Here is a 43,889-nt window from a genome sequence, read left to right as displayed (position 1 = left end):
GCAACCGCTTGGGACTGCGGAATCACTCGCCTATGTGATGTATACCTCGGGATCCACTGGACGCCCTAAAGGGGTGAAGATCTCCCATCATTGTGTAACTAACCTAGTGATACAGGAAAAATTAGTCAACTGGAACAAGTGTGATGCGATTTTATCGCTGTCGACTTTTGCTTTTGATGCCAGTGTCTTTGATATATTTGCTTCATTAACACAAGGCAAAGCTTTACTGATTGTCTCTGATTTTGACAGATTAGATTTCAGCCAGTGGAATGTTACATGTCGCGACTTCCAATCTGTAATTTGCTTTGTCACAACAGCGTTGTTTAACCGAGTTTCGACGCTGGGACAAATATGGCCAGCCAATATTGTTCAGGTACTGTTTGGTGGAGAACAGGCAGATCTATACGCGATCAATCAATTTAAAAAGAGTAATCCGCAAAGCCGTTTAGTGCATGTTTATGGCCCTACGGAAACAACAGTTTTTGCTACATTTTGTGAGATAAAAGGCGATGTCTATGACGCGCCAATTGGTTTACCGTTGAGCAACGTGACAGGGAAAATTGTTGATAGTTTAAATGCACCATGTTGTCACGGAGCGATCGGTGAACTGCTGATTGGTGGTAAGCAGCTAGCAAAAGGCTATTTAAATCAGGCTCAGAATACGGCGGACAAATTTATTTTTGCAGAGTCTGATGGGCGTCGTTATTACCGCACAGGTGATTTAGTTAAACTCAACGCGCAAAACCTGATTGAATATGTTGGTCGAACCGACAGTCAAATTAAACTTCGTGGTTACAGAATTGAATTAGAAGAAGTTGAAGCGGCGATCAATAGCTTAGACTTTGTTAAAAGTACAGCGGTGGTTGTGAGCAAAAACGGTGGTGAAGCAAAACTGGAGGCGTATCTAGTTCTAAGTACAGCTGAGATAGAAGAAGACGTTGTTTTGCAATTAACTGATTCAATAAAGGAGCGCTTACCGGAATATATGCTCCCGGATTTGTTTTTTGTGGTGTCAGAGCTTCCGCTATCAGCCAATGGCAAAGTAGATAAAATAAGGCTTCGAACCTCACAAAAGCAGTTGTTAAAATCGGGCGTAGAGCACATTTTACCAAGCTCTAGAGCCCAACAGAAGCTTGCCTGTATTTGGGCTGAGATCCTTAAACTAGATGTTGCAAATATTGGTTTGAAGGATAGCTTTTTAAATTTGGGTGCTAACTCACTGCATTTTGTGACCTTGGCTGCGAAAATACGTGAACAGTTTGAGGTTGAAGTTGCAGTCAGCGACATTTTTTCAGCGCTGGAGTTAGAAAAGATGACAGGCTTGGCGTTGGGCAAAAAGAATACTGTACAACATGCACTGCCTCCTATTTTGTCGGGAGAAAGCGAACAAACTGCACCACTTTCATTCAGTCAGAAGCGGTTGTGGTTAGCTTCCCAGTTAAATGAATCCGCGACGCAATATAATATCGTAATGGCTCATAAGATCACAGGCACTTTTGATATTAACGCTGCGGAGCAGGCGTTTAATCAAATCATAGAGCGTCACCATGTATTGCGCTCCGTCTTGGTGCTCGAAAATGGTGAGCCCGTTCAGCGTGTAGTTAATGACTGGAAGTTTAATTTTGAACAAGTAGACTTGTCTGATGCGTATCTGTCAATGGGCGACGAAGCTATCAGCGCGTTTACTCAAGAGTTTGGCCATCGGGAATTTGTTTTCACCCGTGATCTAATGTTGAAAGCGGCCATCGCTAAACTAGGGCCAAGTGGTGACTTAGCATTAATTGTTAATGTTCACCACATTGCAACAGATGGTTGGTCAATGAACATTCTGATTGATGAGTTCAGTTCCTTTTATGAAGCAACAATCAACCAGAAAGCTGCTGATTTGGAACCACTTCCACTTCAGTACCACGACTATGCAAAGTGGCAACACTCAGAAGAGTTGATCGCTGTAATAAATGAACAAAAAGAATTCTGGTCCAGCAATCTAGAAGGGGCGCCCGAAATCCATCACTTGCCATTGGATTTTGAACGTCCATCCATGCCTGATTTTGAAGCTGGCCTACATACAAAATTGATTTCTGAGGAGCTGAGCCAAAAAGCGAATGAAATGATGGCGCAGTATGAAGTGACAGATTTTATGCTGTTTCACAGCGTCTTTACGTTGTTGCTGGCGAAGTTGAGTGATTGTGATGACATTATCATTGGTACTCCATTGGCAAACCGAGTGCAAAACGAGCTATCTGGATTAATAGGCTTTTTTGTTAACTCTTTACCACTAAGGGTAAAGGTTGAACAGCAACAAAGCTTTTTAACATTGCTCGACTCGGTGAAACAAACCAATGTTGCAGTGCAGTCGAACCAGTTACTTCCATTTGAGCAACTTGTTGAGTTGATAGCGCCCGAGCGCAATAGTGCATATTCACCAGTGTTTCAAATAGAAATGAATATGAATAATACTGAGTCGACTACAGAGTTCAATTTTGTGGAGCAAAATCTATCGCTATTAAGGTTGGAGAATACCAGTCGACAAAGCCACTTGGATTTAGTGCTATCGCTAGTGAAGCAGGGCCAACAATACGCGGTTAATTTCACATTCAGTAGTGCGCTTTTTAATCACAATACTATTGTCGACATGGCGGATTGTTTTGTCTATTTGCTCGAGCAGGTGATGTTACAACCTCAACAAACACTCGCGAAGGTGAGCTTATTGACTGAGCAGCAACAAGCCAGCTACTACGCAGAAAACCTGGCGCGCACTCTCGATATTGGTGAAATTAGAGGGGTAGAGCAGCTATTTGAACGTCAAGCTAAATCTCACTCAGAAAGAACAGCTATTACCATGCAATGCGATAAAATTAGCTACGGTGAGCTGAACACTAAATCTAACCAACTGGCTCACGGTTTGATAGATAAAGGTGTTAAGGCGGAAACCATAGTTGCAATATGCATGGAGCGTAGCATCAACTCAGCTGTTGCCATGCTAGGTGTACTCAAAGCTGGAGGTGCCTACGTTTATATTGAACCAAATACTCCGTCTGAGCGCATAGAGCAGATCCTTGAGCAGGCAGCTGCCACTATAGTATTGACTGAACAGGAGTTTATGTCTGTTCTTTCTTTTGACATGGAGCTCACCATGTTGCTGATGGACGACAATTGGTTTGAGGCTTTGTTTGGCTCTTTGCCATCGTTAACTCCGGACGTTGAAGTTTCGGCAAATAACCTAATGTATGTGGTGTTCACATCAGGCTCAACTGGCGAACCTAAAGGGGTAATGATTGAGCGAGGAAGCTATGTTGAGACGATAATGGAACACATTAATTTTCTAAAAATTAATCAATCTAGCAAAACCCTTCAATGCGCTTCCTTGTCATTTGATGCAGGACCATTCCACTTATTTTATGGTCTATGTGGTGGTGCAAATGTTCACATGGTGACAATTGATAGTCAATTTTCTAGTTACGTTGACGAACATCAATTGACTCATTTAGCGATGCCAGCTGCAGTATTTAACAGCATGGCAAAATCTCCATTAGAGAGTGTGAAGGTCATTACGTTTGGTGGTGAATCACCAACAAAAGAAGCGGTAGCTTATTGGAGTCAACATTGCAAACTTGTCAATTTATACGGGCCAAGCGAAGCATCTGTGATGGTTTCACGCAAGGTTCTAAGTGCTAATCAACCTATTACAATAGGTCGAGCAGTGTCTGGTGCTGCATTGTATGTGTTGGATCCATCCTTAAACCCAGTGCCGTCTGGAGTAAGGGGTGAGTTGTTTATTGCAGGCCGAGCTTTAGCTCGCGGTTATCTGAATAATGAGCCCCTGACTCAAGAAAAGTTCATAGACGTGACTTCCTTACCTATACCTGGGAACCGCTTATATCGCACCGGAGACAAAGCGTATGTCAATGCAGATAAGGACATAGTGTTTGTCGGCAGGGATGACAATCAGGTCAAAATCCGTGGTTATCGAATAGAGCTGAGTGAGATCACCAGTAAGTTGCTTGAGATTGATGAGGTCAAAGAAGCCATTACGTTGGTGGAAACAAGTGAATCGGGCGAGAAAAGAATCGTTGCCTATGTGTGCTGCGGTGCGGATGTCTTTGTTGAACCCACAGATGCGCAGGTCAATACGTTATTACGGAAGCAGTTAAAAGAAACGTTACCTGCGTACATGGTTCCGTCGGTAGTGAAGCGCTTGTCTGTTATGCCATTGAATAATTCAGGGAAAATCGACAAACAAGCTTTACCGGAAATTGATTTCAGTGACTTCAAGGTGAGTTATCAGGCAGCAGTAAGTGAGCAGGAACAGGTGTTAGTTGCAATCTGGGCGGAATTGTTGGAACAAAATAAAGATAGTATCAGCGTGTTAGCTAACTTTTTCGAAATTGGCGGACACTCGTTGTTAGCGATAAAAATGGTTTCACTAATAGCTGCACGGCTAAATGTAGAGCTGGATGTTGGTGAAGTATTACAGAGTAATGACCTTGCAATATTAGCGGAGCTAATTGCCAACAAACAACAAGAACAAAAATTAAAGGCCGCTCTACATCAAGAACAAAAAGGGAATGAATTCGAATATGAACTTTAATGAACTATTAGTTTTCTGCACCCAGCAGGGAATTAGCTTTAAGCTTATTGAAGATAAATTGAAGGTTTTTAGTGATACTAAAATTGAGCCTGAAGTTTTAGGAAATATAAAGGAATACAAAGAAAGCCTTATAAACTGGCTTAAGTCGGATGAAGAATTGAAGCTTGAGCCGATAAGCCGAGATCAAGAGTCTTATCCTCTTTCATTTGCCCAGCAGCGTTTGTGGTTCATTGACCGGCTGGAAGGACAAAGCCCCGAATACAACTTACCAATGGCGCTTAGTATCGAGGGACATTTTGATACACAGGCAGCAGAAAAAGCGTTGCAAAAGATTGTGCAACGTCATGAGATTCTGCGAACTACATACATGGATACGCCTGAAGGTAGTCGTCAGGTGATCAACCAAGGTACTGAGTTCAAACTAAACAATGTAAGTTTAGATACGTTTGGCTCTGAGTCTCAAGAAAAGCAACTTGAAGCCTTGGTTGTTGCAGAAAATACTAAACCATTTGATCTAACTAATGATCTCATGTTGCGTGCAACGTACGTCAATATTACGGAAAACAAAAGTGCCTTACTGTTAAATATGCACCACATAGCTGCTGACGGTGGGTGCTGGTCAATATTGGTGAGTGAATTCTCAGAGCTTTATCATCAATTAGCACAAGGCGTGGATGCGCAGTTACCAGAAAGTAACATTCAGTACCTGGACTATGCGCTATGGCAACGAAAAGAGTTAAGTGAAGATAAAATTAAAGGTATGAAAGCTTACTGGAGTGAAAAATTAGCTGACTTACCTTTAGTCCACCAATTACCGACTGACTTCGCCAGAAAATCTGTACGCAACGGAATTGGTGCAGAAGTGAGAGGAGCTATTAGCAAGCCCGTATCAAACAAGCTTAGAGACATTCAAAGAAATCACCGTGTTTCTGAGTTTATGCTCATGCATAGCTTATTTTCTCTGTTGCTAGGCCGTTATGCACAAACATCTGATGTAGTGATAGGGATGCCTGTAGCCAACAGAAACAATCCGTTGCTTGAGAACTGTGTCGGATTTTTTACTAACTCTTTGGTGTTAAGAACACAGCTAGAGCAAGAACATTCTTTTGTAGATTACTTAGAACAAGTAAAGCAAGTGAACGTGGAGGCACAACAACATCAAGCTATGCCATTTGAACTTGTTGTTGAAGCGCTTAACCCAAAACGAGATCCTGCCATTACACCATTATTTCAAGTCATGTTGTCAATGGATACAAATACGCGACAAGGCGATGATTTTGATGATTTAGCGATGCAGATGCTCACAAGTGAGGCGGCGTTTGCAAAATTTGATTTGACGCTGAGCGTTTCCAGTAGTGATGAAAGCTACGATTTAAGCTTCGAATATGATGCTGAGTTATTCAAACGCGAGACGGTTGAACGTTATCGTGATGCATTTATTATGCTGTGTGAGCAAGTGTGTGAAAACCCAGCAAGCACTGTAGGCAAGTTATTTTCCGAAAATGCTCAAGAAAGGAGTACCTGGCGACGGTTGTCAGATACCGTATGTAATGCGCCAGAAGTTATGTTACTTTCAGCGCTAGAGAACAACGCAAAATATGTAGCAGAAAAGCCAGCAGTTAGTGTAGCGGGCCAGAGCATTAGCTATGAAGAATTGGATAGAAAGTCAAACCAGATAGCAAATTACTTGATTAGCCAAGCTGGCTCAGAGTCACAAACTATCGGCTTATACATGGCTAGAACAGTGGATTTAGTTGTTGGGTTAGTCGGCATTCTTAAAGCTGGCCATTGCTTTTTACCCTTGGACCCAAGTTATCCTGAAAATCGCCTGAGCACCATGTTAGAACAAAGTCAGACCAAGTTTGCATTGTCTGACCAGAAGCCATTTACAAATGATGTCGAATTTTTAACGTATGCTGACGCAACCAAGATTGGTGATGATAAACGAGTAGACTTGATATTGGATAATACTCGTGCCGCTTATGTGATTTTTACGTCAGGTTCTACCGGATTGCCAAAAGGCGTTGAAGTCTCATATCAGGTCATCAATAACCATCTTCTTTCGGCCAACAGTCAGTTGGGGGTTAACGCACAAGACGTTGTGTTGCAAATGGCGTCAATTAGTTTCGATACCTTTGTAGAGCAAACGTTTAACGCTCTATATCAAGGGGCTACTCTTCACCTAAGTGAACAAGATATCTGGTCATTTGAAAGCTTTTTCAAGTATTTGAAGCATCAAGCCGTGACCATTTTAGACGTGTCCCCACAATATTTTTTACAGGCTTTATCTGAAGTGGATTGGCAAGGGCGTTGGGGGGAAACGAGCCTTCGAACTGTCATTGTCGGAGGTGAAGCTTTTCCAACTGAATTACTTGAGTTATGGCAGGAATCAGGGCTGACACAGCGAGCAAAATTGTTTAATGCCTATGGTCCTACTGAAGCTGTTGTAACAACGAGCCTGAGTTTGATTCAGCCTAGTGAAGATAAAAAGATTACCATAGGTAAGTGTTTGCCAGGAAGGTATCCTCGTGTTGTATCTGACAGGTTGGAGCTTGTCCCGTTCGGCTCTGTTGGTGAGCTGTGTATTGGCGGCTACTTGTCTAATGGTTATATCAATGACACTTTTTTAACTCAAGAAAGGTTTATCAGCGACCCTTTAGAAGGTTTTTCTGACAACACAATATATCGTACAGGAGACTTGGTTCGTTTAGCTGAAAACGGTGAGTTGACTTATGTTGGCCGTATTGATGAGCAGATTAAATTACGTGGCTTTCGGATAGAAATTGGTGAAATCGAGTCAGCCTTAGCAAGTGTCACAACTATTGCGGCAGCCATAGTTACATTAACTCGAAATGAAGCTGGTAAAATTTACATTCATGCTTATGTGCAGCCCAATGAAGATAATGCTCTTGATGACGTTTCTTATGTGCAAGACATCAAATCCCGTCTTAGTAAAACGTTGCCAGATTATATGTTACCAAACCAATACAGCTTGGTTCAGAGTTGGCCGCTTACACTTAACGGGAAAGTAGACAAGAAAAAGTTACAAGACATAGCTCCTGTTCAACTATTCAATGACAGTGTTGCGCGTTCCAGTGAAGAGCTATATTTGCAAGAAATATGGTCATCCTTATTGAAACTGGAAGTTTCTCAAGTTAGCACCAACGCAAACTTTTTTGAACTGGGTGGAGATTCCATTTTAGCGATTCAAGTAGTATCGAAGGCGGCTAAAGCCGGACTTTATTTTACGGTTAAAGATCTATTTGAGGCGCAAACCATCAGGGAGTTGACGCTGAAAGCTTCTTGTAACAACGCGAATCAGGTGCCGCAAGAAGCGGCGGCAGGTGATTGCCCAATGACTCCTATTCAGAGGGAGTTCTTTACCGATGAGAGTGAATTCAATCATTACAACCAGTCACTGTTGTTAACACCGCCAAACCAATTAAGCTTAGCGCAACTTAACGATATTTTGGTGCCTATTTTTACTCGCCACGACGGATTGAGGTTAGCGTTTAATAAATCAGGGAACGATTGGAAAGCATCATTCACACCATTAACCCAAGCTCTAATAAAAGCAAGTTGTGTTGAAATAAGTGTTGCAGGCTTTGCAAGTGAAGAATACATCTCGGCAGTTAACCAGTATCAACAAAGTTTAGATATTAACAGTGGCCATGTTTTTAAGGCTGTTTTGATTAATTGTTCGAAAACACAAACGCAAAGGTTATTACTTATTGCACATCACTTGGTTATTGATGGCGTTTCTTGGCGTGTGTTGGTAGATGATCTGGAGCAGGTATATAGCCAACTTTTAGACCAAGAGAAGTTACAACTCTCCGCCAAATCTTCTTCAATTCAGAAGTGGGGGGAGTACTTAGAAGCCTATAGCCAGAGTGATACCTTTTCACAAGAGCTTGAGTTTTGGCGACGTCAGGCTGAAGTTGATGTGCCAACCATAGCAAAAATAAAAGATAGCAGTGCAATACCGGGACGTTCTAAGGTGTCATTGTCTATGTCTAAAGCTGAGACAAGTGCTTTGTTGCAACAGAGCAACAACACCTACCGTACAAAAATTAACGAGCTACTCCTTTCGGGATTGCTGCTTGGTTTCAATCGCTTTGGTGGTCACCGCAGCATCAAAATAGACCTAGAAAGTCATGGCCGTAATGAAAACGCAGAGCAACTGGATTTAAGTCAAACCCTAGGCTGGTTCACCAGTATTTACCCACTTGTACTTGAATGTGAACAGCCTGAAGATCTATCGCAATTATTGCCAGCAGTGAAAGAACAATATCGACATATCCCTAACAATGGGCTAGGTTACGGTATAGCTAAATATATTGCGAAGGATAAGTTGGTAGCTGAGGGGGATAGTGCCTTATTAGCATTCAACTATTTGGGGCAGTTAGATCAAAGCTTTAGCCAAGACAGCAAGTTTAAGTTAGCTGAAGAGAGCATGGGCGATACAGTTAGTGCCAACCGCAAGATGGATCACACTTTATCGTTAGATGGGCTGGTATTAAATGGTAGTCTCAGCTTTTCACTAACATTTGACTGCAGCCTATATTGCAAAGAACAAATGAACGCTCTTCTAGAGCACTATATTCAGGCACTTAGTTCAATAGTTGAGCATTGTCGATCAATTAAGCATACTCGTTATACTCCATCAGACTTTCCTCTTGCGACATTGAGCCAGAGCCAGTTGGACAGCTGGGTGAAAGGTAAGAATGTAGAAGACATCTACCCCGCTACAGGTATGCAGCAAGGGTTGTTATTTCACTCGGCTCTGGAAAGTGGAGCATATGTCAATCAATCAGTTTTTGACTGCATAGAACTAGATGTTGATACTTTCAAACAAGCTTGGGAGCAAGTTCTAAAGCGACAAAGCATTTTCAGAACTTCGTTTGTTGGTATAGATGAAGGGAATGCTCATCAGCTCGTTAATTCAGATGCTAAAATGCCTTGGCATGAGGTTTCGCTGACACATATGGGTGAGTCAGAGCAGCTTAATGTTATCGAATCAATGCGTGTAGCAGATAAACAAACTGGCTTTGATATAGAGGTAGCGCCTTTAATGCGCATGCATTTAATTGATCTCGGTAATGGCCGCCACAGAGTTATCTGGTCTCATCATCATGCTTTGATAGATGGTTGGTCAACACCTGTTGTATTTAATGAAATCACCGAAGCTTATCGAGTGTTAAAGCAGGATGGAGTCTCTAAATTAGCTCCCGCGATAGAGTATCGTAGTTACATCGAGTGGTTATCTAAACAAGATCAAACAGAGGCAAAATCGTTCTGGCAAGCACAGTTGGCGAAGCAAGAAAGTCCGACAGAGTTTCCATTGGCTGATTGGTCAGATGCTGCAGATGAGGAGCTAATTCAGCGCGAGCTTATTTCATTTAGTGTAGCAGAAACAGCTAGTTTGGTGGAGCTTGCGAAATGTGCCCGAACAACAGTTAATGTCATTGTTCAAGCTGCTTGGGCACTACTTATATCTCGTTACACCAATAGAAGTGATGTCACAATTGGGGTAACAACGTCAGGAAGGCCACCTGAGCTAGCTGGGGTGGATGAAATTGTAGGTTTATTTATAAATACACTTCCTGCTTGTATCCATATTGATGCAACACTTTCTCTTGAACAATGGCTTCAATCATTGCAGCAATATCAAGTTGAGCGAGAGCAGTATAGTTATGTTCCGCTAAACGATATTAAACTATGGAGCGACCACTCGGATAACTTATTTGATACGTTATTAGTATTTGAAAATTTTCCTGTTGATGACTTTATTTCACAGAAGGTGGAGCAAGCTGGGCTAGATATCAGCCGTGTTGATGAGTTCGAAGAGACAAATTTTGCGGTTTGTTTGTTAGCCCATCTTACCGATGTTTTATCAATTAGAATGGAGTTTGACCCGTTAAAAATTTCGTCTAAATTCCGTCTCGCGATAACTCAACAGCTTAAGACAATTCTACTTAGTTTTGCAGAGGATGTACAAAGCCCGCTGAAACATGTTCGTATGATGTCACCAGAAGATACGTCGCTACTTGTATGTCAGCATGATACGGTTAAAAACAGTAACAACGAAGCAGTATTGATTCATGAGTTGTTTGAAAACCAAGCGCAAGAATCACCTGAAAAAGTGGCTTTGGAGTTTGCTGACTCAACCATGACGTACGGCGAGCTTAATACTAAAGCTAACCAGCTTGCCCACTACATACTCGCCTGTCAGAATGTGACACCTGATACGTTAATAGGTTTGTGTACAGAGCGGTCCATGGAGATGGTTGTTGGTATATTGGCCATCCTTAAAGCCGGTGCTGCATATGTACCAATTGACTCTAGCCTCCCTGAGGAACGTATTTCCTATATCTTGCAAGATACCGCACTAACTATGGTATTGACGCAATCATCGAGTCAAAAGTTTTTACCGAAATTTACAGGTAAGGCAGTGTTATTAGATGACTTGTTAACGTCAAAAGAGAACAAGTTGGTGGCGTACCCCACTACTAATCTTGTCGCCGAACGGGCGGCAAGTGAGATATCGAAGTTGGCGTACGTAATATACACATCAGGTTCAACTGGCAAGCCAAAAGGTGTATGTCAAACTCATCGTACAATCACCAACTTGTTACTGAATACGGTAGAGCTAAACTCTGGCAAAAAGACATTGCAGTTTACTCCATACACGTTTGATGTCTCAGTCCAGGAGATCTTTTCTGCGTTGAGCAGCGGCTCGACCCTAGCACTGATATCTCAAGCTGAAAAAGAGGACCTGTCTTTATTGGCATCTATGATTGTTGAAAAGGAAATTGAGCGATTGTTTGTGCCTCCTGTTGTACTGGATTATTTTGCGACAGAGTGGTTGGCAGAGGCGTCATTACCTAGGTGTTTGGAAGTGGTTTACTCTGCAGGAGAAAAGCTGGTTTTAACTCCAGGCATCAAGACACTATTGAATCAACTACCAATGTGCCAACTCGTCAATCATTATGGACCAACTGAGACGCATGTAGCGACTGAATTCATCATTGAAAGCTTAGAAAATGATGAGGTACCAATAGGACAGCCGATCGGCAATATGTTGGCTTTGGTTTTGGGTAAAAAGCAAGAGTTAGTGCCATTTGGTGGGGTCGGTGAGTTATACATCGGCGGTAAAGGCGTTGCTAAAGGTTACTTAAATGATGAGGAGCGAACTGGTCAACAGTTTATTGCTAACCCTTATTTTAACTGTTCGTCTGCGGCCGATTGCCGTTTATACAGAACGGGGGATTTAGTACGCTATTTGCAGGATGGAAATATCGAGTTTATCGGGCGTTCTGATGAGCAACTAAAAATCCGTGGATTTAGAATAGAGCCTGGAGAAATAGAATACCAATTAAACAAAATGGGTGAGGTCAACTCTTCACTTGTTATTGCTAAAGAGCTAGCGGGCAGTGCACAGCTAATTGCCTACGTTAAGCCTGAACAGTTCACTGCTATTGCGAGTGTGCAAGAATCATTTATCAATCAGCTTAGAGTTCAGATTAGGGCTGAACTACCTGAGTATATGGTTCCCAATACTTTCATTTTGCTTGAAGCTTGGCCTTTGACTGTTAACGGCAAAGTTGATAAACGGGTGCTTCCTCTGCCACAACTTAATTTAGGGCAAGACAGTTACATTCAGCCTAGCTCAGAAATTGAAGTCACGATTGCCAATGTTTGGGCTGAGTTACTCGATATGAACGCAGCAAAAATTAGTGCAGATGCCAACTTCTTTGAACTGGGAGGGCACTCTCTGTTGGTGATGAAGTTTATTGCCCAGATGAAAGAATTGGGATTAACTGTGACTGCTCGTCAGGTTATGGCCACTCCTCAACTTCACGCACTAGGTGAGCTTGTAAATGACGCAACGAATGAGCCATCACAGTCGTTCACTGCTGCGGCAAACTTGATCATGGAAGAAACATCGCTCATCACACCTGAGTTGTTGCCATTGTTATCTATGACGCAAGACGAGATTGATAATGTTGTTAACAAAGTTGAGGGTGGAACATCCAATATAGAAGATATCTATCCATTAGGTCCTTTACAGCAAGGTATGTTGTACCACCATTTATTGGATCAGGAGCAAGATCCTTACATATTGTCGTTGACTCTTAAGGTTGAAAGCCATGCAGCTTTGACGAAGTTCTTATCTGGACTGCAGTTTTTGATACAGAGGCATGACACATTACGAACTGTCTTCCATTGGGATAACTTGACTCAGCCAGTTCAAGTTGTTCAGCGACAATGTACACTTGAGCCGCGCTACATAGAGCTTCAATCCAATGAACAAGAAAATGCGGTAATAGAGCTTCAGCAACATAGAAGTCAGCGTATGGATTTGGCGGCTGCACCGTTAATGACTCTTATTGTTGGCCAAGGCAAAAAACTTTCTGGATATTACATACTGTTGGAGCATCACCACCTTGTAGTTGACCATGTTGGGTTAGAAATACTGCTTGAAGAAATGGTCGCATTTTTCAAATCCGAACAGGCATTGTTACCAGATGCAACGCCATATAGAAATGTTGTTGCATATGCCCAGCATCAAGCATCAAATAATGATGCAATAGAGTACTTTACTGAGCAGCTCAGCGATGTTGAAGAGGGGACTATTTTATATGATCTGAGTGACGTTAAACAAAGCGGCGTAAATGTTACTGAAAATAGCGAATTCCTGAATGAAGAGTTGTCACGTAACATTCGTGCTTTGGCTAAACTTAAAAAAATTAGTCCAGCAACCATCTTTCATACAGCTTGGGCACTTGTTGCAGGACAATGTTCAGGTAAAGACGATGTCGTATTTGGTACTGTTTTATCTGGCAGGCTACAAGATATTGAAGGGGCAGAGCGTAGCTTAGGGGTAACCATAAATACCTTACCTCTTCGCATATCATTAGGTCATTATTCGGCAGAAGCGTTAATCGAACAGGTGCATTCGAAGCTGCAAAGTTTACTGTTATTTGAGCAGGCATCCTTGACCGTTGCACAAGATTGCAGTGGGCTGCAACAAGGGGAGGTGTTATTTAACTCTTTGTTTAACTATAGACACTCAGCTCCAGTCGTATCTGACGCTTATGTGTTTGATGATTTTCTTCTATTTGATTCTGAAGATGGCACCAATTACCCGTTTTCGATTAGTGTAGACGACATGGGAGAGATCGGTGGCTTTAGATTAACCGCGCTTGTTTCATCTGCGCTCGATGCCAAAAAAATGTGGTCACATATTGATATTGCGTTAAGAGAACTATTACTTGCTGTCGATGAGCAAAGCGACAAGCAAGTCACTGAACTAAGCATTTTGCCAGGACACGAACAACTGAGTTTGTTGTCCAGTGCAAATAGCATGGAAGTGATTGTTCCTAAAGGAAAATGTATACACGAACTATTTGAAGTACAGGCCGCTAAAAACCCTGATTCAATAGCTGTTAGCTTCGCGGAACAGTCTATTACTTACGCTCAGCTAAATGCCAGAGCTAATCAACTTGCACATTATTTAATTGAGCAGCACAGGGTAGGAGCTGAAGTACTTGTCGGGGTGTGCATGTATCGTTCTATAGAGATGATTATCGGGCTGCTAGCAATTAACAAAGCTGGAGGTGCTTATGTGCCGATTGATCCACTGTATCCACAAGAGCGTTTGGCGTTCCTGTTAAAAGATGCATCACCAGCATTAGTTCTTACACATCAAAGCAGTCACAATTCACTAGAGTTTGACCATAAAGTACAAATTAAATTAGATGCTTCACTTAATATTTCTGTTGACGAAAATAATTTAGCGGTTTATTCGGAAGATGATCTAGAAAGTGATAACTCGGGGTTTAATGCTAAGAAATTGGCTTATGTTATTTATACCTCAGGTTCAACTGGCATGCCTAAAGGTGTTCTGATCGAACATGAAGGTCTGGTTAATACAATAGTGGATAATGCCGTCAGGTTTTCAGTATGCGCCAACAGCTGTTTTTATCAGGCGACTAGCTTTGGTTTTGATGCTGCGTCTTGGGTCATATGGATGAGTTTAACCAGTGGTGCCAAGATCAGGTTGTCTAGTACATTAGATATGCAATCAGAATTGGCTATATATCAGGATGTGACTCATCTGATGATGACTCCATCTATGTTGCAGTTAATCGTTCCAGCCTCAATAAGAGGCCTTCAAACAATTATTGTTGGTGGAGAGAAATGTGAATCTTCGCATATTGCAAGTTGGCTGGAAACTGGGGTGGAAGTATTCAATGCCTATGGACCGACTGAAGTTTCGATTTGTTGTTCGGTAGAGCAAGTTAAAAACACAGATGAAGTTGGTATAGGTGGTGGGATCTCGAATAGCCAGCTATTGGTGTTGGATCTACACCGTCGTCTTGTGCCAAATGGTGTTGTAGGCGAGCTATATGTCGGTGGCATGGGGTTGGCCAGAGGATACCTTAATCAGCCTGAGTTGACTGACGAACGTTTTATTGACAATCCATTTAAAGGTACAGCTGCAGCATGCAATGACAAAAAGCTCTATAAAACTGGAGATTTAGTCAAACGGTTGGCTAACGGAAGCTTAGTATTTATCGGGCGTGAGGATGAGCAGGTAAAAATTCGCGGTTTCCGTGTGGAACTGGGTGAAATCGAAAACTATCTGAATTTGCAAAATGAAGTGCACTCTTCAGTAGTCGTGACTCAACAAATGAATGGTACCAATAGAGTTATAGCATACATTAGACCTGAATCTACAGAGCTTGATGACACTGTGTATCAATCGCTTGTTCAGACACTGCAGGGCCGGCTGGAAAACTCATTGCCAGACTATATGATACCAGCGTGTTTCGTTAGAGTTGTGCAATGGCCACTTTCTCCTAATGGAAAGGTGGAGAAGCATGCTCTTCCAGAACCCGATGTATCACCTTACTTAGTATCAAAAACTAAGCCTGCTACAGATGTAGAGATAAAACTAAAGGAAATATGGGCGAATTTACTTGATGTAGAACCAGAACAAATTTACCGAGAGTCCAGCTTTTTCTCAGCTGGAGGAAACTCATTATTGGTCGTGCGACTAGCGACATTGGTGTCAGAGTGTTTTGATTTAACACAGGCTACGCTGAATATTAACGACATATTCCAGTTCCCGTTTTTAGCGGAAATGGCTGAACAAATTAACATGGCACAAGAAAGCGAAAAGAGACAAAAACTCATCGAAACTATGGCGCTAGATAAAGAAGTAGAAGAGGGAGAGTTTTAGTGATTGCGGAGTCAATACTCAAAGTTTCCAACGAGCAAGGTGTTTTGCTTTACGTCGAATCAGGGAAGTTAAAGTTTAAAGCTAAGGCTGGCGCTTTAACCACCGATTTAAAAGAAAGAATTAAAGAAAATAAAGATGCGATTATTGCGCATCTCGAGAAGAGGAGTGATCTCGATTCCGCTGGCAGCACCATGTCCAAAATCAAAAAAACGGGGATGAAACAAGGCGAGCTATCGTTTGCTCAAAAGCGTTTATGGTTTTTGGACAAGCTACAGGGGAGCTCACCTGAATACAATTTACCGATGGCGTTTAATGTTGTTGGACGGTTTAACTTAAGTAAAGCCGAACAAGTGTTAAATCAAATTATTGAACGTCACGAGATTTTACGCACAGTATATTTGGAGCATTCCGGCAAGTCGATTCAGGTAGTTAAAGATAATGCATCGTTTAAGATCACTTTACTGGACTCATCTCAGAAGGCCTTACAAGATCAAGAGGAGTTTGTTCGTCAACGACTCAAAGCAGACGCTGTTAAGCCTTTTGATTTAGCAAAGGACTTGATGTTAAGGGTGACCTATATCCAACAAAGCAAGGATTTAGGTGTTTTGCTATTTAATATGCATCACATCGCCTCTGATGGATGGTCGATGCAAAACCTAGCAAAGGAGTTTGTCACAGCATACTATAGTCGAAGTGATGTCGCGTCACTATTTCCTCCGTTAAAGGCTCAATATTTGGACTATGCGCAGTGGCAACAGGAATGGATTGAATCAGGCTTGGTTGATAAACAAATGGGTTATTGGCAAGCACAACTGAATGATACTCCCGTAGTACATAACCTTCCACTCAGCAAGCCAAGGTCTGGATCCTCTCAAAATATCGAAATTTGTATAGATAAGCAGTTACCAGCAGAAACGGCTAATAAGTTGCAACGTTACGCGATGAAGAAAGGACTTACACCGTTCATGCTACTCCATGCAGCATTTGCTTGGGTACTCTCGAGACATAGCGGTGTTAAAGACATTGTGATGGGAACGCCTGTAGCTAATCGGTTGAGTAGTGAACTGAATGAACTAATTGGCTTCTTTGTCAATACGTTGGTTTTGAGAGTTAATACTGACTTTGAATGCTTGGATGAATACCTGGAACATGTTCGACAAACCAATATTGATGCACAATCAAATCAACATGTGTCATTTGAGCAAATAGTTGAGAAGCTTAAAGTAGAACGCACACCATTACATGCCCCAGTATTTCAAATTATGGTAGCTATGACGACGGACTATGGTCAGGCAAACTATGATGTCGTCAGCGGCCATTCTGACAGTGTTGTATTTGAGCAAATTGAAGAAAGTGTATCATATGCAAAGTATGACCTTGATCTGGATTTTACCCTTGCAGATAAAGGCATAACTATTCGTTTGGCCTATGATAGCGGACTATTCGAGCACAGCTACATTGACAGACTTTGCTCACACTTGGCTAATACATTGACTCATATAGTGGAAGGTGAAGTCAATCAGTTGCAATCTATAAATATATTCTCAGAGCAAGAAATGGAACGGCTCCTTAGCGTAGGAGATATTAGGGAGAATAGAGAAAATAACTTATTGCTCCATGAGCTAATTGAAAAGGCGGCAAGACAATATCCAGAGCGGCTTGCGGTCGTATATGAAGATACGCATCTGAACTATCGAGAGCTGGATGTTCATGCAACTAAATTAGCATGTAGCCTACGCGATGCGGGTTTAAACAAGGGAGATTATGTTGCCACATATTTGACTAGAAGTCTTAATATGCCGGTTAGCTTTTTGGCAATATTAAAAGCGGGTGGTGTATACGTACCAATTAACCCTACGTTACCGGATGAGCGAATTACCTCCATATTGGATGAAGCCGATATTAACTTTGTCTTGGCACAGAGTAGCTTATCTAAAGCTTCATTTTTAAAAAGCAGAAGTGTGATTGAGCTAGAATCAGGTTCAATCATAAAGGCTCCTGAACCTAGCCAAATCTATACCCTAAATCGCACTGTTGAATCTTGTGATCTCGCCTATTGCATATTTACATCTGGCACTACAGGTAAACCCAAAGGCGTAATGATTGAGCACAACTCAATCGTCTCTCTTTATCAAGGCTGGCGTGAAGTTTTCGACTTGGAAGTCGGTGTTCGATCTCACATACAGTTGGCGGAAGTTGGTTTTGATGTGTCGATAGGTGACATGGTTAGATCGCTTTGCTCTGGCGGAAAGCTTGTTATTTGTCCCAAGGATATCCAGCTAGAAGCTCCCAAGTTATTCGAGCTTATGACTAGAGAGCAGGTCGATATTGGTGAGTTTGTTCCTGCGTCATTAAGGTTACTTTGCGATTATCTGGAACAAAATAAGCGACGGTTTCCAAATCTTAACTTTTTAATTGTTGGCTCGGATGCGTGGAATGTCCAGGATCATCAAAAAGTTCAGGCTGTCTTGCAAGAACGTACAACTTTAGTGAACTCTTATGGTTTAACTGAGTGTGCGGTCGACAGTACATATTATATCGATGAACCTAACCAGCTAGCTGATTACCAGCCTAATACCGCACTAATAGGCAAGCCGTATCCGAATGTTCAGCTCTACATTTTAGATGAACAAAAACGGCTTCAGCCAGAAGGCGTGGTCGGAGAATTATATGTCGGAGGCGATTCTGTCGCCCGTGGCTATTTTAATAATTCAAAATTAACTCACGAAAAGTTTGTTGAAAACCCTCATGTGGTAGGCGAGCGGCTATTCAAAACTGGCGACCTGGTTAGAATGAATGTTTGCGGTAATCTAGAATATTTAGGAAGAAATGACGACTGTTGCAAAATTAGAGGGTTCAGGGTTGAATTAGGTGAAATTCAGCAGAGAATAGAGACTCATGCAGTGGTAGACTCCTGCTTAGTTGTCGCTGAACAAAGCGAAAATAGAGGTCCTACGCTTTTCGCTTATATTGTATTAATCAAAGAGCACGCTACTGAACAAGTTTTATTGCACAAGGAAATTACTACAGACTTAAAATCAGTTTTGCCTTTGTACATGCTCCCTCAGGCGATAGTTACTGTTGATAAATGGCCACTGACACATAACGGCAAGATAGATAAAAAAGCCCTGCCAAAACCAGATTTCAATTTAATAGCCGAGTCCTATGTTGCACCAGAGACTGAGGTTGAACATACTTTGGTCGGAATTTGGTCAGAACTATTGAACATTGACGTGGATAAGGTCAGTACTACATCGAATTTCTTTGACTTAGGTGGACATTCATTACTAAGCATTCGCTTAGTCTCAAGCATTCGTAAATGCTTTGCAGTGGAATTGCCTATTCAGGCAGTATTTGATGCGACAACTTTAGCTGATTTATCATTAACTGTTACCCAGCATCAAGGGGGAATAGCGCTAGCGCCACTGGATATTATCCCAAGAGATAAAGAATGTTATGCGGTGTCTTTTTCCCAGCAGCGCTTATGGTTTATTGACCAATTGCAAGGTGGGACGCCAGAATACAATATGCCAATGGCCTTTGAAGTACAGGGGCAGTTAAACCTTTCATGGTTAACAGAGGTTTTCACTCACATCATCGCACGTCACGAAGTACTCAGAACGGTTTATGTAGAATCGCAAGGAGAGGCAACGCAGCATATTCGCCAAATGTCTGATATAGAGTTTGCTGTTAATGAGATTGAACTAGCCCATCTCACAGAGGAAGCACAATTAAGTGAAATCAAAACACATGTAGAGGCGGACATTGTTACCCCATTTGATTTAGCTTTTGACGTGATGGTGCGCGTGAGTTATTTACACACTGCGAAGGATGCGGGGGTGTTGATCTTTAACATGCATCACATCGCCTCAGACGGCTGGTCGATGGAGGTCCTTGCTAAAGAGTTCTTTACTTTGTATGAAGCATTTAGTCAAGATCAACCTAGTCCATTACCTGAGCTTGATATCCAATACGCGGATTACGCTCATTGGCAACGCACCCATTTAGAAGGACAGGTGTTAGATAAGCAGCTGGATTATTGGACTAAGCAGCTCGATGAGGTGTCGCCAGTCCACAGTTTACCATTGAGCCATACACGACCTGAGAGCAAATCGCATCTGGGTGCGGTTGTTAGGGGGAGCTTATCGGCTGATGTGAGTAAAAAGCTGCTGACTCTTGCAAAACATCACTATTTAACGCCCTTTATGTTATTGCATGGCGCGGTGTCTTTACTGTTATCGAGGCACAGTAATTCGAGTGACATAGTTATAGGCACACCGGTGGCGAATCGACTGCAAGCAGAGCTTGAGCCATTAATTGGCTTTTTTGTAAATACTCTTGTGCTGCGTGCAGACACTGAATATGAGAGTCTATCAGCGTATTTTGCCCATATTAGGGAAGTAAACTTAGGTGCGCAATCGAATCAAGATGTCCCATTTGAGCAATTGGTCGAGCGGTTAAATACCCCAAGAAGCGTTGCCCATACGCCTTTATTCCAAATCATGTTGACGACCAACACAGATTACGGGGTGAACTATGATAGTAACTTAGATACGATGACATTATCTGATGTCACGCTTTCTCCTTATCAGTCAGACACGATACAAGCGAAGTTTGATTTAGACATAGACATGAGTATCAGTGATGAGGGGGTAGGTGTTAATTGGACGTATGATGTCAGCGTGTTTGATGAAGCAAATATCCAGAGACTGAATGAGCATTTATGTCGCCTGCTAACGGAGCTCAGCGAAGTAACACAAGAGGATGTAAAGCTCCATAGCTTGGCGGTGTTATCAGCGCAAGAGGAACACCACCTAATTACAGAGTTAAATAACGCCAAGGTGGATTATCCAAAGGAAAAGTGTGTCCATGAGTTGTTTGAGCAACAAGCGCGGGAGAATCCGGATAATGTCGCGGTTGTGTTTGAAGATAGCCAACTAACCTACAAACAATTAAATGAGAAGGCCAACCAATTAGCTCATTACTTGGTAGAGCAACAAAATGTTATGCCTGAGACCTTAGTGGGGTTATGTGTTGAGCGCTCACTGGAGATGGTAATAGGTATATTGGGGATCCTCAAAGCGGGAGGTGCGTATTTGCCAATAGACCCGAATTACCCACAGGCGAGATTGGAGTATATGGTAGAAGATGCGCAGCTTGGAGTAATTGTCAGCCATGCACAGACGAGGGATACACTCAATAATTACACCGGCAAAATCATCGACCTAGATAACAAGGCGGTATACACAGATTGTGACATAAGCAACTTAGATAAGGCTGCATTAGGTCTGAGCTCCTCACACTTAGCGTATGTGATTTATACGTCAGGGTCGACGGGTAACCCGAAGGGGGTGATGGTCGAGCATACAAGTCTTTATGCATTGATGACTGAGATGAGTACATGGTTCAGTGATGCCCAATGCGTAGGTTGGTGTGCAAATTACGTATTTGATGCCTCACTGCAAGGTCTACTTTATTTATTTTTAGGTCGTAAGGTTGACTTGATACCAGATCAAATAAAAAAACAGCCGACTCAATTGCAGGCATATATTGAGTCACACCATATTGAATTACTTGATTGTACTCCAAGCTTACTTCAATTTTGGATAGATGGATGTGCAGACTTTACCCCGCCACATTTACTTATCGGAGGGGAGGCAATATCAAAAGAGCTGTGGCAAACCCTTTGTGAGTATGAAGATAAAGGTGTGCTAGCTAGAAATGTCTATGGCCCGACAGAGTGCACGGTGAATGCAACGTATGCTGATGTTGTTAAAGGGCCGGTAAGTATAGGCCAAACACTCCCTTATGCTGAAGCCCATATCTTAAACGCACAAAATAGTCAAATTTTAACGCCTAAGGGTTCTATTGGTGAGCTTTACATAGGTGGGGCTGGTCTGGCTCGAGGCTACTTAAATCGACCAGAGCTGACAGCGGAGCGCTTTATTGAGAATCCGTATTACGATAAAGAAGATCCGAACAGCTCCATGCGTTTGTATCGCACTGGAGATTTGGTGCGGTACTTACAGGATGGGAATTTAGAGTTCATCGGTCGTGCAGATAACCAAGTTAAAATTCGTGGTTTTCGCATTGAACTAGGAGAAGTTGAGTCGCAACTGTCAGGGCAGTCAAGTGTTGATTCCGCCTTGGTAATGACGAAGCAGGTGGCAGGAAGTGAGCAACTTGTTGGCTATATCAAGCCGAGTGTTGAGCTGGAACAAGACGCGTTTGGGGCGCTTATCTCAGAACTGAAGTCGAGCGTAACGAGCCACCTACCGGATTACATGATGCCTAGTATGCTGATGGTGGTGACAGAGTGGCCATTGTCGCCTAATGGCAAGGTTGACATAAAGGCTTTACCAGATCCAGATGTTAGCAGTCTGCAAGGTGAGTATGATGAGCCAGAGACGGAGACTGAGCATGTATTGGTGGCCATTTGGTCAGAGTTATTGAAGATTGAGGCGGATAAGATCAGTACGACAGCAAACTTCTTTGATTTAGGTGGTCATTCGTTAATGGCGGTGAAGTTAGTCAGTGAGATCCGAGATCAGTTAGGCGTAGAAATGTTAGTCAGGGCGATCTTCGAGCAGTCAACGATCAAGGAATTGGCACAGTCGGTCACAATGCAGCCTGAGCAGGCGAAGCGACCGAAGCTATGTGCGATTCCCAGAGATCAGGCTAGTTACCCATTATCGTATGCCCAGCAGCGCTTATGGGTGATAGACCGAATGCAAGGTGGAAGTAGCGCATACAATATGCCGATGGCATTGCGGATAGAAGGGCACTTTGATGAGGCCATTGCAGCGCAGGCGCTGGAGCATATTATTGCCCGTCATGAAGTGCTGCGCACGGTTTTTCAGGAGCATCAGGGAGAAGTCAGTCAGGTGATTCGTGCTGATGTTGAGTTTGTGCTGGCGAAGCAGGATGTCAGTGGATTAACAGACACTCAACAGGCGGCGGCCATTGAGCAATATGTGGCTGAAGAGAGCCGTCGGCCATTCGATTTAACCCAAGATGTCATGCTACGAGCCGGGTTCATCAGACAACATCAAAATGCAGGGGTGCTGTTTATTAACATGCATCATATAGCATCTGATGGCTGGTCCATGTCAGTGCTGACTCAAGAGTTTATGGCAGCATATGGCAGCTTGGCTCATGGAGACCGCGTAAGTTTAGCGCCATTGCTATTACAGTATGTGGATTACGCTGTTTGGCAACGTATGTGGCTAGAAGAAGGGGTGCTAGCGCAGCAATTGTCTTATTGGCAGACGCAACTGGCAGACGCGCCAGCTTTGCATGGCTTACCGTTAGATTATGAACGCCCAATGCGAAAACAACATCAAGGGGATGTGGTAAGTCATCAATTATCGAGTAATGTGGCAAAGCTACTGACCCAGTTTGCAAAGCAACACGGTATGACACCATTTATGTTGATGCATGGTGTATTAAGCCTGGTTTTGGCAAGACACAGTTGCAGTCATGACATCGTGGTTGGCACACCTGTAGCGAATCGCAGAGAATCCGCGCTATCGCCATTAATAGGTTTTTTTGTGAATACCCTGGTTCTGCGTACGCACACTTGCGCGGATACTGTATCGGAGTATTTTGCTCATGTTAAAGAAGTGAACTTAGCAGCACAGGATAATCAGGATGTCCCGTTTGAAACTGTAGTGGAGAAACTAAAAGTTGCGAGGGATGAAGCTGCGAATCCACTATTTCAAATTTTATTGTCGATGAATATCAATGAAAAATATGTCGCCGAACATCAAGGCTGGCGAATCTTTCCATTGGAAGAAAACAATAACGTTGCCAAATTTGATCTGGATATATCCGTTGAGTTAGGTGATCAAGGTATATCGATAGCATGGACATACGATACGGCGCTATTTAAGGCTGCAACTATAAGCCGATTAAGCCAGCATTTAGAAAACGCCTTATGCTCTTTGGTGCAAGAACAACCACATCTGTTAGCGGATATCAGAATGCTGTCAGCAGATGAGTTAACGTTTCTGACTGAGCAAGTTGCGGGAGATAGAAAAACAGAGAGTCACTACAGATTAGTGCATGAAGTGTTTGAAGCAGAGGTAGCGAAGGCAACTGAACAACCAGCGATTACCTGTGACGGACGAACCTTGACGTATGCAGAGCTGAATGCGTTGGCAAATCAAGTCGCCCACTTGTTGGAACAGCGTTTATCTGCATTCAGCAAGGTAGTGGGTATTTGTATGGAACGCAGTGTAGAGACAATAGCAGCGATGTTGGGAGTCATGAAGTCAGGGCGAGCGTACGTGCCAATCGATCCAACTACCCCAAGTGAGCGCGTCAAGTATGTGATGGAGGAGACAAAGGTAGATATCGTGTTGAGTCAACGTCACTTAGCGGCAAGGTTAGCAAACTTGGGAAATGTTCAGTTGTTGTGCCTAGATGAGCCGATGTTACTGGCTGGACAGGAGGCATCTAACCTAAGGCATGTGAAGGTCACGCCATCATCATTGGCTTATGTAATGTATACCTCAGGCTCAACCGGAAAGCCAAAAGGCGTGATGATACAACACGAGTCGATAGTGAATATGGCCACTCAGCCAGACTTTGTCGATTTTACGGCAACAGAAGCAGTATTATCCATGGCAACTCTTGTGTTTGACGGCAGTTTAATCGATTTGTATTACGCCTTATTTAACGGCAAGCACTTAGTGATGTTGACGGAAGCGGAACGGCTAAATGAGGGTAGTTGGTTAAAGTTAAGTGAGCAGCACAATACCTCATTCTCGTTTATCCCAACGGCACTATTCCACCAACTAGTCAGCCAAGGCTCTACAGTGTTTGAAAACTTAACGCAGGTAGCGATTGGTGGCGAAGAGGTTAAGCAAAATATATTAGATGTATATTTTGAAAGATACCCTGAGAATATTGTAATAAATGGTTATGGACCAACAGAAGTAACGGTGTTTGCAACGTTTGAGCAATTGACAAAGGACAATAGTCAGGCGTCATTAGGCAAACCAATAGTGAACAGTCAGTGTTATGTATTAGACCATGCATTGAATTTAGTGCCATTGAGTACTATTGGGGAAATGTGTATAGGAGGTGTTGGACTGGCCCGTGGATACTGGAATAGCGAGAGCTTGACAGCTCAGGCGTTTGTTGCGAATCCATATGGAGAAGGGTGCTTGTATCGAACAGGGGACTTGGTGCGATTTAATGCAGCTGGAAAACTGGAGTACAAGGGGCGTAAGGATGAACAAGTCAAGATACGGGGCCACCGAATAGAACTGAGCGAAATAGAATATCAGCTGACGCAAGTTGCTGAGGTAGAGCAAGCAACAGTAGTGGTAGTAAATGAAGTTGGGGCGGAGCCCTATTTGGTGGGGTATCTAACAGGCCTTGGAGACGGCCAAACGCTGTCAGGAGCGGCGAGTGAACATATAGCATCAGTGTTACCAGACTACATGTGTCCTTTGGGGTATATGGTCTTGGAACAACTACCGCTGACACATAATGGCAAGGTCGATAAAAAAGCCCTGCCAATGTATTCACTTTATTCTACAGATGTCAGTGAAATGAATGAACTTTGCTCGCCTCTTCAGAAAAGACTAGCAAGTATTTGGAGAGAAATTCTGACTGTGTCAGAAGATAGGATACATGCTAACTCTGATTTCTTTGCCTTGGGCGGTAATTCATTGTCCATATTAAAGCTAATTTATCAAATAGATAAGCATATTGGGGTTGAGCTAGATGTTGCCGATGTCATGCAGAACCGGACCATCAGTAAAATGGAGTTACATATCAAGAGTGGTTCAAACCAACCGTGGCAACCCCTCATAGAGATGCTAACCAAAAGCAAACGAGTTGAGAAGCTTGCGGTAATAATCCCTGGAGCAGGGATGACTCCAGCGGCTTATTCCGTTCTTGCTGAACAGTATTCATGGTGCGACATGGTGCTTGGAGTTCAACCCAGAGGGCTGAGGCAGGGCCAAACTCCATTTGACGATATCAACGAGTTACTTCGAGTGTTAGAAGTGACGCTTCAAACTTATTTAGTTTATGACTTACAAGAAGTTTTTGTTGTTGGCCACTCAATGGGTGGAGTAGTTGGATTTGAACTTGCATGTAGGTTGGAACAGTCCGGAATAAAGGTCAGTTTAGAGTTGTATGAAACCCTTTTGGATCCCACAGGCTCAATCGGAGTGAACTTTGATGAAATTCAGACTAAGCCAACAATCAGTAATGACATTTTTGACAGAGTAGAAAGCGTTTATAATGGACAGTTGAAAATGCTATCCCATTACAAGCCAAGTGGTTGCTTTGGTGGTTCATGCAGAATGTTTTATGGAAGCCATAGCGACATTTGGCAAAAGCACTTAATAGATATCAATAATACATGTCAGAAATATTTTAATAAAAAAATACAAATGCTTGAACTAATAGGAGATCACTATTCAATATTAGATGCTGTGATAGAGCCTGCTGCTTTGAGCGACACCAGTAGTGGTGTACGAAAATAAAATAAATAGGAAAAATTATGTTTAGCTTTGGTCGATTTGACAAGGTGGATCACCTTGCAATTGCAGTCTACGACTTGGATAAAGCCGTTGACTATTATACAGGGGTGCTGGGGTATTCTTTTAAAGAAAGAAGGCAAACAAACGGTGAATATAGTGGGATGAAGTCAGCGGTTCTAGAGGGACAAGATTTTTCGATTGTACTTTTAGCTTCCGACGGAAGAAACTCACAAATAACTAAATTTTTGTCCAACTTTGGGCCAGGAGTTCAGCATGTGGCGTTTTCAGTTGATGATATTGAGGTCGTTTATGATGAACTGTTAGATAAAGGTATTGAGTTTTCAACCCACATTATAAAAGGCCCGGGTTTAAGACAGGTTTTTACAAAGCGGGACGAAAATAGCGGCATGATGTACGAGTTTATTGAGCGATGTGGTAACAAGTACTTTGATGAAGACAATATTACTTCGCTTTTTAGCCAATTAGAACAAGCTGGCCAGTATTAGTAAAGGGGTATGACACAATGTACAAATGTAGTGAGGTTATGAACTTCTTAAATGAAATATCGTACCAATATCCAAGTGCTGACTCATTGGCGTCTGGTAGACCCAATGAAGACCATTTTGACAGCATAAACTTTAAACAATATGAGCAAGCTTTTATAAAATACTTTTCAGAAAAGAAAGGGATTCAATCTGAACGTGCTGAAAAGTTATTATACCAATACGGCCCTACAGCAGGTATTGCCAATGAGATATTCAAAACTTATCTAAGTAGTCAGTTTGAGATCAGTTGTGAGGCTGAGCATATTATCATCACCAATGGCTGCCAGGAAGCGCTAACTTTGCTGATAATAGAGTTTCTAAAAGCTGAGAGCGACTACATCTTGATTCCAGAGCCTAGTTACATCGGTATTTCCGGTATTGTGAAAGCGCTTGGAAAAAACATGAAGCCTGTTTCCATGCTGCGCTACGATCATAATGTTAATCAGTATGTAATCGACCTCAATACTTTGGAGTTGAACATTCTGTTGCTTCGAAATTCAAATAAGTGTCCAAAACTCATTTATCTAAACTTAGAGTTTAATAACCCCCTTGGTTTTAGTGTTTCCGAGCAAGATAAATTAGCTCTTTTAGCACTCTGTCAAAAGTATGATATTGCAATAATAGAGGATAATCCTTATGGGCTCTTCAACTTTGCAGAGCAGAGAGTGCCAACTCTCAAGTCTCTGGATAATGATAACCGTGTTTTTTATATTGATTCGTTTGCCAAAACCTTGTGTCCAGCCTTACGAGTAGGTTGCTTGGTATGCCCTGCAGGGAGGGAGAAACAAGTGAAGTCTCTGATTGAATTGAAGAGCTTCGTTTCTGTAAATACAAGCCAGTTATCACAAAGCATTATTATGGGCTTCCTTCTCAATAATAGTTTTAATTTTAAAGGCAAGCTTGAAACGGCTAATAAAGATTATTTTGATAGAAGAAACGCGATGTTATCCGCTTTAGAAAAGCACTTTGGTTTGTTAGAAAGTGTTAGTTGGAATATCCCTGGAGGTGGCTTTTTTCTGGTCATTAATACGCCATGGGAGTTTACCTTTAATGATGTTGAAGAGTGTGCGAGAGATTTTGGTGTCATATTCATGCCTGTCAGCTTTTTTGCAAATGAAGATATGCATTGGAGCAAAGTCATTAGGTTAGCTTATAGTAATCTGGATGTAGCACAGATTGAAGTTGCGGTTAGCAAGTTAGCGAAGTTTTTAGTACATAAGCAGCAAACGTCCCAGAGCACTAAGAGTGAGATAGAATATGTGTTATAATTTAGATAAAAATAATGTTAAAGAGGTTATGCTTGCACAGTTTTCGGCTTGTGGGGTGGATGCTGAGCAAGCCTATATTATTTCGGAACACCTTATTCAAGCCAGTCTTTGTGGCATAGATACTCATGGCATCTCGTTGTTTAAAACTTATCTTAAAGAGTTTCAACAGGGGCAAGCTAATATAAAGCCTGACTTGAAGTGGGAAAGGGAAATGCCAGTAAGTGCACTGTTGGACGCTGACGGTGCAAATGGTGTTTATGCTGCAGACTTAGCAATGAAAAAAGCGATAGAAAAAGCTCAGACAACAGGAGTAGGTATTGTTGTTGTTAAAAACTCTAATCATTTTGCTGCAGCTTCAAATTACACCAGATTAGCGTCTGATAAAAAACTCATTGGTATGTGTATGAGCAACAGTGATGCACTGGTTGCTTTAATTGGTGGTAAAGATCCTTTTTTAGGTACTAATCCGATTGCATTTTCTGCTCCAGGTAAAAAGAGTAGTGGGTTTGATTTTGATATGGCAACCAGTCAGATATCCTACACCAAACTCTCTAGAAGTATTGCAAGTGGGGAACCTATTACACCGGGCTGGGGAGCGGATAAACAGGGAGTTGATTTAGCTGAGCAAAAGGGAGTGTTTAATGCGTTACTTCCTTTAGGCGGTTATAAGGGGCAAGCTCTTGGGTTCATGGTTCAGATGCTAACATCTGTGTTGGCAGAAGACATGCCATTTGACCATAATATGTCACATTTATACACTGAGCCATTTGATAAACCACGACAGGTTTCCCACTTGATGTTGGTTATTGAACCTGGATTATTTATGGAGTATGATAAATACACAGAGCGAGTCGACTTACTACTTGAGCTGGCAAAGGAGCATTCACCAGAAGGGATGATCAGTGGTGAAAAAGAACGCTTATCTAAATTACAGCGTACTTGTCACGGTATTCCAATCTATGAAGAAGACATTCCTTGGTTTTCTGAAATCGACAGGAGCGAAGGAGTTGCTTGAGCCTATTAACACTAAATAAATGTATGCTGCTTATGACTTGAGAGTACTTAAGTCAAACTAATAATAATAATTTTTGCTCTATGGTTATACTCGAAATGGAAGACAATAAAAAATACTATCTAAAAGAAAGTGTGTATGCAGAACCTCTTATCAACAACTGGTATGCGTGGTCGTATTTACTCTCCCCAATCACATATTCACTCTATTTGAAGAACACTCATCGCCGTTTACTAAATTCATTTTTAAATAATGCTGAGCTGCATATTCTTGCCAATACCAATAAAGCAATGTCTGGCGGTGGTGAGTTCGTAAACTGTACACGTGAGGATTATAACGCAATAAAGGCGCATTACGACAGACTCGCCGAAGAGTATGGAGATTTGATTGAAGTAGCTGATGATATTAAAAAGCTTGACCAAATGCTGTTAGCACATCAGTCTGGTGAATCATTAGAACCTCTGTACGGTGATATTCCACCAAGCCTAAAAGGGTTTGTGGAGCTACTGATGGATCGTCAGCATCGACCAGACTATCGCATCATTGAGTCACTGGTTTATAGCAGTCCCTTATATAAAGAATCAATTCAGAGTATGTGTTTTGGTATAAATGAAGGTGACAAAGAGCGAGCATTTGTATTTAGTACACCTCGTATAAACTATACTCAAAGATTAAAGATTAATCAGCCTTTCAACTCTCAGTTTTGGGATAAGCTTTTTCGATTAAGAACTAGTCCGCTACTAGGTTCTGAGGTTAAAGTGTTATTTTCAGGCGTGGATACTGAAGGACTACTTTCCTTTGAAAGCTTATTTACCGAGTATGAGCCTGCACAACCTAACCCTAAACAAATAAAGTCTGCTCGAATTACTTATGTTGGACACGCTGGGCTATTAATTGAGAGTAAGCAGTCGAATGTTTTGATTGACCCTATGATAGGTGTTCCCAATGAGTTAAATCGTGATGACATGATTTCCTATTCTCAACTACCTGAAAAAATTGATTATGTGCTGTTAACTCATAACCATTCTGACCATGTTCACTTTGAAACCTTATTGCAACTTAGAAGTCGAATTGGAAAAGTTGTAGTACCTAAGAATAATGGTGGTGGGCTATTGGATCCATCACTAAAGCTTATGCTTTCTCGAATTGGATTTGACGTTGTTGAGGTGGATGACTTGGAAGAAATCGTCATACCAGATGGAAAAATTTTGAGTATTCCATTTCTTGGCGAACACGGCGATTTAAATATTAGAAGTAAAGCTGGGTGGTTTATCGAGATTAATGACAAAAAGATTTATGCCGGTGCCGACTCTTCGAATTTGTCTCCAGAAATGTTTATGTATGTCAAGAAATTGATAGGTGAGCTAGACGTATTAGCAATAGGAATGGAATGTGTTGGTGCACCATTCACTTGGGCGTATGGCGCACTATTTACTGACAAAGTTCATAAACAAGTCAAAGAAAGCAGAAGGCTTAACGGGACCGACAGTGCTCAAGCACTGGATATGGTAGATACGTTCAAGCCAAAACAAGCGCTGGTTTATGCACTTGGATACGAAAGTTATTATGGTTACATGATGGGGATGGATTATTCAGATGACTCGAAACAAATTGTGGAGTCAAAGCGCTTCTTGGAGCAATGTAAAGAGAAAAATGTAACAGCGAAGTTGCTTACTGAAAAGTACACACTGGACTTAATTTAGTTAATGCCTAGGTTAGATAAAATAATAAAAGTAAATAACTTCAATGTAAATATTAAAAGAGTTGAAAGTACTTTCCACGCCAATTGAAAGCAAAATGGACAGTACTTTGTTAAGGGAAATTACGTTAAAAATGAAAATTCAAGACTTAGTGAAAATAGGGGAAACACCGCTAATCCATCACATAGAGACTAAAGGGGTTAGGCCTTTAGTATGGGCTCAGGAAAATAAGGATGCTGTCCATAACTTACTGGATGAAAATGGAGCGTTGTTAATTAAAGGGCTAAAGATAATCAGTTCTAAACAGCTTAGTCAGTTCTTGCAAACCATATTTGGTGACGAATTGCTTGATTACTCTTATCGTTCGACACCTCGTAAAGAGTTAGGTAGCAAAATTTATACGGCGACAGAGTACCATAGAAGTGAAACCATCCCTTTACACAATGAAAACTCATATAGTGATGAATGGGCTCGGCACATAGGTTTTTTCTGTATGTTACCTTCTTCAAGTGGTGGTCAAACACCTATTGCAGATGGCGAAAAAGTTTATCAACAGTTACCCGTTCACATTAAAGATAAATTTGAACAAAAGGGTGTTATGTATGTCCGTAATTATTCAGATATTGATCTGCCTTGGACAGAAGTTTTTCAGACAGATTGCAAAGAACAAGTATCGGAAATATGCAGAAAGAGAAATATCAAGTGTTTGTGGCTTGAAGACAATAGACTAAGAACTTCACAAATTAATCAAGCTATTGTAGTTCACCCAGTCAGCGGCAACAAGGTATGGTTTAATCAAGCACATTTGTTTCATATTAGTCGGCAAGACCAGGAAGTTCAAGATAGCTTGTTATCAACATTGGGGTACGAATTTTTACCCCGCAATGCCTACTATGGTGACGGTACCCCTATCGAGACTGTATATTTAGATGCTATTCGCCAAACGTACGAAGATGTAAAAATAAGTTTTGATTGGCAAAAATCAGACATAATGTTACTTGATAACATGCGCTTTGCTCATGGGCGAACTCCGTTTGATGGCGAACGTAAAATTTTAGTCGGAATGGCTAATGCGTGCCAGAGTAATCAGGGGAGTTAGCTACGTGAACAATCGCTTCCCATTGTTATTTAGAGCGACATTATTTGTGTTGCTTCCGCTATTATGTGTCGCGAGCTATTTTTATTCTCAATTGAGTCAATCTGTACCAGATTACGGAACCGTATATTCGATTGAAAATGAAGAAGTTAAGGCAAACATTGCGTTTTCAAGTGATGGTGTTCCTCACGTACAAGGTCAGAATATTAAGGACCTTTTTTTCGCCATAGGGTACACCCATGCAATGGAAAGGCTTTGGCAATTAGAAGTGAGCCGCAGAATAGCTGATGGAACCCTGAGCCAAGTTATGGGTGAAGCCGCTTTGCCTTTAGATTCAGTAATGCGAGCTTATGGCTTACTTCAGGCTGCAGAAAATACTAAGTCAGCCCTTGATAAAGAAACTATTGCATCATTGGTAGCTTATGCAGAAGGTATCAATTATTGGCTGAAAAATAATAACAAACTACTTCCCCCCGAATTTCTGGTTGCAGGGGTAGAGCCAGAACTATGGAAGCCGGTTGACTCTATAGCAATCATCAAGTTATTTGCGTTGAGCTTGTCTGGGAACATGGATGATGAATTAAATCGACTTGCTAAGAAAAAGTTGTTTCCGAATGTGCCAATGGAAGTATTTTATCCATACGACTTGGTTGAAACACCTGAAGAAGTAACTCAATTAAGCCTAAATAACTCTTATTCTCACACTCCGAAGTTGGCTACCCAGTTTGAACTGTTACAGCAAAAAGGAAATATTGGTGGTCGTTATGTTGGTAGTAACGCTTGGGTTGTTTCAGGCAAGCACACGGACTCTGGTAAGCCAATTTTAGCCAATGATCCTCATCTTGGGATTAGTCTTCCTTCATATTGGTACGCAGCAGAAATGAGCAGTGCTAGTGAGCACCTTAAAGGTATGACACTAGTGGGATTGCCATATGTTGTATTGGGTAAAAATCAGCATATAGCATGGGGAGCGACTAACATGATGGCAGATCAGCAGGATCTGTTTATTGAGACTGTCTCTGCAGAAAACCCTCGTCAGTATTTGCTTGATGATGAATGGCTGGATTTTTCCTTTCGCAAAGAACTCTTCGATGTAAAGTCAATTTATCCACAATGGATGTCAAAGAAAGCTAGACCTACAACCGCAGTTTATCGCAGAACTCAAGCTGGAGCAGTGTTGCTGGAACAAACTTCACAAGCAGACTTTTTACTTTCGCTACGTTGGGTTGCGCTCGAAAATAATGATACTTCATTGGATGCGTTCTACAAACTTCAGTTTAGCCGGAACTGGCAAGAGTTTCGCTCGGCACTGGCGATGCTAAAAGCGCCTTCACTTAACTTTGTTTATGCAGATAATGAGGGAAATATTGGTTTCCAGGCCTCAGGCGCTATTCCCATAAGAGGAAATGGAGATGGTACTAGTCCACAGTTAGGTAGCCGGTCTGAAAATCATTGGCAGGGTTATTTGGAGTTTGATCTGTTACCTAGTCAATATAATCCCGAACAAGGTTTTATTGTATCGGCTAACGACAAACCAGAAAGTGAAATTGCAGATAAGATGTCGCATGAATGGGCGTCGGATTATAGAAAAAACAGAATATCTGAAATACTGACGCAGCATGTTGAAAACAATCGTAAAATGTCATTTAGGGATATGCAGCAAATGCAAAGGGATGTTATTGATAAAAGTGTTTTTCCGTTGTTAGACCTTATGCGTAAAGTGGAAGTAAAGGAGCCAGCGCAACAGAAAGCTATTGATATATTGAAACAGTGGCAAGGTGAATTTTCTAAAGACAGTGTTGGCGCAACCATTTATAAAGCTTGGTTTGAACAGCTGAAAAGTAACGTTTTGACCGCTAACTTACTTCAAACCAGCGATCAAGTTCGGGAGCAAGGTGCACTAACGCGACTGATTAGTGTAGTTACTGCAGAACAGTTGGTGAAATTCATGACACAGTATAGTGACTGTAACAATAGTACCGTGCCGTGTTTGCTTCACTTTCAAAACAGCTTGAGTCAATCTCTGCGTATGCTGCGTAAGCTTTCGTCCTCTGATGATATGAATGAATGGGAGTGGGGGAGTTTGCATCGTTCTCGTTATGACCATATCACTTTTTCGGATGTCAAGTTGCTTGAAGAACTGATGTCTAGAGAGCGTTGGGCCGAAGGAAGTGAAAATAGTATAAATGTATCAAATAGCCGCTTAGATAGAACTGAGGGCTTTTTCAAAGATTATGGCGCCGGCTTTCGCCAAATTATGTCTCCTGGCTCTAATCAAAAACATGACTTTGGTATTGTGTCAGGTCAATCAGGTAATGTCTTTAGCCCTTTATATGACAACTACTTAGCGACGGAAGCTAATAGGGCAAGGAAATGAGTATTTTAGGTTTATTTTCAAAACACGCACCGAATAAAACATTTATCTCAATAGGTTGCGGCATTTTGGCGGGGGGGCTTTATTCACTACTGATCCCCCTTGTTATGCTTGCAATTGAACCGCGGAACAGCGGAATTGGTATCGTAGCCTCAAAGCCCCAGTTGGTTGGTATGGTAGAAATAACCAACACAAACTTAGCTTTATTTTTTTTGGCGGTGTGCACTGGAATTGTATTTTTAAGGACGCTCTCTCAAGTGTTACTAGCAAGAGTTGGTTTGAACATTGTTAGTTCAATGCGTAAAGATCTATACACTAAAATAAGCAATTCTTATCAGTTGGCGTTAGAAAATGTAGGTAAAGCTAGACTAAATCAACTTTTTACGACTGACATTCAAAGAATAGTCATTGGAGCTAGAGCCCTGCCAGAAATACTTGTCAATTTAGTTACATTGATTGGGCTGTTAATGTACCTAATGCTTTTGAATATGAATGTGTTTTGGTACGTGATCGGTGCGGTTCTGTTTGGGGTTATTGCTTATCAGATCCCAGTTATGTTTAGTCAACGCTTATTTCTTAGAGCAAGACATGAATTAGACTCTTTGCAAACTAATTTTATAGCACTAATTGAAGGCTCGATGGAACTTAAGGTTAATAACAAGAAACGAGAAGACTTCTTTAATAACAATCTATTAGTAGCAGAAGATTCAAATGTGTCGCTGGATAAGAAAGGACAAACAATCATTCAATTAGCAGACAACTGCGGTGACATGATTGGTTTTCTTGTAATAGGCATGGTGTCATTTGTTATAGTTAATTATGAGTCTATGTCCATGGCTGAGTTGACCGCAGTGGTCATGACATTGATGTATATTACTGGGCCTGTGGCCACTCTTATGAATGTTTTTCCCGCAATTGTTGTGTCACGCATATCTTTGCAACAAATGGAATTAACACTGAAAGAAATTGAGCAAGAGCAAATAAATCGAAACGTAACTGAAATACCTGAATGGCAGAGTTTGAGGTTGAACAATATCTCATTTGCTTATGATTCGTTCCCTTATAGTAATAGAGCGAAAAGTCTGGAAGCAAGTGCAATTAATGACAGGAAATTTTCAGTCGGACCTATAAGCCTGGAGGTACGAAAAGGCGAAATTACTTTTATTCTTGGTGGTAATGGTTCTGGGAAAACAACACTAAGTAAATTGATTAGCCTACATTACCTTTCTGAGAGTGGAGATATTCTGTTTGATGATGTGTCAGTTGATAAGAATAATCTGATCAGTTATCGACAAGGCATTGCCTGTGTATTCTCTGACTACTATTTGTTCGAAAATTTACTTGGTGTGGAAAATTCATGTAGCCAAGTGGTTCAAGACGAGGTAACTCGATATCTTGAGTTGTTGGAGTTGAGCCATAAGGTGTCGTTCGACAACGGGCGATTTTCAACGTTGGATTTATCTGATGGTCAGAGAAGAAGGTTAGCGTTGTTGGTCGCATTCATGGATGATAAAGAGTTGTACATTTTTGACGAATGGGCAGCAGATCAGGACCCACAGTTTAAAGATACATTTTATCAGTTCATTTTGCCTGCGCTAAGATCAAAAGGGAAGGCGGTGGTTGCTATCACACACGATGATCGCTACTTCGATATGGCAGACAAGATTATTGAATTGGAAAATGGAAGATTAAATAAAACGTTTATTTCGCGGTCTGATACTAGAAAGTGGCACAGAAAGTTGAGCGCGAACAAGTAACTTACGAGGTTGTGTAGATGGATAGAGTTAAGGTAAAAAAGCGAAAGGCGTTTTTTAAGAATAAAACATTAATGATTAGTGGAGCTCTTTTATTAGCATTGCTTATTCTTTGGTCTGGAGATGGAAATGAAGTTCAACGCAGTGACATACGTATAGCGACGGTCGAAAAAGGTAATATCGAGGAAGTTGTTGATGGTTACGGTGAGTTGCGCTCGAGTAACGAAAAGCTAATTACTGCCATGACTGAAGCAACTGTTGTTGAAATACTAAAAAAGCCAGGTGCAGTGGTTAAGCCTAGTACAGTTATCGTGAAGCTAGAAAGTCCTAGATTAAAGAAAGAGCTAGAAGATAGTCGTAAAGCATTGGTTACTCATGATGCAAATTTTAGGCAATTAAAACTAGCTCAAAAACAAAACATGTTGTCTGAACTGGTTATTTTAACTAATTATAAGTCTGAATATGACAGCGCTGAATTGAATTTAGCTGCACAGCAACAGTTACATGAAATGGGTAGCACTTCTTCGATCCAACTAAAGACGGCAAGTAAAGAAGTAGACCGTTTGGAAAAACTGATCATTTTCCAAAAGGAAAAAATTAGGCAGCTTGAGTTTATTGAAAAGGAACAATTGAACATTCAGCAGTCTGTAAGAGAGCAGCTTGAGGGTGATTATAAGTTGTTGTTGGAAGAGTATGAATCATTGAATATGGTTGCAGGTATGGACGGTGTTTTGCAGCAGCAGCCTATTTCTTTAGGGCAAAATGTGATGGTTGGCCAAGAGGTTGCAAGAATTGGTAGTGCCTCTGAAATGTTGGCATTTATCATAGTTTCGCAAAGTAAAATTAACAAAGTTGCATTGGGAAATGAGGTCGCTATAAAAACTAGGCATGAAACGCTCAATGGGATAGTAAGACGTATTGATCCGATCGTAGAGAACAATAATGTGACGGTAGAAGTAGAGATTTTGAATCTAAACGGAAAGACAGTACGCCCTCTAATGCGAGTTGATGCAAAGATCTTTGTAGATACGGTGACTAACGTTTTGAAAATAGCGAAGCCGTCTCATATTCAGCAGGGTAGTGAAGCTATGGTGTATAAGCTTGATAGTGAAACTTCTGATGTAGCACATTTAACTAAGCTTCAGTTTGGTAGACATAACGGCAAAGAAATTGAAATTAAATCTGATGTTAATTCAGGTGATAAGCTGATAATAACCGAATTGCAACCTATGACGGATAAAACAATTAGAATATTAAATTAAGGAAAGGAAAAGTTAAGCAATGAAAGAGTCATTAATTAGTTTGAAGAACATTTCAAAAATATATGAAACAAGTGAAATTGAGTCTACTGTACTAAAGGATATAAACCTAGAGTTAATCAAGGGTGACTATTATTCTATATCTGGACCATCAGGCTCAGGTAAATCAACGTTGTTGTCTATTATTGGTTTATTGGATAGACCTACTTCAGGAAAAGTTCAAATTGCAGGTAAGGATATTACTAACCTCAATCAGCAAGATCTAGCTCAGATCCGTAATGAAAAAGTTGGCTTTGTATTTCAATCATTTAACTTGATTGATGATTTAAACGTTTTTGATAACGTGGCACTTGCTCTTCATTATCGCAGACCCAAGCTACCGGCTGAAGAAGTAAAAAAGAAGGTGAATTCTGCACTTGAGGCTGTTGAAATATCACACCGTTCGGGGCATTTCCCATCTCAATTATCAGGCGGTCAACAACAAAGAGTTGGTGTAGCTAGAGCACTGGCTGCTGAACCTGAATTCATACTTTTCGACGAACCTACAGGGAACTTGGATTCACGATCAAGTGAAAAAGTGATGGCGTTGATTAAGAAGTTAAATGAAAAAGGAATTGGGATTGTTATTGTAACCCACGAGGAAAAATATGCAGATATGGCAACAAATAGGCTGTTTTTGCTGGACGGTAAACTTGTAGAAAATAGTCAAGCTTTATTGGAGTCATAAGTATGAAAAACTTGTTTGGCTTGCGCTTTGCTCTCAATCAACTCAAGAAAACGCCCATAATATCGCTAACAATTATTACGACCTTGGCTATCACTATCGGTGTACTAATTTGTGTAGCGACGCTAAATTATTACTTAAATTTCAAACCACTCCCTTACACTGAGGAAGGAAGTATTTATCAAGTTAACAATACTTTTCATGAGCCGGGAGATAAGAAAGAGTGGCTTGCTTTCTCTATTCCTTTATTAGAGGAGTTATACAAGAATAATAGTGAATTCGAAGAGTCTGCACTTGTCTTCTACTGGGAAGACGTCGTGTCCTCACTAGAGTATCAGCCAAATGTAGGGCTTGCTTTTATAACGCCAGAGTATTTTTCATTATTTGATGCACCTATGGTGATAGGAAATCATTTTGACGTAAAAGATGGAATTAAATTTGACGAAGCAAGCGCAATAATAAGCCATGAATTTTGGCAAAATCACTTTGCTGGAGATGCTGATATTCTTCAAAAGAAACTGACAGTTGATGGTGTTAGTTACGCGATCGTGGGAGTACTTGATAGCCGTTTCGAAGAGCCTTTATTACGTGAGCAACCTTTTGCTAGTCAGATTTGGTTACCATGGGCTTTTAGCCCAATCTCAGAAGAAGAAAAATCAGATTGGGCTCAAATCAACAGTAATGCCGTTTATTATGCTCGCCTAAATAGTAATGAGAATGAAGAGCATGCAGCAAAAGCTATTACTCAACGTCAGCATGAGCGTTGGGAAAGTGCATTAAAGGGTGATATTGATTTTGCAAACTGGCGTATTTCAAATCAATTAACAAATTTAAGAGTTGCTATTATTGGTGATACGTACAAAACAGCTAACCTAATGTTAATTGCTGCATTGGGACTGCTGTTGATTGCCGCGAGTAACCTTATCAATATAGTTCTGTCTCGATCTTTACAAAGGCTTCACCAGTTTGCTGTTAGAGCTACATACGGAGCATCTATATCTACGTTGTTTAAAGAGGCATTTATTGAATATATGCTGCCTATAGCTATTGCAGTTATCCTTGCGTTTCCTATTGCTTCCTACGGGTTTATTTTATTTGAGGAGCACTTTGGTGCATCTATTGCCAGAGCTGGAGATCTCTCTATAGGTTCGTTTAGTGTTATAGTTGGAATTGTGGTAGGAACACTGTTAACCTCTATTTTTGCTTACCTTACTATCAGGCCTGTTGGTAATGGCAGCCTGTCTGATTTACTTCAATCAAGTGGCAAAGGTGTGTCTGCCCAAGTTAGCAAGAGCGCAAGAAATGGAATTATCGTTTTTCAAGTTGCTGTTGCTTCGTTTCTTGTTTTCTCTAATTTGGTACTGTTCAATGACGCAAAGATCAAAATCGATATTGATTATGGAATTCAGCTAGACAATGTATATAGCGTTAGATTGTCCTTTCCTTCAGGTGAAGAGCAGTCCCAAGCACAAATAGGTGGGTTGCTCAAAGAGGTCAAGTCCTCATTAATGGCATTAGATTCTGTAGAGAGTGTTAGTCAGTCAAGATCGCCAGCAAATAATTTTGGCTGGATATCGATAACGCCTTCGACTCTGGATAAGCCTATTATCTCAAACTTCAAGTTTATAGATGAAAAGTATTTTAGTTTGTTGCAGCAACCTGTTATTAGTGGTGAAACTTTTACACTCTCGGATATGAATGCAGGATCCCAGTATGCTGTGGTTAACGAAGCATTTTGGGCAACGCATTATAAAGACATTTCTCTGGAAGAAGCTACTGTGGACGTATATGGTGATGTGTATAGAGTGATTGGTGTTGTTAAAGGAGTGAGTACACCTAGAGCTGACAATAATACACCGCGATTGTACTTGCCTGCACGTCCAGGAAGTTTAGACTTTATGGTTAAACTCTCTCATAATAATATACCTAAAGAATATCTAGTAAATGGAGTTAAGGCGATATCCTCTCAGTTTAGTATATGGCAGTATAGCTCTATTAAGTCACTTTTTGATGACAGTATGTTGGTGGAAAGGACAACATTTTTTACCACATTTATCATGATAGTAACGGTTTTAATACTGGCATGTATAGGTCTGTATGGAATCTTTACTTACAATATTGACCTTAGAAAGCAAGAAGTTGCGACAAGACTATCATTAGGCGCTTTCCGTAAAGATATCATTCTAATGATTGCTTCTGATATAGGCCGAGTTATCGCAGTTGGTCTGGTTATCAGTACCGCTTTGGTTTTGTTACTAACTAAGCTATATAGTGAAGATGTGTCAATGTATTTAACAACTGACTTAATTCATATTTCTATATTAAGTGTATCAATAATAGCAATTACGGCATTTTTAAGTGCTGTAAGACCAGTAAAAAAGATTTTAAGAACTAATTTACGTGATTTATTGAAGTAACCTTAATGACAAAAAACGTCTGCTTGATGGCAGGCGTTTTGCTTCTTAAAAAACATATGTTTTAAGTGACTTAGGAAACCTATTTATGGGTGGGTTTACAGGAAGACGACTCCTTCAACAGCATTATTAACGTTGTGAACATAATTTCAAATAATTTAATTACATTGTTTAAAAATCTATAGTTATGTCTTCAAACAAAATGTTCGTTCGGCTTAATCCCAATCTGCTAGCAGTCATCACAAATAAAATAAAGGAATGAAACTAAATGTATCTAATGGCAGAGCCATCGCAAGCAAAATGCTTAATGTTAGAAAGTGCTTTGAAATACGCTGAGCAGCTCGTTTCGTATGAGTCAGTAACTCCAAATGAAGCAGGTTGTTCTACTTGGTTAAGCTCAATACTAAATGAGATGGGAGCAGATGTGGATGTGTTCGGCAGCAATGGCGTAACCAATATAGCGGCATGCTTCAACATGGGAGAAGGGCCGAATATAGCTTTTTGCGGTCATATCGACGTAGTACCAGCATTAAACATGGACAAGTGGTTCTTTCCACCGTTCAAATTAACTAGTTCAAATGGACAGATATATGGACGCGGCATTGCTGATATGAAGGGTGGTATAGCATGTGCTTTAGCTGCTCTACGGTCAATTCTAGATGAGAATCATCATTTGGGAGGCAAGTTTTGGTTTTTAATCACGAGCGATGAAGAGGGGGAGGCTGAATTCGGGTCTAAAGCCATAGTAGAAAAGTTAGCAAAAAGAAATGTTACATTAGACTACTGTATTATTGGTGAACCGACAGCTTCATATTGCTCTGGGGATGTGTTTAAAGTCGGGAGAAGAGGATCTCTAAGCTTTGATCTTAAGATAACAGGTAAAAGTGGTCATGTGGCATACCCTCAGTATGGCGTTAACTCCATTCATTTAGCGCATGAAGTAATTTCTAATTTAAAATGTTTACCATGGTATAAAGATAATGCCGATTGTTCAGATACATCGATGCAATTCACTCATATAGACTCCGGGAAATGGTCAGACAATGTCATTCCTAACTCAATATCGATAAGTTTTAATATCCGTTATTCAGATGAATACACGAAGGAGGAGTTAATAAAGCTGGTCAAAGAAAAAATAGATGAAGTTACTAGTGAGTATGATCTGAGGACATATCGTCACTGTGAGTCATACCTTTCTAAAAGTATAGATGACAGTCAAAAATGTCTACTTAAAACTGTTGAGAAAACAATTAATAAGCGTGGTTTTAAGCCCAATAAATCAATTTCAGGTGGAACTTCGGATGGTCGTTTTTTTAAACATATTAGCTCACAAGTGATAGAGCTAGGGTTACCAAACAATACTATTCACCAAGAGAACGAGTGCGTCAAAATTTCAGATATGAAAGATTTATCACTGATCTACAAAGATTTATTCGAAACGTTATGGACTCAATAAATTACCACATACACTCTATAAAGGTGTCGTAACTTAACTGAAAATAAAGTTTATCGGTTACGTTTGGCGAACAGCTTTTTAGTAGCACAAACTTTATGGTTAGTATAATTGAGGATTAATATGAAAAGTATAAGTAATCTGTTTGTTGTTCCCAAAAAGAATTCAGAAGCTAGTCTTCGTATCTTTTGCTTTCCGTATGCTGGAGGGTCAATAAATGCTTTTTATAATTGGGCAGAGAAGTGCCCTAGAAATATTGAACTTGTCTTAGTTAATCCACCCGGAAGAGGGACAAGAATAGCTGAACCTGCTCACGAGTCCATGGAGTCATTAATTGAAGAAATTATGAGGCATAGTAATTATATTACGAGTAAGCCATTTGTATTTTTTGGACATAGCTTGGGAGCAAGAGTGGCTTTTGAATTGTCTTGTAAGTTGTTTGCAAAGTCATTGCCCTTACCAAATGCTCTTATAGCTTCAGCTAGTGGAGCTCCCCACATACAAAGAACCCACTCAACTACTTATAATTTGCCTGACAATGAATTTATTCGTAGTTTAATGGAGCTAAATGGTACACCGCAAGAGGTGATAGAAAATGCAGAAATGATGGAAATAATTATGCCTATGTTGCGGTGCGATTTTAAGATAGCAGAAACATACTTAGCTAATGAAGTTCAGATACCCACTCATATTCTTGTATTAAATGGTCAAGAAGATCTTGACATTACTGAGCAACAACTAGAAGCTTGGCAAAATATTTCAAAGTATAAAATCCAAAGAAAATCTATCCAGGGAGACCACTTTTTTATTTTACATTCTCCTTATAAAGTTTTGGAGGTGATTTTGAACTATTTAGAAAAACCTTTAGATACTTTAAAATGCGTTTAGAAGTAATTACTGTAATATGCCTTTGAATAACTTTCACCAAACACAAGCCCCTTTAAAAGATAGGGATCATTTTATATCAGATATCAATTATTGGGAGTTAAAAGCTGAGAAATTAACGTTAGTAAAGTGTAAGTTTTTCATAGAACATTATAAGGCACAATTATATGCAGAGTATGGTATAGCCTTCCCTTCAACGATAGAAAATGCAGTTGATAAAAGACAGGCTGAGTTTTTAGCTGGGAGGTTTGCGGCACAGTTAGCCCTATTGAAATTGGGCTTCTCCCAAAACAGTTTGCCTAATATAGGTTTTGACAAAAACCGATGTCCAATATGGCCAAAAGGATATGTTGGCTCCATCGCTCATTCATCAACCTCAGCAGTCTGCGTTTTAAGCAACAATAAAAGCCATTTGGGTTTAGACATAGAAGATGTTATGAGTCCTGATAGTGCATCCCTAATATCATATATTGTACATAACAATGTCGAGTTAAACTTGTTGAGTGCAGTTTGCTCGAGCGAAGCAGAGGCTACAACCATAATATTTTCAGCTAAAGAAAGCCTATTTAAGGCTCTTTATCCAAAATTAAATGTTTATTTTGACTTTGATTGTGCAAGGGTCGTTAGTGTTGATAGATATAATGCTACATTGAAACTAAAACTAGTAGACGACTTTGTTAGGGTGCATAGAATTCCTCAATATTATTATTGCAGATATACAATTTTGGACGAAGTGGTAATTACACTAATAGATTAATTTCAAACCTATATTATAGCTTGCTTTTTACTTAATGATTTCTTCAACATTTTATTCCCGATTCCACTACATACACAAGGGAGACAAAACAGTTTGGATCAACTTCAACATACGTGTGTAGCTGACTAAATCAGGAAAGTATCGTTGCCAGTCTTGGCACAGAAATTTGGTGTAGTAGGTTTTAAAGTCTCTGTAACCTGATTGGTGAAACGTAATCTTAATAGTCATCACTGTAGTGGCATAGTTAATTTGGCCACCCATTAAGAAAGAAATGTTATGCTAATAAGCATACAAATTTGGGTGAAAA

16 protein-coding genes are annotated in these 43,889 nt (G+C 40.8%); all 16 read left to right on the top strand.

Translation table 11 applies throughout. The features are described 5' to 3' along the window. Positions 1-4,591, top strand: a 4,591-nt coding sequence (locus MTF64_RS19095; protein ID WP_282447051.1) for a non-ribosomal peptide synthetase, incomplete at its 5' end; no start/stop codon positions are given. Continuing rightward, positions 4,581-15,839: a non-ribosomal peptide synthetase gene (locus MTF64_RS19090; protein ID WP_248452361.1), complete on the top strand. Its 11,259-nt coding sequence runs from the start codon at positions 4,581-4,583 to the stop codon at positions 15,837-15,839. The genes MTF64_RS19095 and MTF64_RS19090, both read left to right, overlap by 11 nt. Further along, positions 15,839-26,344: a non-ribosomal peptide synthetase gene (locus MTF64_RS19085; RefSeq protein WP_248452359.1), complete on the top strand. Its 10,506-nt coding sequence runs from the start codon at positions 15,839-15,841 to the stop codon at positions 26,342-26,344. Before MTF64_RS19090 ends, MTF64_RS19085 begins: the two co-directional genes overlap by 1 nt. Before the next feature lie 17 nt (positions 26,345-26,361). Next, a complete protein-coding gene (locus MTF64_RS19080) occupies positions 26,362-26,847 on the top strand; it encodes a VOC family protein (RefSeq protein ID WP_248452358.1) in 486 nt (161 codons plus the stop codon). A 38-nt stretch (positions 26,848-26,885) separates the two neighbouring features. Next, the gene (locus MTF64_RS19075; RefSeq protein WP_248452356.1) at positions 26,886-28,154 is read left to right on the top strand and encodes a PLP-dependent aminotransferase family protein; all 1,269 of its coding nucleotides are present in this window, start codon (positions 26,886-26,888) and stop codon (positions 28,152-28,154) included. Then, positions 28,144-29,169, top strand: coding sequence for an Ldh family oxidoreductase (locus MTF64_RS19070; protein WP_248452355.1), 1,026 nt, complete (start codon positions 28,144-28,146; stop codon positions 29,167-29,169). Before MTF64_RS19075 ends, MTF64_RS19070 begins: the two co-directional genes overlap by 11 nt. A 95-nt stretch (positions 29,170-29,264) precedes the next feature. After that, positions 29,265-30,869 carry an MBL fold metallo-hydrolase gene (locus MTF64_RS19065; protein WP_248452353.1) on the top strand — a complete coding sequence of 535 codons (1,605 nt, stop codon included), beginning with the start codon at positions 29,265-29,267 and terminating at the stop codon, positions 30,867-30,869. A gap of 130 nt (positions 30,870-30,999) precedes the next feature. Then, entirely contained in the window at positions 31,000-31,965 is a 966-nt protein-coding gene (locus MTF64_RS19060) for a TauD/TfdA family dioxygenase (RefSeq protein WP_248452351.1), read from the top strand. A 4-nt stretch (positions 31,966-31,969) separates the two neighbouring features. Further along, on the top strand, positions 31,970-34,339 hold the full coding sequence (locus MTF64_RS19055) for a penicillin acylase family protein (protein WP_248452350.1): 2,370 nt from the start codon (positions 31,970-31,972) through the stop codon (positions 34,337-34,339). Continuing rightward, positions 34,336-36,093 carry a cyclic peptide export ABC transporter gene (locus MTF64_RS19050; RefSeq protein WP_248452348.1) on the top strand — a complete coding sequence of 586 codons (1,758 nt, stop codon included), beginning with the start codon at positions 34,336-34,338 and terminating at the stop codon, positions 36,091-36,093. The genes MTF64_RS19055 and MTF64_RS19050 overlap by 4 nt, the downstream gene beginning before the upstream one ends. A 17-nt stretch (positions 36,094-36,110) precedes the next feature. Then, the gene (locus tag MTF64_RS19045; protein WP_248452346.1) at positions 36,111-37,352 is read left to right on the top strand and encodes an HlyD family efflux transporter periplasmic adaptor subunit; all 1,242 of its coding nucleotides are present in this window, start codon (positions 36,111-36,113) and stop codon (positions 37,350-37,352) included. A gap of 19 nt (positions 37,353-37,371) precedes the next feature. Further along, positions 37,372-38,076: an ABC transporter ATP-binding protein gene (locus MTF64_RS19040; RefSeq protein ID WP_248452345.1), complete on the top strand. Its 705-nt coding sequence runs from the start codon at positions 37,372-37,374 to the stop codon at positions 38,074-38,076. Between the two features lie 2 nt (positions 38,077-38,078). Continuing rightward, positions 38,079-40,490, top strand: a complete 2,412-nt coding sequence (locus MTF64_RS19035) for an ABC transporter permease (protein ID WP_248452344.1) — start codon at positions 38,079-38,081, stop codon at positions 40,488-40,490. A gap of 274 nt (positions 40,491-40,764) precedes the next feature. Then, positions 40,765-41,943, top strand: a complete 1,179-nt coding sequence (gene dapE, locus MTF64_RS19030; protein WP_248452342.1) for a succinyl-diaminopimelate desuccinylase — start codon at positions 40,765-40,767, stop codon at positions 41,941-41,943. Positions 41,944-42,063: 120 nt separating this feature from the next. Next, on the top strand, positions 42,064-42,828 hold the full coding sequence (locus tag MTF64_RS19025) for a thioesterase domain-containing protein (protein WP_248452341.1): 765 nt from the start codon (positions 42,064-42,066) through the stop codon (positions 42,826-42,828). A 16-nt stretch (positions 42,829-42,844) separates the two neighbouring features. Beyond that, complete coding sequence (locus MTF64_RS19020; RefSeq protein WP_248452340.1) at positions 42,845-43,582, top strand: 4'-phosphopantetheinyl transferase superfamily protein; 738 nt, start codon at positions 42,845-42,847, stop codon at positions 43,580-43,582. Positions 43,583-43,889: the final 307 nt, after the last annotated feature.

This window comes from Pseudoalteromonas sp. 2CM41L, assembly GCF_023161905.1.
Lineage (GTDB): Bacteria > Pseudomonadota > Gammaproteobacteria > Enterobacterales > Alteromonadaceae > Pseudoalteromonas > Pseudoalteromonas atlantica.
This window is presented reverse-complemented; position numbering and strand designations above follow the sequence as displayed.

Excerpts from the sequence above, each read along its gene's own strand:
- MTF64_RS19090 (WP_248452361.1), top strand. The coding sequence starts at position 4,581 with ATGAACTTTAATGAACTATTAGTTTTCTGCACCCAGCAGGGAATTAGC.
- MTF64_RS19080 (WP_248452358.1), top strand. The coding sequence starts at position 26,362 with ATGTTTAGCTTTGGTCGATTTGACAAGGTGGATCACCTTGCAATTGCA.
- MTF64_RS19075 (WP_248452356.1), top strand. The coding sequence starts at position 26,886 with ATGAACTTCTTAAATGAAATATCGTACCAATATCCAAGTGCTGACTCA.
- MTF64_RS19070 (WP_248452355.1), top strand. The coding sequence starts at position 28,144 with ATGTGTTATAATTTAGATAAAAATAATGTTAAAGAGGTTATGCTTGCA.
- MTF64_RS19065 (WP_248452353.1), top strand. The coding sequence starts at position 29,265 with ATGGAAGACAATAAAAAATACTATCTAAAAGAAAGTGTGTATGCAGAA.
- MTF64_RS19060 (WP_248452351.1), top strand. The coding sequence starts at position 31,000 with ATGAAAATTCAAGACTTAGTGAAAATAGGGGAAACACCGCTAATCCAT.
- MTF64_RS19050 (WP_248452348.1), top strand. The coding sequence starts at position 34,336 with ATGAGTATTTTAGGTTTATTTTCAAAACACGCACCGAATAAAACATTT.
- MTF64_RS19045 (WP_248452346.1), top strand. The coding sequence starts at position 36,111 with ATGGATAGAGTTAAGGTAAAAAAGCGAAAGGCGTTTTTTAAGAATAAA.
- MTF64_RS19040 (WP_248452345.1), top strand. The coding sequence starts at position 37,372 with ATGAAAGAGTCATTAATTAGTTTGAAGAACATTTCAAAAATATATGAA.
- MTF64_RS19035 (WP_248452344.1), top strand. The coding sequence starts at position 38,079 with ATGAAAAACTTGTTTGGCTTGCGCTTTGCTCTCAATCAACTCAAGAAA.
- dapE (WP_248452342.1), top strand. The coding sequence starts at position 40,765 with ATGGCAGAGCCATCGCAAGCAAAATGCTTAATGTTAGAAAGTGCTTTG.
- MTF64_RS19025 (WP_248452341.1), top strand. The coding sequence starts at position 42,064 with ATGAAAAGTATAAGTAATCTGTTTGTTGTTCCCAAAAAGAATTCAGAA.
- MTF64_RS19020 (WP_248452340.1), top strand. The coding sequence starts at position 42,845 with ATGCCTTTGAATAACTTTCACCAAACACAAGCCCCTTTAAAAGATAGG.